Source organism: Stutzerimonas sp. S1 (assembly GCF_025966695.1).
In the GTDB taxonomy this organism is placed as follows: domain Bacteria; phylum Pseudomonadota; class Gammaproteobacteria; order Pseudomonadales; family Pseudomonadaceae; genus Stutzerimonas.
In genome coordinates, this window is the sequence record NZ_JAOEIY010000005.1 from 281127 (window position 1) to 336656 (window position 55530).

Consider the following 55530-nt stretch of genomic DNA (forward strand, 5'->3'; position numbering starts at 1 on the left):
CCGACCGGCCGGGCGCGGGGCAGGGGCTCTGGCAATTGAGCCTCGCGCAGTTTCGCCACGCCGTGGCCGAGCGTGCGTTGCCCGGCTGCGGTGCGGTAACTGCGGTCAGCGCCGACCTCGCCGTAGCGCTGATCGTCAAGGCGCTGCGGGTCAGCGCGGCGCAAGGCGATGCTTCCTGCGAGGCGCTGCTGGCCGAAGCCCGCTCACTGCTTGGTCGTCCCGGTGCCTTCGCCGATGACGATGTGGCGGTGTTTTTCGAATACCTGCATGGCAATGAGGGCGAGACGCCTGCCTTGTCGCGACAGGCTTGCGCAGTGCCGCTGGCGACGGCACATGCCTGCGTCGAGGCGCTGGGCATTGCCGAGCGCGCCTTGCCGATGGTCGAGCCCTCGCTGCGCTGTGATGTCGAGGCGGCGGTGTTGTTGCTGAGCGCCTGCGTCGATGCCGTGCTGCTCAATGTCGAGGCTGATATGGGCGAGCTGGATGCCCAGGCGCGGGCCGATGCGCAGTTCGCGTGTGAACGCCTTCGCCAACAATCGACTCAGCTTCGCGATCGTCTGAGCGCCCGCTGATCCTGTATTTCCAATAAGCACACCTCTAATTCTGAGACGAAAGGTCTCGTTTCAGGTTGACGGCGGCTGCCTGCTCTACCTACTCTCCAAATCATAGTGAGACATAAAGTCTCAAAATAAGAAGCTGCCAGCTCATCAGGTGGCCCACCTCGGAGAATGCTCATGAGCCATCGCATCGTCCTGCCGCGCCTGATGGAAGTCGGCGCCGGCGCCAGCAGGCAACTCGCCCGCGTGCTGCAGGAACTGGGCTGCAGTCGCCCGCTGATCGTCACCGACCGCATGATGGTCGAGCTCGGCTATGTCGCGCGCATCGCCGGCCAGCTGGAAGAAGCCGGCATCGCCAGCCAGTGCTTCGCCGATACCCTGCCGGAACCGACCGCTGCTTCGATTCGAGCGGGTGTGGAAATGGTCCGCCAGGGCGATTTCGATTCCATCGTCGCCCTCGGTGGCGGCAGCCCGATCGATTCGGCCAAGGCCATCGGCATCCTCGGCAAATTCGGCGGCGAGATGCGCGACTACCGCTTCCCGCGCGATGTCAGCGAAGCCGGCCTGCCGCTGATCGCCATCCCCACCACCGCCGGCACCGGCTCGGAGGCGACGCGTTTCACCATCATCACCGACGAGACCAGCGACGAGAAAATGCTCTGCGCGGGCCTTGGCTTCATGCCCATCGCCGCGCTGATCGACTACGAGCTGACCCTCTCGCTGCCGCCGCGGGTCACCGCCGACACCGGCATCGACGCGCTGACCCACGCCATCGAGGCTTATGTCAGCCGCAAGGCCAGCCTCTACAGCGATGCCCAGGCTTTGCAGGCCATGCGGCTGCTGGCGCCGAACCTGCGCGCAGCCTTCCACCAGCCGGGCAACCGCGCCGCGCGTGAAGCGATGATGCTCGGCGCGACCCTGGCCGGAATCGCCTTCTCCAATGCCTCGGTGGCGCTGGTGCACGGCATGAGCCGGCCGATCGGTGCCTTCTTCCATGTGCCGCACGGGCTGTCCAACGCCATGCTGCTGCCGGCGATCACCGCCTTCTCGATTCCCGCGGCGCCCGAGCGCTACGCCGACTGTGCGCGGGCGATGGGCGTCGCCGCGCAGACCGACAGCGTCGAGGTGGCGAACGCCAAGCTGCTCGCCGAGCTGCGGGCGATCAATCAGGAACTCAAGGTGCCGAGCCCCGAGCAGTTCGGCATCGCCCGCGAACGCTTCTTCGAGCTGCGCGCGACCATGGCCAAGCAGGCGCTGGCCTCCGGCTCGCCGGGCAACAATCCGCGCGTGCCCACGGAAGCGGAAATCATCGACCTCTACGAAACCGTCTGGAACCAGGAGTGAAGCCATGCAGACCCTCGGCAACCTGATCAACAACGAGGCCGTCGCCGGCCGCTCCGAGCGCCACGCCACCGTCTACAACCCGGCCACCGGCGAGCCGCGCCTGTATGTCTCGCTGTCCTCGGCGGATGAAACCCGCGAAGCGATTGCCGCTGCCCAGGCCGCCTTCGACGACTGGTCGAAGACGCCGCCGCTGGTGCGCGCGCGGGTCATGTTCCGCTTCAAGGAATTGCTCGAACGGCGTCGCGACGACGTCGCTCGGCTGATCACCAGCGAGCACGGCAAGGTGTTTTCCGACGCCCAGGGTGAAGTCACCCGCGGGCTGGAAGTGGTCGAGTTCGCCTGCGGCATCCCGCACCTGCTCAAGGGCGAGTTTTCTTCCAATGTCGGTCGCGACATCGATTCCAACTCGCTGATGCAGCCGCTCGGCGTCTGCGTCGGCATCACCCCGTTCAACTTCCCGGCCATGGTGCCGCTATGGATGCTCCCGGTGGCCATCGCCTGCGGTAACACCTTCGTCTTGAAGCCCTCGGAAAAGGACCCCAGCGCGACGATGCTGATTGGTGAGCTGCTGGCCGAGGCGGGGCTGCCGGCCGGTGTGCTGAACATCGTCAACGGCGACAAGGAAGCGGTGGACGTGCTGCTCACCGATGAGCGCGTGCAGTCGGTCAGCTTCGTCGGCTCGACGCCGATCGCCGAATACATCTATGCCGCCGCCTCGGCCCACGGCAAGCGCTGCCAGGCCCTCGGCGGGGCGAAAAACCACATGGTGGTGATGCCCGATGCCGATCCGCAGCAGGTGGTCAGCTCGCTGATGGGCGCGGCCTACGGCTCGGCCGGCGAGCGCTGCATGGCGATCTCGGTGGCGGTGTGCGTCGGCGACGAAGTGGCGGACAAGCTGGTCGGCATGCTCAAGGACGAGATCGGCCAGATGCGCACCGGCCCGGGTCTGGGCGTCGAGCCCGAGCCGCACATGGGCCCGCTGGTGACCCGGGAGCACCAGCAGAAGGTCAGCGGCTACATCGATCTGGGCGTGGAGGAGGGGGCGACGCTGGTCTGCGACGGCCGCGGCATCGAGGTCGAGGGCCATGAGAACGGCTTCTATGTCGGCCCGACGCTGTTCGACCGGGTCACGCCGAGCATGCGCATCTACCGCGAAGAAATCTTCGGCCCGGTGCTGGCCGTGGTACGGGTGAAGCGCTTCGATGAGGCGCTGCAGCTGATCAACGACCACGAGTACGGCAACGGCACCTCGATCTTCACCCGTGACGGCGACACCGCGCGGCAGTTCGAGGAGAACGTCAGGGTCGGCATGGTTGGCGTCAACGTGCCGATTCCGGTGCCGATGGCCTTCCACTGCTTCGGCGGCTGGAAGCGCTCGGTGTTCGGCCCGCTGAACATGCACGGCCCGGATGGGGTGCGTTTCTTCACCCGGATGAAGACCGTGACCCGGCGCTGGCCCACCGGTATTCGTGCCGGCGCCGAGTTTGCCATGCCGACCATGAAGTGACCCACGCGGCACCGTTGCACTGGCGGTGCCGGTCGCTACACTCCCGGGCGCCCTGCGGGGCGTCCATCTTCATCGAACGACAAGGCAGACGATGCGCAGCACTCCCCGCGAGAAAGGCTCTTCCATCACCCGCGTGCTGGAAATCATCGAGGCGGTGGCGGCGGCGAAGGAGCCGCTCAGCCCGACCGCGCTGGCCGAGCGCCTGGACATCCCCAAGGCCAGCGCGCACCGGCTGGTGCAGACGCTGGAAAAGGAAGGCTTCCTGCAGTTCGGCCTGCGCGGCGGGTTGTTGCCGGGCGAGCGCCTGCACGTCGCGGCGCTGAATATCCTGCGCAGCAGTCGGCACAAGGCGTTGCGCCAGGCGATCCTGCGCCAGCTCTCCGAAGCGATCGGCGAGACCTGCGGGCTGGCGATCCCGGACGGGCTGGACATGCTCTATTTCGACCGGGTGCAGACCAACTGGCCGCTGCAGATCAACCTGCCGATCGGCAGCCGCACGCCGCTCTGGTGCACCGCCAGCGGCAAGCTCTATCTCGCCTCGCTGCCGCCGGAGCAACTGGAGCGCGTGCTGCCGCGCCTGCCGCTGCAACGGATGGCGCGCAACACCCTCACCGATCTCAGCGCCCTGCGCGACGATCTGGCCCGGGTGCGGGAAGAGCAGCTGGGTACCGACTCCGAGGAATTCATCGACGGCATGGTCGCCTGTGCGGTGCCGGTGCGCGCTGCCGGCGGCGAGCTGCTGGCCTGCCTGTTCAGCCATGCACCGGTGATCCGCTGTTCGATGGCGCAACTGCTGGAATTCGTGCCGCGCCTGCGTGCCGCGGCACGCGAGCTGGAAGCGGTGCTCGGCAGCGCCGCGGCGCTGGATGAGCAGCACTGATCAGATCACGTAGAACAGAATCGCGATGAAGTGCAGCAGGCTGCCGACCATCACGAAGATGTGCCAGATGCCGTGCCAGTGGCGGAAACGCTCGTCGAAGACGAAGAAGACGATGCCCACCGTGTAGCAGATGCCGCCGGCCAGCAACCAGGCGAAGCCGGCGCCGCCGAGTGCCGCCAGCAGTGGCTTGACCGCCACCAGCACGATCCAGCCCATCACCGCATAGATCACCAGTGACAGCACCCGCGCCTCCGAGCGCGGCTTGATCTCCTGCAGCATGCCGATCACCGCCAGGCTCCAGACGATGCCGAACAACGTCCAGCCCCAGGGGCCGGCCAGGGTGATCAGGCAGAACGGCGTGTAGCTGCCGGCGATCAAGAGGTAGATCGACAGGTGATCGAGCTTGCGCATGACCACCTTCGCCCGCCCGCGCAGGCTGTGGTAGAGCGTCGAGATGCTGTAGAGCAGGATCAGGCTGAGGCCGTAGATCGCCGCGCTGACGATCTTCGTCAGCTCGCCGTCGAGCGCCGCCAGCACCAGCAGCCAGATGGCGCCCAGGCTGGCCAGAACGGCGCCGACCAGGTGCGTCCAGGCATTGAAGCGTTCGCCGTGGTACATCGAATCCCTCCAGAAACCGCGATCGGCCAAGCATGCAGCGGTTAGGTTACGGGATACAAACCGGCGCTGAATGCTCGTCGAACGAAGGCGTGGTGTCAGCGTTTGAGCATCGCCCGCATCGCCGCGAGTGCGTCGTTGCCGCGTGCGGCCTTCACTTCCACCGGCGCGTCTTCCTGGCCTTCCCATTCCAGGTCTTCTGACGGCAGTTCGTCGAGGAAGCGGCTCGGCATGCACTCGATGATTTCGCCATACTGCTTGCGCTTGGCGGCGAAGGTCATGGCCAGGTTCTGCCGCGCACGGGTGATGCCGACGTAGGCCAGGCGGCGTTCTTCCTCGATGGTGTCGGCCTCGATGCTGGAGCGGTGCGGAAGGATTTCCTCTTCCATGCCGAGAATGAACACGTAGGGGAACTCCAGTCCCTTGGAGGCGTGCAGGGTCATCATCTGCACGCCCTCGGCGCCTTCTTCCTCTTCCTGCTGACGTTCGAGCATGTCGCGCAGCACCAGCTTGGCGATGGCCTCCTCAATGGTCATCGCGCCTTCTTCATCCTTCTCCAGGGTGTTCTTCAACGCATCGATGAGGAACCAGACGTTGCCCATGCGGAAGTCCGCAGCCTTGTCGCTGGAGGTCTGGCTGCGCACCCAGGTCTCGTAGTCGATGTCCATCACCATGCTGCGCAGCGCGGCGATCGGATCGTTCTGCGCGCACTGCTGGCGCAGGTTGTCCATGTAGCGTTTGAAGCGCGTCAGGCGATCGGTGAAGCGGCTGTCGAGGTGCTCGCCCAGGCCGATCTCGTCGCAGGCCTGGTACATGGAAATCTTGCGCGCGGTGGCGTAGTTGCCGAGCTTTTCCAGGGTGGTCGAACCGATCTCGCGGCGCGGCACGTTGATCACGCGCAGGAAGGCGTTGTCGTCGTCCGGATTGACCAGCAGGCGGAAGTAGCTCATCAGGTCCTTCACTTCCTGACGGGCGAAGAAGCTGGTGCCGCCAGACAGCCGATAGGGAATCTGATGGTGCTGCAGCTTCAGCTCGATCAGCTTGGCCTGGTAGTTGCCGCGGTAGAGGATGGCGAAATCGCTGTAGGGCCGCTGGGTCTTCAGATGCAGGGTGAGGATTTCCACCGCCACCCGCTCGGCTTCGGCTTCCTCGTTACGGCAGCGGATCACGCGGATCGGATCGCCGTGGCCCATTTCCGACCACAGCTGCTTCTCGAAGGCGTGGGGGTTGTTGGAAATCAGTACGTTGGCGCACTTGAGGATGCGGCTGGTGGAACGGTAGTTCTGCTCCAGCATCACCACCTTCAGCGAGGGAAAGTCCTCTTTCAGCTGCATCAGGTTTTCCGGGCGCGCGCCGCGCCAGGCGTAGATCGACTGGTCGTCGTCGCCCACCACGGTGAAGTGCGCGCGCTCCTGCACCAGCAGTTTCACTAACAGATACTGGCTGGCGTTGGTGTCCTGGTATTCGTCCACCAGCATGTAGCGCACCTTGTTGCGCCACTTCTCCAGCACCTCGGGATGGTCCTGGAACAGTTTGACCGGCTGCATGATGAGGTCGTCGAAATCCACCGCGTTGTACGCCTTGAGCGTGCGCTGGTAGTGGGTGTAGACGATGGCGGCGGTCTGTTCCTTGGGATTGCGCGCGCTGGCCAGCGCCTCCTCGGGCAGGATCAGGTCGTTCTTCCAGTTGCCGATGTAGTTCTTGATCTCGTCGACCCCGTCATCACCGGCATATTCCTTCTGCATGATGTCGGTCAGCAGCGCCTTGATATCACCCTCATCGAAGATCGAGAAACCGGGCTTGTAGCCGAGCTTGGCGTATTCCTTGCGTATGATGTTCAGGCCCAGGTTGTGGAACGTCGACACGGTCAGGCCCTTGCCCTCGCCGCCGCGCAGCAGGCTGCTGACGCGCTCCTTCATCTCGCGGGCGGCCTTGTTGGTGAAGGTCACGGCGACGATGTACTGGGCGCGGATGCCACATTGCTGGATGAGGTAGGCGATCTTGCGGGTGATCACGCTGGTCTTGCCGGAACCGGCGCCAGCGAGCACCAGCATGGGGCCGCCGACGTAGTTCACGGCTTCCTGCTGCCGAGGGTTGAGTCGGGACATGTCGTTCAGGTCGTTCGAAGCGGGGGCGAGAGTTTAACAGGCCGGCGGGCGGAAACTCCGCCGCATGGGGCGAAACCGCGCCCAATCGTCGCTTCCGGGCCTTGGTTAATACGAATATTCCATTAGTCTTGTCGGCACCCGTCCTGCAGTAGATTGCTGAAAACGTCAGGTGTGGGTTGGTCCGCACTTTTCTGGAGCCTGGGAGGCTGCTTGTCCGCGCCCGTTCCACCGATGTCGCTGGTATTGCTGGCCGAGCGGCCCGAATGGGCCGAGCGGTTGCGCGCCTGTCTGCGCGCCATGCCGGGCGCGCAGACCTTGCTGGTCGTGCCGGACTGGGCAGCGGCGCAGGCGCAGCTGCAAGCGAGTGCCCGGGGCCTGCTGCTGACCACGCCGGTATGCCGCCCGGCAGCGCAGGCGTGTCAGTGGCCGGTGATCCTGCTGCTAGATCATGAGCCGTCTGCACCGCCGGAAGGGGTGGTCGACTGGCTGGTGCGCGACCAGCTCAGTGCGGAGATCCTGCGCCGCTGTCTGCGCTACGCCCGCGAGCGCTGCAGCCTGCAGGGCTCGCTGCAGCGGCTGGCCGAATACGACCCGCTCACCGGCATCGTCAATCGGCAGGGCTTCCAGGCCATGCTGGTGGCCGCCTTGGCCGAGCATCAGGGGCGTGGCCTGGAGCTCGGCTATCTGGACCTCGACAACTTCCGTCACGTCAACGATTCGCTCGGCCACCAGGCGGGTGACCGACTGATGCTGCAGGTGGTCGCCCGGCTGCAGGCGCAGCTGGAAGAGGGCGATGCGCTGGCGCGGCTGGGTGGGGACGAATTCGCGCTGTTGCTGGATGTCCGCGACCGGCCGCAACGCGCTGCCGAGGTGGCCGACCGTATCGTCGAGGCGCTTGCCGAACCGTATTGGGTCGACGGTGAAAGCCTGATGCTGGGCTGCAGCCTGGGGCTCGCCCCCGCGCACCAGGGGATCGGTGCCGATCCGCTGATGTGGCATGCGCAGAGTGCCATGCGTCAGGCCAAGGCGAGCCAGGGTTGCACCTGGCGTTTCTATGACGAGCAGGCCAGTCGCGGTGCACGCAGCCTGACCGAGCTGGAGAGCGAGCTGCGCCAGGCGCTGCGGCGTGGCGAACTGGAACTGCACTATCAGCCGCGCCTGTGCCTGGCCAGCGGGCGGATCGTCGGTCTCGAGGCTCTGGTGCGCTGGGTTCACCCGGAACGCGGGCTGCTGGCGCCAGACGCCTTCATTCCGCTGGCCGAGGAAAGCGGGCTGATCGTGCCGCTGGGTTACTGGGTCATTGCGCGCGCCCTGCACGATCTGCAGACGCTGCGGGCACAGGGCGTGGGTACGCTGCACATGGCGGTCAATCTGTCGTTCCGGCAGTTCCAGGACAGTCAGCTGCTGGCCACTCTCGGACGCCTGATCGAGGAATGCGGTATCGACCCGCACTGGCTGGAGTTCGAACTCACCGAGACTGCCGTGATGCGCCGCAGCGAGCAGGTGCGGCGCACCATGGAGACCCTCGGCAAGCTGGGCGTGCGCTTTTCGCTGGACGATTTCGGTACCGGTTTTTCTTCCTTCGTGCACCTCTCCAGTCTGCCGATCACCTTGCTGAAGATCGACAAGAGCTTCGTCGCCAGCATGGATCACAACCGCCAGCTGGTGCAGGCGATGGTCAGCCTCGCACACAACCTGCAGCTGGAGATCGTCGCCGAGGGCGTGGAAACCGCCGAGCAGCTCGAACTACTCAAGCGCTTCGGCGCGCATCAGGTGCAGGGCTATCTGGTCAGCAAACCGCTGCCGCTCGCTGAACTGACTGCGTTCATGAGTTCAGAGTGCCAGGCCGGGCTGGCGCTCTGAACGGATTCGCGGCAAGCCAGGGACGGGTTCAGCGGACCATGTGCAGGAAGTGCATGTGCTTCTCGTACTGGTCGAGGATGTCGCCGATGACATCGTCGCGGCTCCAGCCCATCACGTCGTAATCCTGCCCACCCTCCTTGAGATGCACCTCGGCGCGGAAGTATTTGCGCTCCTCGCGCTCATCATCCTCGCTGCTGGCGGCGACGAAGCTCGGCATCACGTAGGCCCTCGGGCGCACCTCGTAGATGAAGTCCGGTTCGCCCTCGTGGCGGATCTCGATGCGCACGCGCCGGTCCTCGCCTTCGCTGATCTCGGCGGTGTAGCCCTGCTTGCGCATTTCCTCGGCGATCGCCTCGCAAGCGGGACGGACCACTTCGGCGATGAAGCGCACCACATGCGCGCGGCGAGGAAACAGCATGAGGTTGCGTAGCCGCCGCTGCCAGCCGCCGGCGCTGCGCGGCGCGCTGGGCGAGGTGTTCAGCGCCTGGTAGCGCAGTCCCTGTTTGGTCGCGTCCAGGCGCAGGGCCTTGAGCAAACCCCACATCGAACAGAGCAGAGCGATGGTGAAGGGCAGCGCGCTGGCGATCGTGGCGGTCTGCAGCGCAGTCAGGCCATCGGCCAGCAGCAGGGCGATGGCCACACCACCCATGGTCGAGGCCCAGAAGATCCGCTGCCACACCGGCGTGCCTGGCTGGCCGCCCGAAGCGAGCATGTCCACCACCAGCGCACCGGAGTCGGCCGAGGTGACGAAGAACACCACCACCATGATGATGGCGATCAGCGAAATGAAGCCCGAAAAGGGGAAGTGCTCGAGGAAGGCAAACAGCGCGAGCGAACTGTCGCGCTCGATGGCCTCGCCGAGACTGCTCACATTTTCCCAGAGGATCATGTGGATCGCGGTGTCGCCGAACACGGTCATCCACAGCAGGGTGAAGGCGGTCGGCACCAAGAGCACGCCGGCGACGAACTCGCGGATCGTCCTGCCCCGTGAGATGCGCGCGATGAACAGTCCGACGAAGGGCGACCAGGCCAGCCACCAACCCCAGTAGAACAGCGTCCAGCCGCCGATCCAGTCGTTCGGCTCGTAGGCGTAGAGGTTGAAGGTCTTGTTGACGATGTCCGACAGGTAGCTGCCGGTGTTCTGCACGAAGGTCTGCAGGATGAACACGGTGGGACCGAGGATCAGCACCACCAGCATCAGCAGCGCCGCCAGTGACAGGTTCAACTCGGACAGCCGGCGCACGCCCTTGTCCAGTCCGGTGACCACGGAGATGGTGGCCAGCAGCGTGGTGGCAATGATCAGGCCGATCTGCACCGGCACGGATATCGGCAGCCCATACAGATGGTTCAGTCCGGTGTTGATCTGGGTAACGCCTAGGCCGAGCGAGGTGGCGACGCCCAGCACCGTGCCGATGATGGCGAAGATGTCCACGGCGTGGCCGATCGGCCCGTAGATGCGTTCGCCAATCAGCGGATACAGCGCCGAACGCAGGGTCAGCGGCAGGCCATGGCGGTAGGCGAAGTAGGCCAGGATCATCGCCACGATGGCGTAGATCGACCAGGCATGCAGGCCCCAGTGGAAGAAGGTGATCTTCATTGCATCGCGGGCGGCGAGGATCGTGCCGCCTTCACCGGTTGGCGGCGAGAGGAAGTGCATCACCGGTTCGGCGACGCCGAAGAACATCAGGCCGATGCCCATGCCGGCGGAAAACAGCATGGCAAACCAGGTCAGCGCGCTGTAGTCCGGCTCGCTGTGATCGGGGCCGAGCTTGATGTCGCCATAGCGACTGAAGGCCAGCAGTACCACCATCAGCAGGATGAGGGCGACGGCGAGAATGTACAGCCAGCTGACGTTGCCGATGATCCAGCTCTGCGCATCGCTGAACAGCGCTTGTGCCTGGCTCTGGAAGCCGACGCTGTAGAGCACCAGCGCCAGGATGATGAGTGCCGAGCCGTAGAAGACCGGGGCGTTGAGGTAGGAAGACGAGGGCTGTTTTGCCTCCATGCTGCGCTCCTTCGGTTGTGTCTGGGGAGTGGCCGCCTGTGGCGAAAGCCAGCCAACTTAACACAGACCGCGATAATGAGCGGTTGTCGGCACCCGCCTGGCACGCTCGCAGGCTCGCTTCAGCTCTGGCTGCCGGGGCGATACTGCAGCGCTTCGGCGAGGTGCTGGCGACTGATGGACTCGGCCTGTTCCAGATCGGCCAGCGTGCGTGCCACCTTGAGCAGACGGTGAGCGGCGCGCAGCGACAGGCCGAGGCGTTCGCAGGCACGTTCCAGCCACTGCTGGTCGTCATCGCCGAGCCGGCAGTGGTTGCGCAGTCCGGCGAGGTCGAGAAAGCCGTTGGCGCAGCCCTGGCGAGCCAGCTGGGCCTGCCGTGCCTGGGCGACCCGCGTGGCGACGCTGGCACTGCTCTCGCCGGCCACGGGAGCAGCGTGCAGCGAGGTCGCCTCGCGGGCGACGGTCAGGTGCAGGTCGATGCGATCGAGCAGCGGGCCGGAAAGCTTGCCGCGATAGCGTTGAATCTGGTCTGGCGAGCAGCGGCAGCGGCCACTCGGGTCGCCGAGGTAGCCGCACGGGCAGGGGTTCATTGCCGCTACCAGCTGGAAACGCGCGGGAAATCGCACCTTGTCGCGGGCCCGGGCGATGACGATGTGCCCCGACTCCAGAGGTTCACGCAAGACCTCGAGCACCTTGCGGTCGAACTCGGGCAGCTCATCGAGAAACAGCACGCCGTGGTGCGCCAGGGTGATCTCGCCGGGCTGCGGTCGGCTGCCGCCACCCACCAGTGCCGGGCCGGATGCACTGTGATGGGGCTGACGGAACGGTCGTTGCGGCCAGTGGGCCAGCGGGCCATGGCTGGCCACCGACTGGATCGCCGCAACTTCCAATGCTTCCTGTTCATCCAGCGGCGGCAGCAAACCCGGCAGGCGGCTGGCCAGCAAGGTCTTGCCGGTGCCGGGTGGACCGGAGAACAGCAGGTTGTGCGCCCCGGCGGCGGCGATCAGCAGCCCGCGTTTGGCGGCCTGCTGGCCTTGCACGTCGGCCAGGTCCGGGTAGGGCTGAACCTGCCGCAGCAGGCCCTGGGCCACGTAGGGTTCGAGTGGTGTGACGCCGTTGAAGTGCGCGGCGACCTCAAGCAGGTGCTCGGCGGCATAGACGGTCAGTCCGGACGCGAGGCTGGCTTCCTCGGCGTTGGCTCGCGGTACGAGCAGGGCACGGCCGGCGGCGCGGGCGGCGAGTGCCGCCGGCAGCACGCCCTGAACTGGACGCAGTGCACCAGAAAGGGCCAGCTCGCCCAGGCATTCGAGGCGCTCGAGCGGCTCGGCTGGCAATTGGCCGCTGGCGGCGAGAATGCCCAGTGCGATGGCCAGGTCGAAACGCCCGCCATCCTTGGGCAGGTCGGCCGGTGCGAGATTCAGGGTGATGCGCCGTGCGGGGAAATCGAAACCGGAGGTGAGGATCGCGCTGCGCACGCGGTCCTTGCTCTCCTTGACCGCGGTTTCCGGCAGGCCGACCAGCGCCAGTGCCGGCAATCCGTTGGCCAGATGGGCTTCGACCGTCACCGGTGGCGCTTCGACGCCTACCTGTGCGCGGCTGTTTACGATGGCGAGGGACATTCGATCACTCCTTGATCGGTGCCGCCGCCCGGTCTATTCGGCCGTGGGCGGGGCGAGCTTCTCTTCCAGTTCGGCGACTTTCGCTTCCAGCGCCTCCAGGCGGGCACGGGTGCGCGCCAGGACAACCATCTGGCTGTCGAATTCGTCGCGGCTGACCACATCGAGCTTGTTCAGTGCGCCTTGCACCACGGCCTTGAGCTGGGCTTCGAACTCGGGGCGCGGCAGCGGCGTCTCGCCATTGAACAGGCGCGAGGCTTGGGAGCCGAGGGCATCGAGGAACGCTTTGGGTGGCAACATGACAAGTACCTGCATTTGAACGGCCGGCAGTGTAGCACGCGAATTTCCGAGGGCTGCTTGCCTGCAGGTGCACAAAATTTGCGCAGTCGGACGTGCATGAGTGCGCTGTTTTGGTGCGTCATGTTGTCCCTGTCTACCCGTCATGCCTGGCAGTGGCGGCCAAGCCCCGCAATCGCGGGCGTTGCGTAAAACTGGCACCGATTCTGCTTTGACCCTGATGACGCACGCACCAGAGCGTTGCGACGCTCGATGATTCGAGTCGTTTTGCTGGAAGGGATGAGGTGTCGGACCTGCGCTTGGCCATCAGTCCAAGCGTTACAAGAGCCGGACACCAGCTTAGACTTGAGCCGGGTTCGTACTTCTGGGGCAAGTCCACCTAAACGGGAGAAGTTTCATGAAACTAGTCACTGCCATCATCAAGCCGTTCAAGCTGGACGACGTGCGCGAGTCGCTGTCTGAAATCGGCGTCCAGGGAATTACCGTCACCGAGGTCAAGGGCTTCGGGCGGCAGAAAGGCCATACCGAGCTGTATCGCGGGGCCGAATATGTGGTCGATTTCCTGCCGAAGGTGAAGATCGACGTGGCCATCGCCGATGACCAGCTCGATCGGGTCATCGAAGCCATCACCAAGGCGGCCAACACCGGCAAGATCGGTGACGGCAAGATCTTCGTGGTCAACCTGGAACAGGCCATTCGTATCCGTACCGGCGAAACCGATACCGACGCGATCTAAGCGACACCTCCGAACCCCCACGCCCCAGGAGTAAAACCATGACTCTGCGTAAATTCGCAGGGCTAGGAGCCCTTTTGTCTCTGTTAAGCCCCGGCCTGGCCATGGCGCAGGAGGCGACGCTGGATTCAGGCGATACGGCATGGATGCTCACAGCCACCGCGCTGGTGCTGTTCATGACGATCCCTGGCCTGGCGTTGTTCTACGGCGGCATGGTCCGTTCGAAGAACATCCTCTCGGTGATGATGCAGTGCTTTGCCATCACCGGCCTGATGAGCATTCTCTGGATGGTCTACGGCTATAGCCTGGCGTTCGACACGTCCGGCATGGAAGCAGGCGTCACCAACTTCAACTCCTTCGTCGGCGGCCTGGATCGCGCGTTCCTCAGCGGTCTGACGATCGACAGTCTGGTCGGCGCCTTCCCCGAAAGCGTCTTCATCACCTTCCAGATGACCTTCGCCATCATCACTCCGGCGCTGATCGTCGGCGCCTTCGCCGAGCGCATGAAGTTCTCCGCGATGCTGCTGTTCATGGGCGTCTGGTTCACCCTGGTCTATGCGCCGATCGCGCACATGGTCTGGGGTGGCGACGGCGGTCTGATGTGGGACTGGGGCGTGCTGGACTTCGCCGGCGGCACCGTGGTTCACATCAACGCCGGTATCGCTGGCCTGGTGGCCTGCCTGGTGCTGGGCAAGCGCAAGGGCTTCCCGACCACACCGATGGCACCGCACAACCTGGGCCTGACCCTGGTGGGCGCCGCGATGCTGTGGATCGGCTGGTTCGGCTTCAACGCCGGCTCGGCGGTGGCGGCCAACGGTACCGCGGGAATGGCCATGCTGGTGACCCAGATTGCCACCGCAGCCGCGGCGCTGGGCTGGATGTTCGCCGAGTGGATCACCCACGGCAAACCGAGCGCGCTGGGTATTGCGTCCGGGGTCGTCGCCGGCCTGGTGGCCATCACTCCGGCCGCCGGTACCGCCGGCCCGATGGGCGCGCTGGTCATCGGCCTGGCCTCGGGCGTGATCTGCTTCTTCTGCGCCACCAGCCTCAAGCGCAAGCTCGGCTACGACGATTCGCTGGACGCCTTCGGCGTGCACGGCGTGGGGGGCATCGTCGGCGCCCTGCTCACCGGTGTGTTCGCCGCGCCGGCGCTGGGCGGCTTCGGCGAAGTGGAGAACATCGCCTTGCAGCTGTGGATTCAGTTCAAGGGCGTGCTGTTCACCGTCGTCTACACCGCCGTCGTCACCTACCTGATCCTCAAGGTGATCGATCTGGTGATGGGCCTGCGGGTGAACGAGGAGCAGGAAACCGTCGGCCTCGACCTCAGCCTGCACAACGAGCGTGGCTACAACCTGTAAGGCATTCACGGAGTTCATTCCGGAGCCAACCCGGAATGACGGCAGGCCCCGGGCCCGCTCGCGGGCCTGCACGAATAGCGCGCAAAGCGCGACAGCAAGAGGTGACACATGGATAGCACAGCATTGATACCCGTCCAGTACGGACTCGATACCTTCTACTTCGTGATCTGCGGGGCTTTGGTGATGTGGATGGCGGCCGGTTTTGCCATGCTCGAATCCGGCCTGGTACGCGCGAAGAACACCGCCGAAATCCTCACCAAGAACATCGTGCTCTACGCGGTGGCATCGGTGATGTACCTGCTGGTCGGCTACTACATCATGTATTCCAGTCCTGAGGGCGGCATCCTGCCGAGCCTAGGCCTGCTGATCGGCGACGAGCACGCGGTGGATGTGGTCGCTGCCGGCGGTGACGACGCGCCCTACTACTCGGCACGTGCCGACTTCTTCTTCCAGGTGGTGTTCGCCGCGACCTGCATGTCGGTGGTTTCCGGCGCGGTGGCCGAGCGCATGAAACTGTGGGCCTTCATCGCCTTCGCGGTGGTGATGACCGCTTTCATCTACCCGATCCAGGGCTTCTGGAAGTGGGGCGGCGGTTTCCTCGATGCAGCCGGTTTCATGGACTTCGCCGGCTCCGGCGTGGTGCACATGGCCGGTGCCACTGCCGCGCTGGCGGGCGTACTGCTGCTCGGTCCGCGCAAGGGCAAGTACGGGCCCAACGGTCAGATCAACGCGATCCCCGGCGCCAACCTGCCACTGGCGACCCTCGGTGCCTTCATCCTGTGGATGGGCTGGTTCGGCTTCAATGGCGGTTCGCAGCTGAAGATGAGCACCATCGAGGATGCCAACGCGGTCGCCCAGGTGTTCACCAACACCAACATGGCCGCTGCCGGCGGCCTGCTCGCCGCGTTGATCACGGCACGGCTGCTGTTCGGCAAGTCCGACCTGACCATGGTGCTCAACGGTGCGCTGGCCGGCCTGGTGGCGATCACTGCCGAGCCGCTCACCCCGAGTGCCCTGCAAGCCACACTGATCGGCGCGGTGGGCGGCGTACTGGTGGTGTTCAGCATCCTCACGCTGGACAAGCTGAAGCTGGACGATCCGGTCGGCGCCATCTCGGTTCACGGTGTGGCCGGCATCTGGGGCGTGCTGGCGGTCCCGCTGACCAATAGCGATGCGACCTTCGGTGCCCAGCTGCTGGGTGTGGCGTCGATCTTTGCCTGGGTGTTCATCGCCAGTCTGATCGTCTGGGGCATCATCAAACTGGTGATGGGGCTGCGGGTGAGCGAGGAAGAGGAGTACGAAGGCGTCGACGTGGTCGAATGTGGCCTCGAGGCCTACCCGGAGTTCACGCGTCAGAAGTGATCCTGATGCAGTTAGCAAGGGCGCCTTTTGGCGCCCTTTGTTTTTTTCGCCGCCGCGCTAGAATGCGCCCGACCAGCCGTTGGGCGTGAGCTTAGAACATGTGGCAACAGACCTTGATCACCCTGCGGCCACGACCGCGCGGTTTTCATCTGATCACCGACGAACTGTTGGCGGAGCTGCCGGAACTGCGGCGCTGCGAGGTCGGTCTGTTACACCTGTGGTTGCGGCACACCTCGGCCTCACTGACCATCAACGAAAACGCCGATGTTGCCGTGCGACGTGACTTCGAGCGTTTCTTCAATCGCCTGGTGCCGCAAGGCGAGGGCGGTTACGAGCATGACTACGAAGGGCCGGATGATCTGCCGGCGCACTTCAAGGCCAGCCTGCTGGGCTGCCAGCTGAGTGTCCCGGTCAGCGCTGGCCGTCTTGGGCTGGGGACCTGGCAGGGCATCTATCTCGGCGAACACCGCGATCAGGGCGGCTCCCGGCAAGTGCTGGCGACCCTGCACGGGATGGCAAGTTGAATTTTTTTTGGCGATGGCAATCATTGCGCATCGCTGGGCTATAACTTACCGCTTTGGCAAGCCATGAGGTTGAACATGAGCGACGAAGAACTCGAACAAGACGATCTGGATGTGACCGACGAGGAGGACGGCGAGGAAGAGCTGAACGCTGCCGACGACGGCGATGAGGCCCTGGACGACGAGGGCACCGACAGCGAACGCGCCACGCCGACGCCGAAGAAGGCCAAGGCCAAAGCCGCCGAGCCCGACGAGCTGCCCAGCCTGGAGGCCAAGCAGAAGGAGCGTGATGCCCTGGCGCGCGCCATGGAGGAATTCCTTGCGCGTGGCGGCAAGGTGCAGGAGGTCGAACCGAACGTGGTGGCCGACCCGCCAAAGAAGCCCGACAGCAAGTATGGCAGCCGGCCTATCTGAGTCCGCCCGCCACCTGAAGAGCCCGCCATCGCGCGGGCTTTTTCGTCTTGGCCTGTATGCGCTGGTGCGCTGCCGGATGGTTTCCGTCGCGGTGCGCTCAGGGCTGCCAGCGCTTGAGCAGCCTGGGTAGTTCCGTCAGGCTGTGGATCTCGGCATCGGGCTGATGCGCGTGCTGCCAGGGCTGCTGCTGCGGGTTGTACCAGATCGCGCGCAACCCGGCCTGCTGCGCGCCGAAGATGTCGTCCTCGTGATGGTCGCCGATGTGCACCGCGTGCTCGGCGGCCACTCCGGCCAGCCGCAGGGCCTCGCGGAACGGCTGTGGATCGGGCTTGCCGACGCCCAGCTCTTCGGCGCACAGGGCGAACTGGAAATAGTCGGCCAGCCCCAGCCGGCGCACATCGGCATTGCCATTGGTGAGCACACCCAGGGTGTAGTGGTTGGCCAGCCACTCCAGCGTGGGCAACACTTCGGGGGCCAACTCGATCGCATGGCGCGCATCGAGGAACACTCGGAACCCTTCTTCGGCCAGCTGTTGCGCCTGTGCCTGCGGATAACCCGCATCGGCCAGCGCATGGAACAGGATGCGTCGGCGCAGTTCGCTGATGCGATGCTTGAGGCCCGGCTCCTGCTCGATCAGCATGCGTCGGATCGCTCCCAGCGCTTCGACAGGGAAGTCGCCGAGCAACGGCGCGTGCATGGCCAGCCAGTCGCGCAGGACCCGCTCGGCGCCCTGAATGATCGGCTTGGCCTGCCAGAGCGTGTCGTCGAGGTCGAAGGTGATCAGGCGAATAGTCACGATTCACTGTCCTGCTTGCGTTTGGCACGCGGGTGCGCCTGGTCATAGACCTTGGCCAGGTGTTGGAAATCCAGATGGGTATAGATCTGCGTGGTGCCGATATCGGCGTGGCCGAGCAGCTCCTGGACCGAACGCAAGTCCTGAGACGACTCCAGCAGATGGCTGGCGAAGCTGTGGCGCAGCATGTGCGGGTGCAGGTGCTGACCCAGCTCGCGCACACCGGCCTCGCGGACGCGCTTCTGCACGGCCCGCTGGCCGAGGCGCCGGCCCTGCTGGCCGATGAACAGTGCGCCGTCCTGCGGTCCGGCCAGGGCGCGTAGCGGCAGCCAGGCCTGCAGCGCTTCGCGCGCTTTGCGGCCGACCGGCAGCTCGCGAGCCTTGTTGCCCTTGCCGGTCACCCGTACCAGCCCGGCGGGCAGATCGAGTTGATCGAGGTCCAGGCCGACCAGCTCGGACAGGCGCAGGCCGGAGGAATAGAACAGCTCCAGCATGGCCTGATCGCGGCGGGCGATGAAATCGTCCTCCACGCCACCATCCAGCAGCTGCATGGCACGGTCGGTATCCAGCAGGCGCGGCAGGCGGCGTTCACCTTTCGGCGCGGACAGCCCGGCAGCCGGATCGTGCTGACAGAGCCCTTCCTGGTTGAGGTAGCGATACAGGCCGCGTACCGAAGACAGCAGGCGCGCCAGGCTGCGGCTGGACTGACCCTTGCGGTGCAGTTCGGCGATCAACTGACGCAGATGGGCGCTGCTCAGCTCGCGCCAAGTCTCCAGCCGTTGCCTTTCGCCATGGGCGATGACCTTGTGCAGATCGCGCCGATAGCCGTCCACCGAGTGCGGCGACAGCTGCCGGGTGCTGCGCAGGTGTTCGAGATAGGTGTCGAGTTCGGCTTGCATTGCGGCTTCCTTCGAGGGCAGTAGGCGGCCCGCACCCGGGTCGCCGCTGCCGCGACGGAGGCGGGGTTCAGCGAACCGAGCGCAGCGGCGCGGCGAAACGCGGCAGCACCCGCGTGAGCACCTCGGCGATATAGCCGAGGAACAGCGTGCCCAGCGAGCTCTTGTAGTGTTGCGGGTCGGGGCTGCCGATCGCCAGGGTACCCAGCTGTTGTTCGAGCACGACCACCGCGGCGGAGCCGACGCCGGCGCTGTCTTCCTCGCCGAACAGGAAGGCCAGCTCATGCGGGCGCAGTGCACCGCAGATGGTCTTGCCACCGGCGAGCAGCCCGCCGATGCCCTGCTGGGCCTCGGCCGGACTGACACAGCGGCCCACTGGCAGCACGGCGTCGCTGAACAGGATCAGGCTGACGTAGGGCACCTGGAACTCATGGCGCAGGCTGTCCTCGACCGCGCTGACCACTTCCTCCAGGCTGCCGGCGTCGAGCAGGTCGAGCACCAGACGGCGGGTCTTGTCGAACAGCCGATCGTTGTCGCGCGCTACGTCCATCAGTTGCGACAGCCGGTGGCGCATCTCGATGTTGCGCTCACGCAACAGTTTGACCTGGCGCTCGACCAGCGACACGGCGGCGCCTGGCTGATGCGGCAGACGCAACTCGCTGAGCAGCTCGTCGTGATCGACGAAAAATTCCGGATGGGCGCGCAGATAGGCGGCGACGGCTTCGGCGTCGGGCAGCGGCGGTGTGGCCGGGGTCTGCTCGGTCATAGGCGAACCTGTCCTTCAAAAACACGTACGGCGGGGCCGGTCATCATAACCGGCTGACCCGGGCCTGCCCATTCAATGGACAGACGGCCGCCGGGGAGGTCGATCTGCACCGGCGAGTCCATCCAGCCCTGGCGGATGGCCGCAACCGCGGCGGCGCAGGCGCCGGTACCGCAGGCCTGGGTTTCCCCGGCACCGCGCTCCCAGACGCGCAGTCGCGCATGCTGGCGGTCGACCACCTGGAGGAAACCGACGTTGACCCGTTGCGGGAAGCGTGGATGGTGTTCGATCTTCGGGCCCAGCTCGTGCACCGGGGCGCTGGCGGTGTTGTCGACCCGCAGCACCGCATGCGGATTGCCCATGGACACCGCGGCGAGCGTCACCTGCTGTCCGTCGACCTGCAGCGGATAGTTCAGCGCCTCGGCGTCGGCCTGGAAGGGAATCTCCGCCGGCAACAGGCGTGGCGGGCCCATGTTGACGCGGACCTGGCCATCGGAGCGGATGTTCAGTTCGATGATGCCGCCCTTGGTCTCGACACGGATCGTGCGCTTGACGGTCAGGCGCTTGTCCAGCACGAAGCGGGCGAAGCAACGCGCACCGTTGCCGCATTGCTCCACTTCCGAGCCATCGGAGTTGAAGATGCGATAGCGGAAGTCCACGTCCGGGTTCTGCGGCGGCTCGACGATCAGCAGCTGATCGAAGCCCACGCCGGTGTGGCGGTCGCCCCACTGCTTGGCGTGCTTGGGCTGGATGTGCGCGTGCTGGCTGACCAGGTCGATGACCATGAAGTCATTGCCCAGCCCGTGCATCTTGGTAAAACGCAAAAGCATCGGGTCGGCCTCAGCGGGGCAGCAGGCTTTCGCCGGCGTAGAGTTCCTGCACGCTCTCGCGGCGGCGCACTTCGAAAGCCTCGTCGCCATCCACCAGCACCTCGGCGGCGCGGCCGCGGGTGTTGTAGTTGGAGCTCATGACGAAGCCATAGGCACCGGCCGAGCAGACAGCCAGCAGGTCGCCCTCGACCAGATTCAGACTGCGGTCCTTGGCGAGGAAATCTCCTGTCTCGCAGATCGGTCCGACGATGTCGTAGCGACGGCCTTCGCCTTCGCGCGGCTGCACCGCAACGACGTTCATCCAGGCCTGGTACAGCGCCGGGCGGATCAGGTCGTTCATCGCCGCGTCGACGATGGCGAAGTCCTTGTGCACGGTGTGCTTGAGATATTCCACGCGGGTCAGCAGGACGCCGGCGTTGGCGACGATCGAGCGGCCCGGCTCGAACACCAGCGCCAGGCCGCGGCCTTCGATGCGCTGGCGCACGGCCTGGATGTAATCACCCGCCAGCGGTGGCTCCTCGTCGCGGTAGCGCACGCCGAGGCCGCCGCCCAGGTCCAGGTGGCGGATGTGGATGCCGCGCGCGGCCAGGCGGTCGATGAGCCCCAGCAGGCGATCCAGCGCGTCGAGGAACGGCGGCAGGCTGGTCAGCTGCGAGCCGATATGACAATCGACACCGACTACTTCCAGATTCGGCAGCTCGGCGGCGCGGGCATAGACCGCCTCGGCATCGGCAATGGCGATGCCGAACTTGTTCTCTTTCAGCCCGGTGGAAATGTACGGGTGGGTGCCGGCGTCGACGTCCGGATTGACCCGCAGCGACACTGGCGCCTTCAAACCGAGTTCGGCAGCGACCTGCTGCAAGCGCTCCAGCTCGTCGGTGGACTCGACGTTGAAGCAGTGCACGCCGACTGCCAGCGCGCGGCGCATGTCGTCGCGGGTCTTGCCGACACCGGAGAAGACGATACGGTCCGGCTGTCCGCCGGCGGCCAGCACGCGCTCAAGTTCACCGCGCGAAACGATGTCGAAGCCCGCGCCCAGGCGCGCCAGTACGTTCAGTACACCCAGGTTCGAATTGGCTTTGACGGCGAAGCAGACCAGATGCGGCATGCCATCCAGCGCATCGGCGTAGGCCCGGTACTGCGCTTCGATGTGCGCGCGGGAATACACGTAGGTGGGCGTGCCGAAGCGTTGTGCGAGAGCGGGCAGCGCCACGCCCTCCGCGAAGAGTTGACCGTCGCGGTACGAGAAGGCCTCCATGAACAGCCTCCTTTAGAGTTCGAAACGGTCTTTGGAACGTTCTTTGACGGCAGCCTCGTCGTCCGGCAGATACAGCGGACCTTTCTGGCCGCAACCGCTGAGCGCGGAAGCGAGGACGGCGAGCGCGACGAGGGGAAGCAACAGACGCTTCATGGGGGTGCAATCCTTGAAAAATCGAATGGCCGGAGTATACCCAGCACCTGCCGGATTGCCTACGCGAGCTGCGCGTGGCGTGGAGGTGCCGTGAGGCCGCCGGCTCGCCTGGGCCGGTGGCGGCCTGTTAAGCTCGCGGCCACCGACGCGACCGCGAGTCGCGCTTCCCAACTGCCGAGGAACCGTTGCATGAGCCTGAGCGAAGCCCGCTACCACGATCTCGTCGATGCCGCGCAGGAAAGCGTCGAAGACGTGTTCGACGACAGCGCCCTAGATGTCGATCTGGAAAACTCCGCAGGTGTGCTCACCGTGCGCTTTACCAATGGCAGCCAACTGATCCTCAGCCGCCAGCCGGCCTTGCGCCAGTTGTGGGTCGCGGCGCGTTCTGGCGGCTTCCATTTCGATTACGATGACGAAGCCGAGCTGTGGATCTGCGACAGCAGCGAAGAGCGCCTGGGCGAGTTGCTGGCCCGCGTCACCCAGGAGCAGGGTGGCGAGGCACTGGTCTTCGAGGACCTCTGAGCGCTGGCGGCAATGTCGCCGCTCTTGCTTATTTAATCGGCTGTGATAGGGTCGGCTGCAGGTCACAGAACCCCGCCTTCGGGCGGGGTTTTGCTTTTTTTGCCTTTTAATTTCACAGGAGCGAGCCAGTCCTCATGACCAGTGCACCATCGATCATCCTTACCCAACTCGATCTGCAGCGGCTCGAACGGCTGCTCGACAGCCTGGACGACTACGGCCCGGCTGCCGAGGCGCTGGAGCAGGAATTGTCGCGGGCGCAGGTCGTCGAGCGCAGCGCGATGCCGGCTGGCGTTGTGACCATGAATTCGCGCGTGCACTGCCGTGAGGAAAGCAGCGGCAAGGACTATCACCTGACCCTGGTGTATCCGCACGACGCCGGCAAGGAAGGCACCGTGTCGGTGCTGGCGCCCGTGGGCACTGCGCTGCTGGGGATGACCGTCGGTCAGCACATCGATTGGCCAACGCCGTCAGGCAAGGTGCTCAAGCTCACTCTGCTGGAAGTCGAGTATCAGCCGGAGGCAGCGGGCGATCCGTTCTGATCCACTGGATCGCCAGTCCGACGCGCGTGCGCTGACGAGTCGAGCGCCACTTGCCGGTCAGAGCGTGTCGAGGAAACTGCGCAGCGCGTTCAGTTCGTCGCGGCTCATGTCGAGCGGCTTGAAGCGCGCCGAGGTCTGCGGAAACAGCGGATCGTCCTGCTGCTCGGCGGTGGGTTTCGGCCTGGGCATGCCAACGTTGTAGAAATTGAGTACGCCCATGAGATTGGGGAACAGGCCGTTGTGAATCCACGGCCCGGTTCTGCTCACCAGGCGCAGCGACGGGGTGCGGAAACGGCCGACATCTTCGGTCTTGCCGGTCACCTCGTAGCGTCCCAGATCCTCGTACTTGCGGCCGTAGTAGGTCATGCCGGCATTGTGGAACTGGTCATCGCTCAGGGCCGGGCCGAAATGGCAGTTCATGCAGCGCGCCTTGGTACGGTACAGGTGCAGGCCGTGCAGCTGCTGGTCGTTGAGCGCCTCGTGCCTTCCGCGCAGGAACCGTTCGAAGCGCGTGTTGCGGGCGACCCGTACCAGGGTGCGCTGATAGTCGCCCAGGGCCTGACGCAGCATATCGGCCCGGATGACCGGCTCGCCGAAAACTGCGGCGAAGCGCTCGCGATAGGTTGAGTCGGCATTCAGACGCGCCAACAGCCCCTCGATGCTGAAGGCCATCTCCAGCGGGTCGACCACCGGCATCAGTGCCTGTCCTTCCAAACCCTGTGCCCGGCCATCCCAGAACGGGTGCCGGGTAAAGCCGCTCATTACCACGCTCGGCGAGTTGCGCCGTCCCGCCTGGCGGTCGTGGCCGAACGAGACCTTGCGGCCGTCGGCGAAGGCGAGGTCGGGCTCGTGACAGGAGGCACAGGCGATCTGCCCGGAGCGCGACAGCTTTGGATCGAAGAACAGCTGTTCGCCGAGCTCGGCGCGGGCTTCGCTGAAGGGCTGCCCGGCGGGCGAAGGCGCGCGTTCTGGCAGCGGTCCCAGTTCCTGCCAGGCGACATCGTCGTCCACGTGGGGCGCCGGCCATTGTGCCGGCGGCTGGCTGTAGGTTTCCCGCAGGCAGGCGTAATCCGGTTTCGCGCCCGGCTCTTGCGTCAGTGTGCAGGCTGCGGGGGTGGTCGATGCCAGCAGCAGGGCCAGGCCAAGCGCGTTCAATTCCACCAGGCGTGCCATCAGAAGCGGTAACCGACTTCGACCATGAACTGCCGGCCGATCTCGTAAGTCGCCACGTCGTCGTCTGCGATGGAATTGTCGAGACCCGAGGTGTTGCTGGTGATCCTGCGGTTCAGCAGGTTGCTGACGTCGAGATTGACGAATAGCGCCTGCTGATCGGCGGTAGGCAGCTCCCAGGCTAAGCGGGTGTCCCAGGTGAAGGCCGTACCATAGGCAACTTCATCCCACACACGAACCTGTTCGCCGTTGTAGTCCACGCGCTTCCCGGTCGCGCCGATCTTGCGGTAGCCGTCGCGCAGGCGCAGGAAGTTGCTCCAGGTGAGGTTCCATTGCGGGATATGCGTGGCGGTCGTGAGGCGGAGCGTCCAGGGTCGGTTGTAATTGTTGGCGGGGCGATCGGAGTACCTGATGAAGCTGCCGTCATATTGAATGATGGGGTCGATCACGTAGATCGCACCGATGCTGGAGGTGTAGTCCGACAGCCCTGAGCTGTCGACCTTGGTCCAGTCCAGTGCCAACTGCCCGGAGCTTGAGGTGCCCCAGAGGGCGAAGTTGCGCAGTGGGGTAATGCTGAAGGTGTAGACGTCGGTGTCGCTCTTGCCGCCGTTGTAGTAGGTGTAATAGTTGGACGCCAGGGTGCTGGGATCGTCGGTGGGTTTGTCGATCTGCGAGCCCCAGGCCCGGGAAATCTGGTCGCGGCCCTTGCGGTTGACGTATTTGACGGCGAACTCTGTGTCCCACTGAATATGGCTGAGCCCAAGGGTGATTTCGTCGTCGTAGGGGATATCCAATTGATTGAACTGGGCGCCGTTAGGGGCGCGCTTGCCCTCGACCCAGGGGGCGTTCTGGTTGAGCCGGCTGTAGTTCACCTGCAGCGCGGCTACGCCATCGCGTAGGCGGTAGGTCGCGAGGTTGCGTCCGTAGTAGCGGTTGGCGCCGGCGCTGAACCGGGTTTGGTTGTCGCCGAATACGTCGTATTCAAGAGCGAAGCGCGGGGCGACCGTCGTCTTGTCCATGAAGTCGTCAGCGTCCACACGCACACCGGGACGCAGGGTCAGGCGCTGGTAACGGATCTCGTCCTGGAGAAAGACCGCCCAACTCGTGGTGTCGAACTCAATCTTGGCGGCTTCGGTAAGGGTGTAGGCCTTGATGTACTGCCCCGGCCAGCCGTTCATGGTACTGCCCAGCGCGCACCAGGGATCGTCGCTGGCGCACCAGTTGGTCGAAGCCGTACCGTTCAGGGCGTTGGTGTAATAGTCGCTCAGCCGCTCGTAATGGCTGCTGCTGCGGCTGAGCTCGAAACCGCTCTGGAACTTGTGCTCCAGCCCCAAGGCGTTGAACGCATGCCAGTCTGCCTTGAGCTTGTAAGCGAAGCTCTCCTGCAGCTGTTCGATGTCGCCGAACCCGCCTTCTGACGCCGTCGCAAGGGAGCTCCAGTTCTTTGACGTGGAGCGGCGCCAGATACGCAGGTAGTCGGACTCCGACTCCCGAGAGTTCTCTAGGCTGCTCCAGCTAAGGTTCTGTTCGAGCTTTGCCAGTGGTGCGTTCCATATCAGCCGCGCACTGATGCTGTCGCCGCCCTGCTTGACCTCACGATACGAGTCGATGGCGTTCGGGCCATAGCTGCTGGATGTTTCCGGTGCGTGAGTCAGGCCGAGGTCGAGACTCCAGTCATCGTTGATCTGCCAGGCCGCCTTGATGAAATAGTTGTCGATCCGGCGTTTCTGATCATGCTCCTCGCTGGCCACATCGCTGCTATGGGTTAATCCGAAGCTGCGGGTGGGAATGGTCGACTGCTTGCGCGAAAAGTTCGCCAGCAGGCCGAAATTGTCGGTCAGATGCCCCTCCAGCGTGGCACGAGTGATCAGCTTGTCGAATTCCGGCTGGTTGTCGTTGCCCACCGCCGCTTCGAACTCCTCGAGATCGGGGTCTTGCTCATTGATGTGATACTCGGTCCATGCGGAGCGCGCGATCTGCGCGGACAGCTTGCCGTGTAGCTCCTTGGTGGGTTTGCGGGTAATGGCCTCGACCACGCCGCCATTGAAACCGCCATAGGCGGCGGGCACGTTGCTGTCGAGTACGCGGATTTCTTCCAGCAGGTCGGTGTCCAGCGCGAGCCCCTGACTGCGGCCGGGTACTTCGTCGTAGTCGTTGGCAGTCTGGCCTGGGTCGATGTCGTTGTTCATGGTCATGCCGTCGACCAGAAAAAGGTTCTGCCAGTACTTCGCGCCGTTGATGCTGATATCGGCCGGGTCGATCTCCCCCGGCGTCTTGCTGCTCAACTGGTCGTCATCGAACTGCACGTTCGGGTGGATGCGCAGCAGGCTGGTGATATCGCCGTTGCCAGCCGGCAGCGCATCGATGGTGCGGCGGTCGATCAGTGTTTCGCCTTGTCTGCGTTGGCGCTCGGCCAGCACCACTACGTCATCGAACTGCAGCGGGCGTCCGGCTGCTTCGGCGCGGCTGGGCTCCGGTTCCAGACGCAGCGTGCCGTTGGGGCTCAGCTGCCAGACGAGGCCGGTGCCGCCGAGCAATCGTTGCAGGGCAAGCTCGAGGCTCAGCGAGCCCTGCACCACGCCGGAATGCTTGTCGGCGAGGAGTCGACTGTCCACGCTGACCTGCACGCCGGCCTGCTGGCCGAATGCGATCAGTGCGGCGGACAACGGCTGCGCCGGGATGTCGAACGGCTGGGTCTGCTCCTGCAAGGCCGGGCTGGCGACTGCTGCGGTGACGGCTTGTCCCAGTGTCAGCGCCAGTGCGGCGGCGCCGAGCAAGCGGTGGGGAAGGTGCGGGTGGCGAAAACCGTGGGCGCGGACTGTCACTGAATAGCCTCTACTGCGTCTGCTAATGAGAATGTTTATCGGTTGCAGACAGTAAGACGAATGGCGACGCCGGATTTTCAGCGCAACGGCAAATTTTTTAACGAGTGATCACCAGCACATAGGGTGTCCAGCGCTCCACGCGGCCGCCATGCGGCTGCAGCAGCGCCTCAAGGGCACGTTGCGGATCGCTCAGATCGTAGAGGCCGGTCACCTGTTGCTTGGCGAGCGACTCATCGCGCAACAGGATCCAGCCGGCGTAGTGCGGCCGCAGCTGCTCCAGCAATTCGCCGATCGGCTGATCCTCGGCAATCAGCTCGCCGCGGCGCCAGGCCGCCACACGCCGGGGCATGATGCGGTCGCGCACGCGCCGTCCATCGCGATTGTCCAGACGGATGCGCTCCCCCCCAACAAGCCGAGTGCTGTGGCGCGGATCCTCGACGCGTACCGAGCCGTGTTCGACGGCAACGCTCAGTTGCGGCCCCTGGAGCGCTACGGCAAATGCGGTGCCGGTGACCTCGATGCGGCTGTCGCCGGCATGCACGGTGAACGGCCGGGCAGCATCGGCGGTGACTTCGAAGAAGGCTTGGCCTCGCACCAGCTCCAGATGTCGATGGCTGCTGTCGAAGCGCGGGCGAATCGTGCTGTCGCCCATTAGCCAGACCCGGCTGCCATCGTCCAGCACCAGCTGTCGTGGCCCTCCTTTGCCGTTGTGCAGCTCACCCTGCCCGTGCCAGGGCAGCAGGAGCATGAGCAGCGCCAGGCAGGCGGCGAGGGCGCTGCCTAAGCGGATGGCCCGGCGACGACGTGCGCCGGGCCAGCGCCGATGACTGGTGACCGGCAGTTGACCGGTGAGCCGCCAGACGCGTTCGGCCCGCCGCCAGGCTCGGGCATGGGCGGGCGAGGTCTGCTGCCAGGCGCGACAGGCCGCGTGCAGCTCTTGGTCTTCCGGCGATTCCTGGAGCCAGAGCAGCCACTGCATGGCGCTAGTCCAGTACGGATCCTCGCGCGAAATATCCTTCATCACGACGCTCGCTGTGTGTTCGGGCTGCGGGTTTTCCATTGTCGTGGGCGATGGCGGATTACGGCGCATCAGCATGACTCGTCGTCCAGGCAGGCCGCGCAGTGGCTGAGCGCGGTGCGTACCAACTGGTGGGCCAGGCCGACGGAGATGCCGAAGTGGGCCGCGATCTGTTGCAGGGTGTAGCCGCCGAAACGATGCATCTCGAAAGCGATACGGGTGCGCTCCGGCAACCGTGCCAGCGCCTCGGCGATCAGACGCAACTCGTCCTGCTGGCAGAGTTGCTGCTCGGGGGAAGGTGTGTTCGCTGGCAGTTCGGCGAGCAGGCCGTCGACATCTTCATCCTGGTGCGGCGTGCTGCCGGCACGCCGCACCAGGTCCAGCGCCAGGTTGCGGACGATCCGGTACAGATAGGCCAGCGGTTGCGTAAGGTTGGCGCGCTCGGCCTGGCTGAAGCGCACCCAGGCCTCCTGGACAACTTCCTCGGCCTCGGCGCGGCAGCCGGTGATCGGCGCTGCGTAATCGACGAGGGCGTTGCGATGGGTCACGAACAGATCGGTTCTGTTGCCTGGCTCGTTCACGATGGATGCTCTGGTTGGGGCGCAGGCCCGTTGGCGCGGCGATCCTAGCGTGAAGGCAAATTGTTATCAAACGCTAATTATTCTCATCCGTTACGAAGCGCCAGATTGAGTGTCGCTTCCAGTCGAGACTTGTAGCGCAGGTGCTGCACGGTCTGGCTGTTTCCGTTGCCGTGCAGGCCGGTGAGGTCGAGATCGGTGATGTAGCAGGGGTAGCGCTCGCCGTTGCGCCGACGCGAGAGGATGTAGCGCGCCACCGTGGCGAACAGCTCGGCACCGTACTCCAAGCCGGAGAATTCCTGATGGTTGCAGTACAGCGTGACCTGCGAACGACCCTGCTCGCCGGGTTCGATGATCGCCTGCACGTCGTAGAGCGGGTCGCTGACGGCGCCCTGCGGAGTGGGGCGACGTTCCAGCCGCATGTCGCCATCCGGCGCGCGGAGAATGCGATAGAAGTGGATGTCCAGCGTGTTCGTCGTCTCGCCATCGGCGATCGGCCACTGGGCGTTGCGTCGATAAGCCAGCGATTGCAGGAAGCGCAGCAGCGGCAGCAACAGACTCTGTTCGTCGCGATAGGGCAATTGTTGGCGCCACAGCGCATTGCACTCATCCAGCACACTGAGTTCGGCACGCTCGCCGACGATGCGGTAGACCACTTGCAGGCAGTCCGGGCGCCCGAGCGGCAGGATCAGCGCGAGGTCATCGCCCTCGAGTGCCTGCCGGTCGAGCCGAATCGGCGTGAATTGCTGGTGCGCCTCGCCCAGATGGTCGAGCAGGGCCGGCCGATCGCTGAGACTGGCCAGCTGCACGTCGTCGGCGATCCGTTGCAGCAGGTGAAATTGCTGGCGGATCTGCAGCAGGTAGCGGCTGTGATCCGCAGCCGCCAGCGCCTGGCGGGCATCGTCGAAGATTTCCTGGACGCGACGGATGATGGCCTGGCCGCGGTTGCGGGCAAAGCAGAACACCTGCAGATCCGGCGCGCGGCAATCGTCCGCCAGACTGGCGAGATGTTCGCGCAGGCATTGGGCAAGCGCCTTCGGGCCTTCGTAGCGGGTCACCAGCAGTTCGTTCCAGCTGTTCAGCGTGAGCTGGTCGATGCTGAACACGAGGCTTTCCGGCGCTGCGTGTCGGCTCGGAGGTTCACTGTGTGCCGCGTCGTCCGGAAGCCGCAGTGGATCGACGCCAAGGTTGATCAGCAGCAATACCCGGCTTGGCTGGCTGCTTGCCAGTAGCGCCTCCTCGCTGACCTGCGCCAGCGGCATCGGCAACGCGCGGCGAAGGGCGGCGAACAGGGCAAACAGCTCCGGCTCGCTCAGGCCACTGTCGCCGGGGAACAGCGACAGATGCGTGCCGGCGTCGACCACGCCGTTGCGGTGGCACCAGGCGAGCAGCGCCATCAGCTCGCGGGAGCGCTTGAGTGGCGCGAAGTTCGGCCACTGCTGGGGCGTCAGGCTGCCCTGGTAGAGCGACCAGCACACATCGCCGGCAGCGTCGTAGCCCTGCACCAGGGTCAGGCTGTCCTCGGCCATGTCCGGCGAGATGCCCAGGTTGACCACTTCCACCTTGCCGGCCTTGCGTTCGATGGCCGCGTACAGGCGGCGGCCGAGTACACCGAGGTCACGGCTGTTCATCGGACTGGCAGCCTGTAGCCGCCGGGTGAAGTCGTTGAGAAAGCGATAGCCGTAGGTCAGCTCGTTGACCAGTGCACGGCGCTCCTGGCTGACCTGGCCGACCTTCCACCGGCTGCGGTTGTCGAGCTGGGCGAACTGCCGCTCGTCCCAGTGCCAGGCGTGGGTGATGCGCTCGAGCAACTGGCGCTGCCAGCTCTTGTTGCGGTTGCGCGGAGGGCGACTGAGCGGACGGTTGACCTTCAGGTACAGGCAGCGACGGGCCAGCTCTAGACGGTCATGCTCATCGCGGTCCAGCAGGTAGCGCTCAATCGCGTAGTAGGCGCTGACATAGGGGTCCAGCTCTTGCGTGACCACCTGACCGGCATACACCGCCTGTTTGAAGTCCAGCGCCAGACAGCGGACGTCCGGGTGCTGGCTGGCGTAGACCTCGACCAGCAACAGCTTGAACAGCGACTTGTAGGGCGCCTCGATGGCCTTGTACAGCTGCCACAGCCCGGCACCGACGAATTCGCCCGGCGGGATTTGGTGCAGGTGGCCGAGATCGAGGACTTCTTCGGCGCGGATGAAGCGCTTGGCCAGCAACGTCGCCACGTACGTGTCATAGCGGTGCTCCTCGTAGGCGGGCACCAGCCACCAGAGCGGTGTGCGGCCGCCGAGCCAGATGGCCGTACGGTAGAACTCGTCGAGCAGGAGGTAGTGCTGGGTGGTGCCGCAATCGTCGGAGGTCAGCGTCGCCTCGCGCTGGCCTTGGGTGAAGCGCTGCGGATCGATCAGGAAGAAATGGGCTTCGCTACCCTGGCTGGCGGCCCAGGCGCAGAGCAGATCGCACTTACGCTGCAGTTCATCGAGCTGCTGCGGCGTCAGCGCTGGGTCATGACAGACCCAGACGTCCAGGTCGCTGTGCTCCTCCTGCGCCACGGTGCCCAGGCTGCCCATCAGGTACAACCCGAAGATTGGTTGCGGCGGGTTGCCGCGCAGCGGCTTGTAGCTGAACGAACGGGTCAGACGTTGTGCTTCGGCGAGTTGCTCGGCATCCGGCTCGAAGCCGGAAAGCCCCGCGGGTGTGCTCGCCGAGACGTAGCCAGGCAGCAGTGGGTGATTAACGTGAAACAGCAACGGCAATAGCTTGACTACCGTTTGCTGGCGCGTCGACATGCCCTGCACGGCGCGATCCAGGCGTGCCGCGTTGACGGTCAGAAAACGTGTGCGCAGCGTGGCGAGGACCTTGCGGTCGATGCCTTCTTCGAGAAGCGGACGGATCGGCTGATTGCGGGTCATGAACAGTGCGTGGGCGAGATCAACCTCTGGTCATCGGCCGCCGCCCACCTGGCTTGAGGCTGGCACATTGCCGTCTGTCGTTCAGCCTCCAACTGGCCCGGAACGCGGTGTTGTCCGCGCGCCGGGCTGGTGGTCATGCCGCCGCGGAAGGTCAGGCGCTAGCCGCCTCGCAGAGGATGGTCAGCAGTGATTGGGCCTGTTCGGCCGCATCACGGCCGAGGCTGGTGAGATAGCCACCGTCGGCCTGAGTCGTCAGCCCCTTGGCGTACAGGCGCTCGAACGCGGCGATGGTGGATGGGCTGGCATCGTGATGGACCTTGAGGCCTTCCTGCAGATTTTCCAGATTGAACTGTCGAAGTACTTCCAGTTCGGCGACCAACTCAGGGGTGTACGACATGCTCGCTCCTCGAATGGTGGGCTACTTGGCCCTGCTTGTTGAGTGTAGATGCTGTCGAAGGCCGTGCCTTGATCCAGGTCCAGGGTTTTGCGTGCGGGCTGGAGGCTTGCCCGGTTGCCGGCGCTGCGTCTATTCGGGCATTTCCGGCAGATTGCGCAACATGGCTTCGTAGGCGGCACCGTCGAAAGGCCGGTCCTCGGCGAGCATGCGGCGGATCTCATGGGCCAGCACCAATGCCATCATCTGCAGGCTTTCCTCACGCTCGTAGCCGACCAGCGTCAGCTTGTTCAGCGTGGCCTGCGTCGCGGCCGGTTCGCCGGCCTCAAGCTGGTTCTCGATGGCCTGAATCAGGGTTGCCTCGGCAAAGGCTTCCTCTTCTTGCTCGGTGTCATGCGACATTGCGGGTTTCTCTTCGATTGATGACGGGTTCTCTTCATCCAGCTGGCAGAGGGTGCAGCTGCCGTCATCCGGACGACTGGTTTCGACATAGCGGACCCGGCGACTGGACGCCTGGCGGTCGGCACTGACGCGAAAGCGCGGGCGATCGGAGGTGGTCATGGCTGGCTCCTGGACGGCTGAGGCGTCCTTAATAACCCCGCCCGAGGCGAGCGGCAAGGCATTCCTCAGTTGGCGGAGCGGGTGGGGCAGCTAGCTGAAACGACATCGCGGAGATAGTCGCGAGGGGAGATAGGAACGTGCATAGCCTGAAGCAGGACCGCCCCTGCGGGCTGAAGATGGCCGGGCAGGAGGTTCAGTCCGGCCCGGTTGTAGGCTGACTCAGCGACCGGCGCCCTTGCCCATGCCGCCACCCATGCCACCGCCTGCGCCGCTACCCATGCCGCCGCCCATGCCGCGTGCGGGCGGGTCTTCTGGCAGCGTCACGCCACGCTCTTTGGCGCGCGTGCGCATCTGTTCATGATGCTGGGCACGAATCTGCTCGCGCTCTTCCTGCGTGGTGGCTTGGCGCATGCGGTTGCGGTATTCCAGGCGCTCCTGCTGGGTCATGATTTGCGAGCCGAAGACCTGCTCGCCGTCGCCGCCCGCGCCCTGGCCGCCGGCGGACTGCGCCAGCGCAGCGCCGGACAGCAGCGCCAGCGAAAGGCCGATGGCGAATTTGATGCTTTTCATGGGTATCTCCTCGTTTGAATATGACCGGCGCCGCATCAATGCTCGTGCTCTTCGACGTCGGAGTGGTGGGATGATTCCTCATCCCTGGGCTGGCCGCCCATGTACTTCGGGCCCTTGCCGCGGCCGCTGTCGAACACCTTGCCCTCCAGGGCCTTGCTGCCGCCGGGCCCACCGGTGTGTCCAGAGTGGCTGCCTTCCTCGTGGGTCTGATCGCTGTGGCTGCTGCCGTGGTCGCGGCCGCCACCGTATTTCGGACCTTTGCCCTTGCCGCCGGAGCTGTGGCTGCTGTCATGGCTTGAATGGTCGTCAGCCGCCACCACGGAGCCGGTTACTCCGGTCAGCGCCAGCGCCATGAGCGCCGCCAGCAGGCTGGACTTGTAGTGAACGCGCATGATGCTCTCCCGGCATGAAGCCGGCTGGCCTGGCGGCCAGCCGGTCCAGCCTTACCTGACTTCGTTGTCGTGCACGAACTCGATGACCTGCAAGTAATCGTTGGCGGCCACGGCAAAATCGTCGGCGCCGCCGTCGCTGGTCGGGTCAGTCCAGCTGGTGCCGCCGAACACGGCGTCGTACAGGTTCACCAGGGTAGGTCTGTAGACATCGTCGGCGGGGTCGTCCGGATCGCCTGCATCCAGCACCAGTACGGTGGCGGTGGCATCGGACCAAGTCGCGGTGCGGTCGTACTGGTAATCGGAGAAGTCGTAGTAGGTCGTGCCGGAATTGATGCCCAGGATCGAGTTCATATAAACCAGCGTGTCGACGCTGATGGTGCCGGATTGTCCCCTGCGGCAGCGAGCAATGCCGCCGGGTCGAAACCTGCTGGCAGGGTCACGCCCGGTATCGTGCCGCTGACCATGTACTTGTCGTACAGCGCCAGGTTCTCCAGCGGCGAGTCAATGGTGGTGCCATCGACCGTCAGCCGGCCGCTGGAGTCGATGGCGATCACCGCGCCATCCGCAGTCAGCTTGCTCAGCGCTTCGTCCAGGGCGTGGTCAAGCACCTTGCTTGGCGAACGACCGACGCTCAGACGGCCCAGCTCGACTTCGCCGGGGACGACGTCGTAGGTGGTGTCGCCGACCGTCACCGAGGTCAGCAGGTCACCTTCCTCGTTGCGCGGGATGGCGACCAGCTTGCCGTCGGCATCCGTTACCGGCACCAGCGCACCGGTGCTGTCGTAGTGAAACGCCACGACCAGCTCTTCGCCGTTTGCATCCGCCAGCGGAACGCCATTCACGTCGCGCAGCAGGATGTACATGTCGCCGTACAGGTCGCCCTTCTTCGTGCCGGCGCCGAACGGCTTGCCTCCGCCGCCCGCTTTGCCGCCTTTCACTCCGGCCCACTCGGGGCGATCGCTGTCCTCTTCCTCCGAGGCGTCGACGCGGAAGATCTTGTCGACTGCGCCATGACCGCCGCCCATGCGCGAGCCGCCCTGGCCTTTTTCACCGCTGCCACCCTTGCCGCCCTGACCGCCACGGCTGCCGTGGCTATCGCTGCCGCCCTTGCCGGATCCGCTGTGCTCGGCGGCTACGCTCGACGAGACGAAACTCAGCGACAGCGCGCTTGCAACCACCAGCGGAGCCGCGAGTGCGACCAGGAGCGCCCCGCTGGCAAGCCCGAACTTGTTGCGTTTGAACTGAGTGTTTGACATGACATTGCTCCTTTTCTTGCGGGCCGGTGCTCCAAGGCAGTTGCACAGGGAAGGCACTGGTTCTGCGGTTGCATCCTGACGGTGGGTCATTCGCCCGCCGTCGTTGATGTGCTCAGAAGCGGAAGCCGAGTCCCATGCGGAACAGGCTCTCGCGGTTGTCGAACTCCATCTCGTCCGGGTTGCCGTGCCCGGTCCTGAAGCCATAGCTGTCGTAATCGGTTCGGGTGTAGTCCAGGCGCGCGAAGGCATGCTGGGTGAGCGGGATTTCCGCGCCGATGCCGTAACGCATGCCGTCGACCTGATAACTGCGGTCGATATTGGCATCGGCGTTGTCGCCCTTGGCCCAGGTGGTATTGAAGCGCGCGCGCACCGGGCCGACGCGCCCGTAGAGCAGGGTGCCGTTGGGTAGGCTGTAGCCCAGGCGCAGTGCCAGGCCGTAATCGCTTTTTTTCTCGGCAGAGAAGTCGCGGCCGCCCTCACCGCCAGTCTCGCGGTTGTGCGACCACTCGGTCCGGCCGGTATCGACCTCTGCCTCGAGGCCGGCGTACCAGCGGCCAAAGCTGCGGCCATAGCCGGCGAAGAAGCCATAGATGCCGCCCATGCCGCTGAAGTCGCCGGTGTAGGCCTGCGACAGCGGTGCCACCCCGCCTTCCGAGTGATAGCCGTCGAGGCGCGAGTCCAGACTGCCGTGGCCGGCATGAGCACCGACATAGAAGCCTTGCACAGCCGGCTGCAGCGGGACTGGCGAGGCTGCCGCGGCAAAGCGCCAGCCGACGCCCAGGCGGAACTGGCCTTCCTCGTTGGCGAAGCGTTCCGTGGTGCGGCCGTCGTCGTCGACATAGCCCACGTCGTAGGCGTCGTAATCGGTGTAGGCGTATTCCATGCGCAGGAACAGGCGGTCGCCGGCTGGCAGGTCGGCGCCGACGCCCAGGCGGGAGCCGTGCTGCCGATCGTCCTGCGCGCGGGTTGCCGCCGCCTGATTGTTGATCGTGTAGTAGGAGTCGAAGCGGGTGCGCACCCGCCCGACGCGCACATACAGCAGCGAGCCGTTGTTCACCACGTAACCGCCACGCAGGCTCAGGCCGTAGCCGTCATCCCGGTCGAGCGAGGTGGTACGCGCGTCTTCCTTGTCCTTGCTGAACGACCAGCGCGCGCGGCTCTGCTCGACCTCGGCTTCGATACCGGCATACCAGCGGTCGAGCTGCCAGCCATAGCCGAGAAACAGTGCTTCGCCGAGCCCGGAGGCGCCGAACTGGCTGACATCGCTGCCACCATCCCCGCGAGGCCCGGAAGTGGTGCTGGCCAGTGGGCCGTGGCTCAGTGCGGCGCCAGCGTAGGGGCCGGCAAACAGCCCGTCGAGCGGCAGGGCGGCCAGCAGCAGGTCACCGGCGGAGCGTTGCAACGCCTGTGCGGGCAGCTGATAGGTCTTCGAACGCCCCGGCGTGTAGCCGACGCTGAAGGTTACCTGGCTGCGGCTGTACTCGCCGTCCAGGTCGTCCGAGTTGCGGTCGATGACGCGCACGTCACCGCCGACGTAGACGGTGGACGAGACGTAGTAGCGCAGCCCTGCGCCGGCATCGATGATCTTGTCGCGCCGGTCGTAGTTCTGATACTCGCTATTGGTGTAGGCCGCGTGGCCGAATACCGAGAGGCGACTGGTCAGTGCCCGTTCGACTTCGAAACCATAGGCGGTATCCAGCGACGCCGACGCATACACGCCATCGTCACTGACGGTGGTCTCCTCCAGCGAGCGATCGATGAAGCCGGTGACGCGGGTGGTGGGCGTCGGTCGCCAGCTGGCGAGTGCGCCGAAGTAGGGTTTTTGAATGTCGGAGAAGGCCGAGTAGTCGAAGCGCTGTTTCAGCATGCCGGCGAATATTTCCCGGCGAAGCGCTGCTGCGGATAGGTCACGCGCAAGCCGATCGCCGCGCGGTAGCCATCCGAGTCACGGTTGAACGTCGTTCCGGCGATGTCGTTGGTGTAGCGCCGACGATCGGTGGCGTACTGGAGGAATGGCTCGTGGTTGGGCGTTAGCGCATAACCGACTCGCAGCCCGAGCGAGCTCAGGTCGTGCTTGCGATCGGCATTGTCGATGCGCGCGCCGGCGAGGGTCCGTGCGCTGTAGTAATCGTAGCGGTCGTAGGTACCGCCGCCGCGCAGGCGCAGCCGGCCGATCTCGCTGGCGGCCCCCAGGTACGCTTCATCGTGTTCATAACGGGTAGGTTCGCGCTGCAGTTCCGGCCCGGCAGCACCGGGAACATAGCGATCTTCATGGTCGCGGGTATGGCGCAAACCGCCGAATACGCGCGTGTGCTCGGTCACCTCGCGGGTGCCGTCGAGACCCAGCCAGAAGTCCTCGACGTCTTCGGAATCCGCGTCCTGATAGCGGTCGAGGTCGGCGCCGAGATCGACGCTCAGTTCGTGCCGGTCCCAATCCGATTGCAGCACCAGCGAGGGGGACAGGGTGAAGATGGTGTCTTCGGTTTCATCGGTGCGCTGAGCGTAGATGTTGTCGTCGCGGGTCGCCGACAGCACGACCTGCGGCAGTGCGACGAAAGTCCCGATGGGCAGGCCGGGAAACTCACGCGTGTCGGTCTTCTTCAGCGTGGCACTGGTGGGCGCCGCGCTTGGCGCCGGCTCGGGCGCCGCATGGACGTGCGCAGTCGAGCCTGCTCCGAGCGCTGCCAGCGCCAAAATCAGCTTTCGTCCCATCGATCACGTTCCTTACGTCCGTACGACAAAGAATGCTTCGCAGGCTGGGCCCTTGGCAGACCGCCAGCTGATCAACGTCTGATACGTGGCTTAACCCATCTGGCTCATGGCCGACGCGTTTTCAGAGAGTAGTTCAGGGAGTGGAGAAAAGTTTGATCTCGATCACGTTGAAAGCCAGGTTTTCACGGGGCAGGAATTAAATCTTCGGCCCGCGAAAAATCAGCTATAAGCGCCGCAGCCAGGGGGGTGTGCAGCGGGGTGCTGTTTCAATCGAGGACGTTCAACGCCAGGCACAGCAGGCCGAAGACGGCCCAGACCAGCGCGAAGATGATCGGCGTGCGCAGGGAGAACAGCAGGGTGCGTTTGTAGTGCCGTCCGCCGGGCGGGCTGCTGCCTTCGCCGAACAGCGCTGATTCGTTGTTGGGCAGCAGGCCGACGCGGCCTTCGAGCTGTAGCAGCTCGGCCTGTTTCTGATGCCAGCGTTCGATGACGTCGAAGTTGGACTTGATGCCCGGCATCGCGTGGAACGAGGTAACCAGCCCGAGCAGGGCGAGGGTCATCGGCACCACCAGGCGGAACAGCCCGCCCCAGTCCGGATTGCTGTTGGCCATCGAGGAGGCGAAGGCGATCATCAGGAACGACTGCGAGGACAGATAGGCGCTGGTGCGCTCGGCCAGCAGCGAGGACTCGAAATGAATTTCCGAGCGGTAGAACGCCAGACGTTCCTTCGGCGAGTCGAAGAGCTCGTCGCCCTGGGTGTCCTGATTGAGCAACAGGGTACGCAGATCGGTCATGTCACCTCGTCGGGGTTGTGCGGCTAGACTGCTCGGTCACTATCCCTAGTAGGTCAAGCGTGCCGCCCCGGAGTTCCTGCGTCGTGATCAGTCATGCTATGGCGTGCGCTGTGCGGATGGCTGTCGCGGGTTTGCCAGAGCAGTACCGCAAGGGCGAGGAAGGCCGATGACCAGCAGGCCGCGGCCAGCAGCAGCCAGAGCGGATGCGTGTGACCGAGTAGTGCGGGCAGCACACGTGCGAGTGCCGCGGCACTGAGCAACAGCGCGCATGGATGAATCCAAGCGCGCGCGTTGGCGTCGCGAAAGCGGAATAGCAGGCGTGTGCGCGCCATCACCCCGAAACTCAGGCTGCCTAGGGCGCCGACCGCCAGTGCGTGGAGCGTGGCGCTGAGCGGCAGCCAGGGACCGCTCAGGGCGACGCCGAACAACAGCAGGCCCACTGTCAGCCAGGCATAGCCGAGCAGCAGCACCAGCAGATCCGGCCGCTGACGACAGTGCCACGGCTGCCAGCGCAGCAGACGAATGGCGCTGAGCACGCCCGCCGCGACCAGCAGGCCGCCCGTCACGCGCTCGAGCAACGCCCAGGGCAGCAGGCTCAGCCCCAGTGCCAGACCCAGCAGGATCAGTACCGCGCCTTCGATCTGCGGTTGCACCCGCGCTTCCAGTTTGCGGCCCTCGCTCTGCGCGTGCCCGGCCAGTGCCGGCGCGATGATGCGCCCACCCATGAAGAACAGCAGCACGGCGAACAGCAGCAATGCCTGTTCACGCAGCTGTGGCGCCGGCCCGCTGTCGAGGCCGGCCACGCTACTGGCCAGGCCCAGGCCGATGACCACCGGGGCGACCGCCTGGTTGCGCCATTTCTTGGCGGCACCGACGAAGCGCGGCACCACCTTCCATACCAGCCCGGCGGCGAACAGCAGGTTGGCGCCGACCGCGAGCCAGGAGTCCGGCCAGAGCAGGAAGCCGATGCGCGCCAGCAGCCAACAGGCCAGCAGTGTGAGGGTGAAACGCAGCGGTTGCGGGCCGAGCAGGTAGCCGGCGACAACGGCCAGCGCATAGCCGAAGAGCATCTCGTGGGCATGTCCGGCAGGTGTGGCCAGCCCCGGCAGCACGGGAACCAGGCCGAGCATGGTCAGCACCGACCAGGGCAGCAGAAGTGCCGCGTGGAGCGCGGCAGCGGGGAAGAAGCAGACGTTGGCGAAGGGCAGGCGCGGCTTGCGCGGGTGCATCGGGAACCTCCGGAGGGCACCGGGGCACGGCGGCTGCCCCGGTGCCTGGTGAAGGCGATCAGCGGCTCGCGAGCAACTCCTGACCACGTTTGACCGCGGCGCGAACCTGCGCCGGGGCGGTGCCACCGATGTGATCGCGGGCGTTGACCGAGCCTTCCAGGGTCAGCACGGCGAACACGTCGTCGGTGATCTGGTCGCTGAACTGGCGCAGCTCGTCGAGGCTCATCTCGGCGAGGTCCTTGCCGGTCTGCACGCCGTACTTCACCGCGTGGCCGACGATCTCGTGGCAGTCGCGGAAGGGCAGACCCTTGCGCACCAGGTAATCGGCCAGATCCGTCGCGGTGGAGAAGCCGCGCAGCGCCGCCTCACGCATGATTTCGCGCTTGGGCTTGATCGCCGGCACCATGTCGGCGAAGACGCGCAGCGAGTCGCGCAGGGTGTCGGCGGCGTCGAACAGCGGTTCCTTGTCTTCCTGATTGTCCTTGTTGTAGGCCAGCGGCTGGCCCTTCATCAGCACCAGCAGGCCGGCCAGCGCGCCGAACACGCGGCCGGTTTTGCCGCGTACCAGCTCCGGCACGTCCGGGTTCTTTTTCTGCGGCATGATCGAGGAACCGGTGCAGAAGCGGTCCGGCAGGTCGATGAACTGGAACTGCGCGCTGGTCCAGAGCACCAGCTCTTCGGAGAAGCGCGACAGGTGCATCATCGCCAGCGAGGCAGCGGCGCAGAATTCGATGGCGAAGTCGCGATCGGAAACGCCGTCCAGCGAGTTGCCGGCGATGGCTTCGAAACCCAGCAGTTCGCAGGTGATCTCGCGCTGGATCGGATAGGTGGTGCCGGCCAGCGCAGCCGAGCCGAGCGGCATGCGGTTGGTGCGCTTGCGGCAGTCGACCAGGCGCTCGTAGTCGCGGCTGAGCATCTCGAACCAGGCCAGCAGATGATGGCCGAAGGTCACCGGCTGTGCGGTCTGCAGGTGGGTGAATCCCGGCATGATGGTGTCGGCTTCGGCCTCGGCGAGCCCCAGCAGGCCCTGCTGCAGGCGGGTGATTTCGCTGAGGATCAGGTCGATCTCGTCGCGCAGCCACAGGCGGATGTCGGTGGCGACCTGGTCGTTGCGCGAGCGGCCGGTATGCAGCTTCTTGCCGGTGACGCCGATGCGGTTGGTCAGGCGCGCCTCGATGTTCATGTGCACGTCTTCCAGGTCCACGCGCCAGTCGAAGGTGCCGGCCTCGATTTCGGCCTGGATGTCCTTCAGGTTGGCGATGATCTGGTCGCGCTCTGCCTCGGTCAGCACGCCGGCTTTGGCAAGCATGGTGGCGTGGGCGATGGAGCCCATGATGTCGTGGCGGTACAGGCGCTTGTCGAACTCGACGGAGGCGGTGAATCGGGCGACGAAGGCGTCGACGGGCTCGCTGAAACGGCCGCCCCAGGACTGGTTGGTCTTGTCGGTGCTCATGTATGCGCTCGCTGAAAATCCGAAGGCTGAGGAAAGGCGGCGATGATAGCAGGGATGGTGCCGCTGTCGGGCACGGCGGCGTGCGGACGCGAAGGGTGAGCTGGCTGGCAAATCCGTGTTTTTCCGGTGGTCGGGGGCGGCGGCCGGCTTGCTGTTGCCGGGGTGGCCAAGGAAACTGCCCGGCAGGCGAACCACCAGGCTGAACCGCGTGAAAACCACTGCCGCATCCGATGATTTCTTTTTGCCCGAACTATGCCAGTCCGAGGCGTTGCTCGGCCTGGTACTGCTCGCCGAGCTGCTGGTGCTCGTGCTGGTGCTGGCCGAGCCGATGCAGCCGGGCTTCAATTGGATGCGCCTGGCGCTGACCTCGTTGTTCGTGCAGTGGATCGTGCTGCTCTCGGCCGGCACGCTGTGCCTGCTGCGACCGCTGCTGGCGCGTCCTCGTCCGGCGCTGGCGGGCATCGCCTGTTGCACGGTGGTGGTCGGGCTGACCCTGGCTTGCACCGCAGTGGCCGATATCTACCAGCTTGCCGGCCCCCTGCAGCGCGAAGGCGAGGTGAATCTGTACCTGCGTCATGCGCTGATCAGCCTGATCATGTCGGGGCTGCTGCTGCGGTATTTCTATTTGCAGAGTCAGTGGCGGCGCCAGGAACAGGCGGAGCTGCGTGCGCGAATCGAGTCGCTGCAGGCGCGCATCCGCCCGCACTTCCTGTTCAACAGCCTGAACAGCATCGCCAGTCTGGTCGTCAGCGACCCGGTCAAGGCCGAGCAGGCGGTGCTGGATCTGTCCGATCTGTTTCGTGCCAGTCTGGCGCGGCCCGGCACGCTGGTGCCCTGGCGCGACGAGCTGGAGCTGTCGCGGCGTTATCTGTCGATCGAGCAGTACCGCCTCGGCGAACGTCTGCAGCTGGATTGGCAGATCGACAGCGTGCCGGACGATCTGCCAATCCCGCAGCTTACGCTGCAGCCACTGCTGGAAAATGCCCTGGTCTACGGCATCCAGCCGCGGATCGAGGGCGGCCTGGTGAGTGTGAAGGCGGATTACGTCGACGGGGTGTTCCGGCTGGAAGTCAGCAATCCCTTCGATGAAACGGCGCAAACGCAGGTTTCGCGCGGGACTCGCCAGGGTTTGCACAACATCGACGCACGATTAGCGGCACTTTTCGGCCCGCAAGCGAGTCTCAGCGTGGAGCGCCGTGATGGCCGCCATTACACCTGTCTACGCTATCCATGTGTGAGACAAAAGCAGGAAGCCTGATCTATATGAATGTCCTGATTGTCGATGACGAACCTCTAGCCCGCGAGCGCCTTGGCCGACTGGTAGGTGAGCTCGACGGCTATCGTGTCCTCGAGCCGGCCGCGAGCAATGGCGAAGAAGCCCTCTCGCTGATCGAAGAGTTGCGCCCGGATGTGGTGCTGCTCGATATCCGCATGCCTGGCCTCGACGGCCTGCAGGTGGCGGCCAAGCTCTGTGAGATGGACGCACCGCCGGCGGTGATCTTCTGTACCGCACATGACGAATTTGCCCTCGAAGCGTTTCAGGTCAGTGCGGTCGGCTATCTGGTCAAGCCGGTACGTCCCGAGCACTTGGCCGAAGCCCTGAAGAAAGCCGAACGGCCCAACCGCGTGCAGCTCGCCGCGCTGACCCGCCCGGCCGCGGTGTCCGGTACCGGGCCGCGCAGTCACATCAGCGCGCGGACCCGCAAGGGCATCGAGCTGATTCCGCTGGAGGACGTGATCTATTTCATCGCCGACCACAAGTACGTGACATTGCGGCATGCCGGCGGGGAGGTGCTGCTCGACGAGCCGCTGAAATCGCTCGAAGACGAGTTCGGTGAGCGTTTCGTGCGCATCCACCGCAACGCGCTGGTGTTCCGTGATCGTATCGAGCGGCTGCAGCGCACGCCGCTCGGGCACTTCCAGCTCTATCTGAAGGGGCTCGATGGCGAAGCGCTGACGGTGAGCCGGCGCCATGTGGCAGGCGTACGCAAGCTGATGCAGAACCTCTGAGCACGCGCCCTGGCTGAGCGAGCACGCGCGGTCTTGCTCACCCGGGCGGTGGGCGAGGCAGCGTCGTGGCGGTCATCGCGCGGGACCGGCTGCCGATAAATAAAACAGTCCGACTTAGGCTCGCCGGTGCACGGTTCTTGCCATCTTCCTTGATTCCGGCCAACCCAGGCCGGCTTTAGGGCCTGTTATCATCCGCGGCAATTCACTGGTTTTCTGGATTAGCCCATGTCTCGCGAAATTCGCATCGCCACCCGCAAGAGTGCCCTGGCCCTGTGGCAGGCCGAATACGTCAAGGCGCGCCTGGAGGCGTCGCACCCAGGGCTCAAGGTGAGTCTGGTGCCGATGGTCAGCCGTGGCGACAAGCTGCTCGACGCACCGCTGGCGAAGATCGGCGGCAAGGGGTTGTTCGTCAAGGAGCTGGAAACCGCGCTGCTGGAGAACGAAGCGGACATCGCCGTGCACTCCATGAAGGACGTGCCGATGGAGTTTCCCGAAGGGCTGGGCCTGTACTGCATCTGCGAGCGCGAAGATCCGCGCGATGCCTTCGTCTCCAACCACTTCGATAGCCTCGATGCACTGCCGTCCGGCAGTGTGGTCGGCACCTCCTCGCTGCGCCGTCAGGCTCAGCTGCTGGCGCGCCGCCCGGACCTGAAGATCCAGTTCCTGCGCGGCAACGTCAACACGCGGCTGGCCAAGCTCGATGCCGGCGAGTACGACGCCATCATCCTCGCTGCCGCCGGGCTGATCCGCCTTGGCTTCGGTGAGCGCATCCGCTCCAGCATCGGCGTCGACGATAGCCTGCCGGCGGGCGGTCAGGGCGCGGTGGGCATCGAATGCCGTACCGGCGACAGCGAGTTGCACGCGCTGCTGGCTTGCCTGAATCATGCACCGACTGCGCTGCGCGTCACGGCCGAGCGCGCGCTGAACAAGCGCCTGAATGGCGGTTGCCAAGTGCCCATCGCCTGCTACGCGGTGCTCGAGGGCGAGCAGCTGTGGCTGCGTGGTCTGGTCGGTCAGCCCGATGGTGGTCTGCTGCTGCGCGCTGAAGGGCGAGCATCCGCCGAGCAGGCCGAAGCGCTGGGAGTCCAGGTTGCCGAAGCGCTGCTGGCCCAAGGCGCTGAGCAGATTCTCAAGGCGGTGTACGGCGAGGCAGGCCACGCGTGAGTGGTTGGCGCCTGCTGCTAACCCGGCCTGCCGAAGAATGCGCCGCGCTGGCCGCGACGCTGGCCGATGCCGGGATTCACAGCACAAGCCTGCCGTTGCTGGCGATCGAACCCTTGCCGGAAACCGCCGAACAGCGCGCGATGATTCTCGAGCTGGACCGCTACTGCGCGGTGGTGGTGGTCAGCAAGCCGGCAGCGCGTCTGGCGCTGGAGTTGCTGGACCGCTACTGGCCGCAGCCGCCGTTCGGCCAGTGCTGGTTCAGCGTTGGCGCCGCCACCGGTGCGATTCTCGATGACTACGGTCTGGACGTCAGCTGGCCGTCCTCCGGCGATGACAGCGAAGCGCTGCTGGCATTGCCGCGCCTGAGCGAGGCGCTCGCGCGACCTGATCCGAAGGCGCTGATCGTGCGCGGCGAAGGCGGTCGCGAGCTGATTGCCGAGACGCTGCGGGCGCAGGGCGTGCAGGTCGACACGCTGGAGTTGTATCGACGTGTTCTGCCGCAGTACCCGCCGCGCGCCCTGATCGATATCGTGCAGGCGGAACGGCTCAACGGCCTGGTGGTCAGCAGTGGGCAGGGGCTGCAGTCGCTGCATGAGTTGGCCGGCGATGCCTGGCCCGAGCTGGTTGAACTACGCTTGTTCGTACCCAGCCCGCGTGTGGCCGAGATGGCTCGCCAGCTGGGCGCCAGACAAATTGTGGATTGCCGTGGTGCCGGAACCGCGGCCTTGCTGGCGGCCGTGCGGAATACCCCGCAGCCTGCCTCCTGATGCAAAGGATGGAAACGTGAGCGAAGCAGACAAGAACGAACCGCTGCAATCCCCGACCAGCACGACGGAAGCTGTCGTTGACGGTGCCAAGAAGGGCCCTTCATCCAAGCCCGCCGCTAAAGGTTCCGGCAAAGCGCTGCCGCTGTTGGCCCTGCTGTTCGGTGTGGGCGGCATCGGCGTGGCCGGCTACAGCCTCTGGCAGGTACAGCAGGTCGCCGCACGCGATGCGCAACGGCTTGAGGTGTTGCAGGCGGCCAGCGCGCAGACGCAGGCTTTAGCAGAGGCAGACCGCCAGTTGGCTGGCCGTCTGGGTCGCCTGGAACAGCTGCCAACGGCCGCCGAGCTGGATGAGCAGCGTCGCCTGCTCGCGGCATTGCAAAGCGACCAGCAGCGTATCTCCGGCCGTGTTGAGCAGGTGCTTGGCGCCAGTCGCGAGGAATGGCGGCTGGCGGAAGCCGAGCATCTGCTGCGTATGGCGATGCTGCGCCTGTCGGCGATGCAGGACGTGAAGAGTGCCGAGATGCTGGTTCACGAGGCCGACCTGATCCTGCAGAAACAGGACGATCCGGCAGCCTACGCGACCCGACAGAAACTGCTCGAAGGGCTGGAGGGCCTACGCAGTCTGCCGGACCTCGATCGTACCGGGCTGTTCCTGCAGCTTGGCGCCCTGCGCGGGCAGACCGGCAAGCTCAATGCGCTGGCGCCGGAGTTCGTCACCGGCCAGGCGGCGGACACGGGCGCCGGCCAGAGTCGCTGGCAGCGTTGGGTCGACGAGCTGACTCGCTATGTGCGCGTCGATTTCGACGCAGGTACCAACGTCAAGCCGTTGCTCGCCGGACAGAGCCTGGCGCAGGTGCGACTGGCGCTGTCGCTGGCTATCGAGCAGGCGCAGTGGGCGGTGCTCAACGGCAATACCGAGGTTTATCAGCAGTCGCTCGAGCAGGCACGAACGATGCTGCAGGATCATTTCAGCGAGGATAATGGCGAGGCCCGTGGACTGCGACAGCGCATCGAGGCTCTGGCCGGTCGGCAGGTGGCAGTGGAGCTGCCTGACCTGGCTCCGGCGCTCAAGGCGCTGCAGGTTTACGTGCAAAAGCGTGAAACCCCGGACAGCAGCGAGCCATCCGGCGCTATCCCGGCACAGCCCGTTCCCGGGACGCAAGAGGAGGCGCCGCGCTCATGAAACGCCTGGCCCTCGTCCTCATCCTGGTACTCGCCATTGCGGGCTTTCTCGGCTGGGCCATCAGCCAGAGTGCCGGTTACGTGCTGATCACCTACGACCGTTTCCGCTACGAATCGAGCTTTTGGGTATTCCTTGGACTGATCGCCGCGTTCTGGCTGCTGGCGGTGCTGCTGCACTGGCTTCTGGGTCTGTTGCAGTTGTCCGGTGCGCTGGTCAATCCCTGGTCGCGGCGCCATCGCGCTCGGCGGGTCGAGAATGCTTCGCGTCGCGGGATGCGCGAGCTGGCCGAAGGGCAGTGGCAGCACGCTTTGGGACATCTGCGTACGGCGGCCGAACATGATCGTCAGCCGCTGGTGCATTACCTCGGTGCCGCCCGCGCTGCCAACGAGCTGGGCGAGCATGAGCAGAGCGATGAACTATTGCGCAGGGCTCAGGAGCGTGAGCCGCAGGCCGCGCTGGCGATCGGTCTGGCGCAGGCGCAGCTGCAGATCGCCCGCGGCCAGTACGCCGAAGCGCGGGCTACGCTGAACGGACTGCACAACGAACATCCGCACCACCCCTATCTGCTGGCGCTGCTACAACAGCTGTCCGTGCAGCTGGAAGACTGGACCGCGCTGTGCCGGCTGCTGCCGGATCTGCGCAAGCGGCGGGTGCTGCCTGCGCCGCGGTTGGACGAACTGGAGCGTCTCGCATGGACGGCTGCCATCGAACAGGCCGGGCAGGTAGCGACAGGCACTGCCGAAGAGGCGCTGCAGCTTCTCAATCAGCGCTGGCAGACGGTCCCCAGTGGTCTGCGTAGCGAGCCGCTAGTGGTGCGCGCCTATGCTGACGGGCTGAGTCGGCTGGGTGCCGAGGCGAAAGCCGAGGAGGTTCTGCATGCTGCGCTAAAGCGCGATTTCGACGATCGCCTGGTCGAGCGTTACGGTCGTGTGTACGGTCGCGAACCTGCACGGCAGCTCGCGCATGCCGAGGGCTGGCTCAAGGCGCATCCGCAGAGCGCCGCGCTGTTATTGGCGCTCGGCCGGCTGAGTCTGCGCAACGAGCTGTGGGGCAAGGCCCGCGACTACTTCGAGGCGAGCCTGCGGGTCGAGCATCGCCCGGAAACCTGCGCCGAGCTGGCGCGCCTGCTGGCGCAATTGGGTGATGCCGAGCGCAGCAACCAGTTGTTCCATGAAGGCCTCGGGTTGCTCGATCGCAACCTGCCGGCAACACTCTGAACTTCGATGGCGCCCGCCAGGTGGCGGGCGTTGTCGCCCCTCGACACCGCCTGGCTGCACTGCAGCTTGTAAGCCGATCCTGCTTTCCTCTACCGTAGCGAGCTTTTCCTGCCTGCGGAGCTTCCATGAACCTGGCCAGCCCACGTTCTCTTTTCCTTCTCGCCTTTATCGGCTGCGTCGCGATGATGGGCGCGGCGCTGTATCTGGAACACGTGGTCGGCCTGGCACCGTGCCCGCTATGCATCGTGCAGCGGATCTGTGTCATCGGCTTCGGACTGGTCTGTTTGATCGCAGCCCTGCACGGTCCGGCGAGCGTTGGTCGGCGTGTCTATGCCGCGCTGGCGTTATTCTTCGCTGTCGCCGGTGGGGCTACCGCGAGCCGTCAGATCTGGCTGCAGAGCGTTCCAGCCGATGAGTTGCCGAGCTGTCTTCCGAGCCTGGAATACATGATGGAAGCGCTTCCATTTCAGGAAATTGCGCGTCTGGTGCTGCATGGCACCGCCGAATGTGCAGAGGTCAGCTGGACCTTGCTGGGTATGAGCATTCCGGAATGGAGCCTGTTGGCCTTCATCGTTATGGCTTTGTTCTGCGGTTGGCAGTTGTTGCGTCGCGACTGACCGACGCATCACCAGCGAACTCCTTGCCTTTGTTTATGTCTTTGATGAAGCGGAACGCGTGGAGGCCGAGCCTCAGCCTGCAGGCGGAAAAAATCGCTGGCATTGCTTGAAGCTTCGGACGCTGCGGCATAGTCTGCTCGAGCGGTGACGGAAATTTGCCATTCGACGCCGCCACTCACCCAAAGGCCGATACCGAAAGACAAAAAACCGTCTCGGAAGGCGAATAAGTATTTTCGATTAGGGAAGTGAGGTCATCATGCTTGAGAGCTGTCGGAACGCCCAGGAACGCTGGGGTGGTGTGCACCTGCTGATCGACCGCTGGCTGCAGGAGCGTCATGCGCTTATCCACGCCTACGCGGCGCTGCACGTGGAAAACGACGCCGCTACCCGCCAGGCATTGCAGAAATTCTGCGAATTGCTGGTCGACTACGTGTCCGCCGGTCATTTCGAGATCTACGAACAACTGATGGCCGAGGCCGAGGCTTTCGGCGATGTCCGTGGTATCGAGCTTGCCAAGCAGATCTACCCGCGCATCGAAACCATCACCCAGGCTGCGCTGACCTTCAATGATCGCTGCGAGAAAGGCGATTGCCTTGGAAGTCCCGGCCTTGGCGATGAACTCAAGCAGCTCGGCCAACTGCTGCATGAGCGCTTCGAGCTGGAAGATTGCCTGATCGAAGTGCTGCACACCGCGCACAAGCAGACCGCTGTCACGGCCTGATCATCGCTTTCCCCCGTCTGAGGGTTCTTCCTCGCGCCAGTACGTCGCGCGGTTGAGCTCTGGCGGGCACCCTGGCAGCGGTCTAGTATGACCGCATCGAACCCGCCAGGAGGCATCTACATGCCCGCGAAGAAGAAGTCGGTCACCACCCCGCTGCACCTGCTCCAGCAATTGTCGGACACCCTCATCGAGCACTTGGACAAGGCCTGCCAGCTGGCGTTAAAGGATGCCGAAGGCATGCTCGCCAAGTTGGAGAAGCAGCGCGGCAAGGCGCAGGACAGACTGTCGAAGGCCCGCGCCAAGCTGGACGAAGCCGGGAGCGCCGGCCGCACCAAGGCCCAGGGCAAGGCACGGGCACGTATCGGTGAGCTGGAAGAGCTGATCGCACTGCTGCAGGCGCGCCAGAGCGACGTGCTCGGTTACATCGCCGAACTCAAGCGCGACATCGCGCAGAGTCTGCATCTGGCACAGGGTGTCCGCCAGGTCGGCGAATCTGCCGGGAAAGCGCTGCAGGCGCGCAACCAGCCTCCTGCTGCCGCGCCCAAGACCGCAACCGCAGCGCGTAAGCTGGCGCCGAAGACCAAGCCCGCAGCGAGCACCGCGGCGAAGGCCGTCGGCAAACCGGCAGCATCGCGGACGAGCCCAGCCAAGCCCGCTGCTGCGGTGAAGGCGCCGGCCAGCAAACCGGGTTCCACCCCAAAATCGCCAGCGGCCACCAGGCCTGCTACCAAGAAGCCGGCTGCAGCGAGCAAACCAGCCGCCGAGAAGGCGCCCGCCAGTAAGCCGGCTGCCAGCAAGCCGGCAGTCAGGAAGCCAGCTGCGGCAAGCAAGCCGCCTGCTGCCAAGAAGCCCGTGGCGCGCAAGTCTACCGAAACCGGCGCTGCACCCACTCAGGCGCCGCTCAACTCCCGCTGAGTCTGCACTGCCGCATCGCGCAGCACCGCAAGGGCTGCGCGATATTCACTGCCGGTCGCAGCCGCCAGCAGCCCCAGCCAGCCCGAACTGGTCGCTCCCGAACGCCAACCCCGGGTGACCCGTTCGAGCCGCCCCAACACTATCCGTTCCGCCTGCAATTCCAGTGCTTTGAGTTGTTCGCGCAGCTGGCTGAGCTCGGCATCCTGCTTCGCCCGCGCCCGCCAATCCTGGCGCAGACGACGTAGCGGTAGCAGCGTTTGCTGTTGCCAAGGCATGGCGATCTCGCTCAGCTGCTGCAGGCGCTCCGGCGTGGCGTCGATGTGACGGGCCTCCAGCCAGGCGGCGCAAAGCAGCAGGCAGACGTCAGCTCCATGCTCCTGCAGCTCCAGGCAAGCGCTTTCGACGCCGGGGCGGGCGTAGCAGGCAAGGGCGAAGGTCCAGAGATCGGCTGTGGGCATGGGCTCGGCTTTTTTTCGTCGACGTCCGGCTGGCGTTCCAGGCGAACTGATAAACTTCGCCGCCATTATGATCCGACTACAGAACCTCACTCTACAGCGTGGCCCGCAGCGTCTGCTGGACGGCGCCGAACTGACTCTACACCCTGGCCAGAAGGCGGGCCTAGTTGGCGCCAACGGTGCCGGCAAGTCCACCCTGTTTGCCTTACTGCGCGGGGAGCTGGTGCCCGACGGCGGCGACTGCCAGTTACCGCCGGACTGGCGCATCGCTCATATGCGACAGGAGGTGGATACCCTCGATCGCCTGGCGGTGGATTACGTACTCGATGGCGACGTCGAACTGCGCCGCGTCCAGGCTGAGCTGTGCGCTGCCGAACAGGCACACGACGGCCTCGCCCTGGCGCGCCTGCACAGCGAGCTGGACAGTGCCGATGGCTACACCGCCGATGCGCGGGCGCGCAAGCTGCTGGCCGGGCTCGGTTTCTCCAACGAACAGATGGCCTCGCCGGTCGGCAGTTTTTCCGGTGGCTGGCGCATGCGGCTGAACCTGGCACAGGCGCTGATGTGTCCGTCGGATCTGCTGCTGCTCGACGAGCCCACCAACCACCTGGACCTTGATGCGATTCTCTGGCTGGAAGACTGGCTGAAGAGCTATCCCGGCACGCTCCTGCTGATCTCGCACGACCGTGACTTCCTCGACGCCGTGGTCGATCACGTGATCCATCTCGAGCAGCAGAAACTGACGCTCTATCGCGGCGGCTATTCGGCGTTCGAACGTACCCGCGCCGAGCGCCTGGCCCAGCAGCAACAGGCGTTCGAGAAACAGCAGGCGCAGCGCGCGCATATGGAAAAGTACATCGCCCGTTTCAAGGCGCAGGCCACCAAGGCGCGCCAGGCGCAGAGCCGCATCAAGGCGTTGGAACGCATGGAGGAGCTCGCGCCGGCGCACGTCGATTCGCCGTTCGAGTTCGTCTTCCGCGAGGCCGACCGGATTTCCAGCCCGCTGCTGGATCTGAGCGAGGGGCGACTCGGCTACGGCGACAAGGTGGTGCTCGACAAGGTCAAGCTGCAGCTGGTACCGGGCGCCCGCATTGGCCTGCTCGGCCCCAACGGTGCCGGCAAGTCGACGCTGATCAAGACCTTGGCCAATGAGTTGCAACCACTCGGCGGGCGACTGCAGCGCGGCGAGAACCTCGCCATCGGCTATTTCGCACAGCATCAGCTCGATGCGCTCGATCCCCAGGCCAGCCCGCTGCTACACCTGCAGCGTCTTGCCGCGAGCGAGCGTGAGCAGACCCTGCGCGACTTTCTCGGTGGTTTCGACTTCCGCGGTGATCGCTGCGACGAGCCGGTGCTGAACTTCTCCGGCGGTGAGAAAGCGCGCCTGGCCCTGGCGCTGATTGCCTGGGACAAGCCCAACCTGCTCCTGCTCGACGAGCCGACCAACCATCTGGACCTGGAGATGCGCCTGGCGCTGACCCTGGCCCTGCAGGAGTTCGAAGGCGCGGTGCTGGTGGTGTCCCACGATCGCCACCTGCTCAAGAGCACTACCGATGAGTTTCTGTTGGTGGCCGACGGCCGCGTGCAAACCTTCGATGGCGATCTGGAAGATTACGCGCGCTGGTTGGTGGACTACCGGGCCCGCCAGCAGCCAATGTCGACTTGCGAAACCGCGGTCGACAAGACCGACAAGCGTGCTCAGCGCCAGGCTGCTGCCGCTCTGCGCCAGCAGCTCGCGCCGCACAAACGGCAGGCGGACAAGCTGGAGAAGGACCTGGTCGGCGTGCACGACAAGCTTGCCGAGTTGGAAACCCGACTCGGCGATGCTGCGCTCTACGAAGTCGCGCGCAAGGATGAGCTGCGCGAGCTGCTCGCGCGGCAGGCCGAGCTCAAGGTGCGCGAAGGCGAACTGGAGGAGGCCTGGCTGGAAGCATTGGAAACCCTCGAAAGCCTGCAGGCACTGCTGGAGGCCAGCGCATGACCGAGCGGCTGCTGATGCTCTCCGGACAATGGCGCGAGCCACTGCTGCTGGGTCTGCAGGTACTGCTGATCCTGCTGGTCGCCTACGTGTTGCAACGTCTGCTCGCGCGCGGGCTGACGCGCCTGGGCAGCCGCTATCCACTACCGCCGGAGTTGCTGCTGCCGGTGCGCGGAGGCATCCGCTGGTTCATCATGGGTGGCGCCTTGATCATGGTGCTCGAGCGCCTCGGCGTGTCCGCCACCGTGCTGTGGACTGCGCTCTCCGGCTTCGTCGCGGTGGCGGCGGTTGCCTTCTTTGCGATCTGGAGCGTGCTGTCCAACCTGCTCTGTGCGGTGCTGATTTTCACCGTCGGGCCGTTTCGGCTCGGCGATGTGGTGGAGATCGTCGAAGCGTTCGACAAGCCCATCGTCAAAGGCCGCGTCATCGACATCAATCTGCTCTACACCACTCTCGAGGAAAGCGCCGAGAGCGAAACCGGAGCGATCGTCCAGGTGCCCAACAGCCTGTTTTTCCAGAAGGCAACGCGCCGCTGGCGCGGTAGCGAAATGCAGTTCACCCAACACACCCCCAACGAGAAGTAACTCCCTATGGAATGGCTTAGCAACCCGGAAATCTGGGTCGCATTTCTGACCCTGACCGCCCTGGAAATCGTCCTTGGCATCGACAACATCATCTTCATCTCGATCCTCGTCGGCCGTCTACCCAAGGAACAGCAGCCGAAGGCGCGTTTCTTCGGTCTGGCACTGGCGATGGGTACGCGAATCCTGCTGTTGTTGTCGATCGCCTGGGTTATGCGTCTGACCAACGACCTGTTCACGGTGCTCGGGCAGGGCATCTCCGGTCGCGACCTGATTCTGTTCTTCGGCGGCCTGTTTCTGCTGTTCAAGAGCACCATGGAAATCTGGCATAGCGTGGAAGGCGAGGAGACGGAGCAGACCGCAGGAAGTGCGGCCAAGGCCGGCTTCATGGGGGTGATCCTGCAGATCGCAGTGATCGACATCATCTTCTCGCTGGACTCGGTGATCACCGCCGTGGGGCTGGTGCAGAACGTTCCGGTGATGGTCGCTGCGATCGTCATCGCGGTGCTGGTGATGATGATGGCTGCCGGTACCATCAGCGACTTCATCGAGAAGCACCCGACGCTGAAGATTCTCGCGCTGTCGTTCCTCATTGTGGTTGGCACCCTGCTGATCGCCGAAGCGTTCGGCGTGCACGTACCCAAGGGCTACGTCTACTTCGCGATGGCATTCTCGCTGGGCGTGGAGGCGCTGAACATTCGCATGCGCAAGGCCATGGGGCACAAGCTCAAGGAGCCGGTGAAGCTCGGCAAGGACATGCCAGACTAAATTGAACTGCCGACCCGCCTGTGCGGTCGGCGTCGTTTACCGCAGGAGAGCTCTCATGGCACTGGAAACCTGGCTTGCCTTCTTCGTTGCCTGTTGGGTCATCAGTCTGTCGCCGGGTGCAGGGGCCATCGCCTCGATGTCCTGCGGTCTGCAGTACGGCTTCTGGCGCGGTTACTGGAATGCCATCGGTCTGCAGGTGGCGCTGGTGCTGCAGATCGCCATCGTCGCAGCCGGCGTGGGTGCGGTGCTCGCAACCTCCGAGCTGGCGTTCAGCCTGATCAAGTGGTTCGGCGTCGGCTATCTGCTCTGGCTGGCGCTCAAGCAGTGGCAGGCACAGCCCGAGGCTCTCGACGATTCGGCCGCGCCGCGGGCGATCGGCCGACCGTTGAGTCTGGTGCTGCGCGGCTTCCTGGTGAATGCCAGCAACCCCAAGGCCATCGTCTTCATCCTTGCGGTGTTGCCGCAGTTCCTCGATCCGCAGCGGCCACTGCTGCTGCAGTACAGCGAGATGGCCGCGACCATGGTGGCGGTCGATCTGATCGTCATGGCGGGCTACACCGGCCTGGCGGCCAAGGTGCTGCGGCTGCTGCGCACGCCGCGTCAGCAGCGTCTGGTCAATCGCAGCTTCGCGGTCATGTTCGCGGGCGCTGCGGCGCTGTTGGCCACCGTGCGACGGGCCGCGTGATGCCGGAGGCGACAGTGCTACGGGTGTGGATCGACGCCGATGCCTGCCCTCGCGCGGCCAAGGATCAGGTGATCAAGTTTGCCTTGAAACGCAAGTTCGAGGTGCTGCTGGTGGCTGGGCAGAGCCAGGTCAAACCGGCCTTCGCTTGCGTACGGCTGATCGTCGTGCCGAGTGGTCCGGATGCCGCCGATGATTATCTGGTTGAGTACGCCGTGCCCGGCGATCTGGTGATCTGCAGCGATGTGCCGCTGGCCGATCGATTGGTGAAGAAGGGCGTGATCGCGTTGGACCCGCGCGGGCGTGAGTTCGACGTGCGCAACATGGGTGAACGTCTGGCGGTACGCAACCTGTTCACCGATCTGCGTGAGCAGGGCCAGGTCGGCGGCGGCCAGGCGGCTTACGGCGAGCGGGATCGCCAGGCATTCGCCAACGCACTGGATCGCCTGCTGACGCAGTTGGTACGGGCCCGCGGCTGATGCTTGCGCGCAGCGGTGAACGGTTCAGCTGATGATCTAGCCGCACAGGTAGGTTCCGGTGCCGACGGCTACCAGGGTGCCGGTTTCGTTGTGCAATTCCGAGCGAACCACTGCCACCTTGTTGCCCGAGCGTAGCAGCACGGCGGTCGCGCTGAAGCGCTGGCCGCGCCCGGGGCGCAGATAGTCGATGCGCAGATCGATAGTGCCGAGGCGGGCCAGGCGCGTACTGCGCTCGGCGGTGCTGAGGTGCTGGTGTCGGTCGAACGCGCCGACCATTGCCATGGCACCGCCGGCCACATCCAGCAACGAGGCAATCACGCCGCCGTGGAGCATGCCGTGGACAAAGTTGCCGATCAGCTCCTGTTTCATCGACAGATGCATCACCACCCGTTCGGCGGAGATTTCGTCGAGCTCTATGCCGAGCATCTGATTGAACGGAATGCGTTCAAATATCTGGCGGACGGCCTGGAGCTGTTCATCGGCCGGCACGGCTGGCTGCTGGGTCATGGCGATTGTCCCGGATGGCGAGAAGCTCACGCTGCCCGAGTCGCCGGGCGCTGACCAGAGGGGCGGCGCGAGCGGCGGTACGATTGGCCGGATAGCCGTGCGCAAGAAAAAATCCCGGGCAGGAGCCCGGGACTCCAGAAGCGCAGCTGATCAGTCTTCGACCGTCAGTTCCAGCACGCGGTCGACCAGTTTGTAGATGCCGGATGCGGCCTCGCTGATCGATTGCGCGAGCATGTAGGCCGGTGTGGTGACCAGCTTGTGCTTGCGGTCCTCGACGATCTCACTGACCTCGCAGGGCTGGTGCTCGGCGCCCATTTCCTGAACTGCCCGCGCCGCGTCGCTTTCGTCGCTGCCGAGGGTGCAGACCACTCCGGCACCGAAGATCTGCCGGGCCATGGTCGGTGCGATGCACATCAAGCCGATCGGTTTGCCCGCCTGGGCGAAGGCCTGAGCCAGAGAGAGTACCTCTGGCAGTACCTTGCTGGCGGCACCCTCCATGGCGAAGGTGGAGAGGTTCTTCGCCGCGCCGAAGCCGCCAGGCATGATCAGCGCATCGAAATCCTCGACGCGGGCCTCGCGCAGGTCCTTGATTTCGCCTCGGGCAAGACGTGCCGACTCGGTGAGCACGTTGCGCGACTCGGGCATCTCCTCGCCAGTGAGGTGGTTGATCACATGCATTTGCGCCACATTCGGC

The 55530-nt window shown here is 65.0% G+C and carries 56 protein-coding genes (2 of these 56 running past the window's edge); 26 read left to right on the forward strand and 30 right to left on the reverse strand.

Features of this window, described 5'->3' with window-relative positions:
- The 4 genes from N8H22_RS12755 to N8H22_RS12770 form a co-directional block, all read left to right on the forward strand.
- Positions 1-572, forward strand: the 3' portion of a protein-coding gene (locus N8H22_RS12755) for a cyclodeaminase/cyclohydrolase family protein (RefSeq protein WP_264590886.1). Its footprint begins 10 nt before the window's first position; 572 of the gene's 582 nt are visible here — the last part of the coding sequence; the start codon falls outside the window, past its left edge; its stop codon occupies positions 570-572.
- Between the two features lie 162 nt (positions 573-734).
- Positions 735-1901, forward strand: a complete 1167-nt coding sequence (locus N8H22_RS12760) for an iron-containing alcohol dehydrogenase (RefSeq protein ID WP_264590887.1) — start codon at positions 735-737, stop codon at positions 1899-1901.
- 4 nt (positions 1902-1905) lie between these two features.
- Entirely contained in the window at positions 1906-3408 is a 1503-nt protein-coding gene (locus N8H22_RS12765; RefSeq protein ID WP_264590888.1) for a CoA-acylating methylmalonate-semialdehyde dehydrogenase, read from the forward strand.
- Positions 3409-3499: 91 nt separating this feature from the next.
- On the forward strand, positions 3500-4288 hold the full coding sequence (locus N8H22_RS12770; protein WP_264590889.1) for an IclR family transcriptional regulator: 789 nt from the start codon (positions 3500-3502) through the stop codon (positions 4286-4288).
- On the opposite strand, the gene N8H22_RS12775 is transcribed toward N8H22_RS12770, so the two are convergent.
- Entirely contained in the window at positions 4289-4906 is a 618-nt protein-coding gene (locus N8H22_RS12775; RefSeq protein ID WP_264590890.1) for a hemolysin III family protein, read from the reverse strand.
- A gap of 95 nt (positions 4907-5001) precedes the next feature.
- Complete coding sequence (gene rep, locus N8H22_RS12780) at positions 5002-7011, reverse strand: DNA helicase Rep (RefSeq protein WP_264590891.1); 2010 nt, start codon at positions 7009-7011, stop codon at positions 5002-5004.
- A gap of 231 nt (positions 7012-7242) precedes the next feature.
- On the opposite strand from rep, the gene N8H22_RS12785 reads away from it, so the two are divergent.
- Positions 7243-8874: a bifunctional diguanylate cyclase/phosphodiesterase gene (locus tag N8H22_RS12785; RefSeq protein ID WP_264591034.1), complete on the forward strand. Its 1632-nt coding sequence runs from the start codon at positions 7243-7245 to the stop codon at positions 8872-8874.
- A 28-nt stretch (positions 8875-8902) separates the two neighbouring features.
- Here N8H22_RS12785 and betT read toward each other — a convergent pair whose 3' ends face one another.
- The 3 genes from betT to N8H22_RS12800 form a co-directional block, all read right to left on the reverse strand.
- Positions 8903-10879 (reverse strand): choline BCCT transporter BetT, encoded by a 1977-nt coding sequence (betT, locus tag N8H22_RS12790; protein ID WP_264590892.1) that lies wholly within the window; start codon positions 10877-10879, stop codon positions 8903-8905.
- A 119-nt stretch (positions 10880-10998) separates the two neighbouring features.
- Positions 10999-12495 carry a YifB family Mg chelatase-like AAA ATPase gene (locus N8H22_RS12795; protein ID WP_264590893.1) on the reverse strand — a complete coding sequence of 499 codons (1497 nt, stop codon included), beginning with the start codon at positions 12493-12495 and terminating at the stop codon, positions 10999-11001.
- A gap of 33 nt (positions 12496-12528) precedes the next feature.
- Entirely contained in the window at positions 12529-12792 is a 264-nt protein-coding gene (locus N8H22_RS12800; protein ID WP_264590894.1) for an accessory factor UbiK family protein, read from the reverse strand.
- A gap of 394 nt (positions 12793-13186) precedes the next feature.
- Here N8H22_RS12800 and glnK point away from each other — a divergent pair, with 394 nt between their 5' ends.
- The 5 genes from glnK (at position 13187) to sutA (ending at position 17177) form a co-directional block, all read left to right on the forward strand.
- A complete protein-coding gene (gene glnK / locus N8H22_RS12805; protein WP_003096476.1) occupies positions 13187-13525 on the forward strand; it encodes a P-II family nitrogen regulator in 339 nt (112 codons plus the stop codon).
- A 38-nt stretch (positions 13526-13563) separates the two neighbouring features.
- Complete coding sequence (locus N8H22_RS12810; RefSeq protein WP_264590895.1) at positions 13564-14880, forward strand: ammonium transporter; 1317 nt, start codon at positions 13564-13566, stop codon at positions 14878-14880.
- A gap of 108 nt (positions 14881-14988) precedes the next feature.
- The gene (locus N8H22_RS12815; protein WP_264590896.1) at positions 14989-16242 is read left to right on the forward strand and encodes an ammonium transporter; all 1254 of its coding nucleotides are present in this window, start codon (positions 14989-14991) and stop codon (positions 16240-16242) included.
- 98 nt (positions 16243-16340) lie between these two features.
- Positions 16341-16766 (forward strand): secondary thiamine-phosphate synthase enzyme YjbQ, encoded by a 426-nt coding sequence (locus tag N8H22_RS12820; protein WP_264590897.1) that lies wholly within the window; start codon positions 16341-16343, stop codon positions 16764-16766.
- A gap of 75 nt (positions 16767-16841) precedes the next feature.
- The gene (sutA, locus tag N8H22_RS12825) at positions 16842-17177 is read left to right on the forward strand and encodes a transcriptional regulator SutA (protein ID WP_264590898.1); all 336 of its coding nucleotides are present in this window, start codon (positions 16842-16844) and stop codon (positions 17175-17177) included.
- Positions 17178-17274: 97 nt separating this feature from the next.
- Here sutA and N8H22_RS12830 read toward each other — a convergent pair whose 3' ends face one another.
- From N8H22_RS12830 to N8H22_RS12855, 6 genes are all read right to left on the reverse strand, one after another.
- Positions 17275-17973, reverse strand: a complete 699-nt coding sequence (locus tag N8H22_RS12830) for an HAD family hydrolase (protein WP_264590899.1) — start codon at positions 17971-17973, stop codon at positions 17275-17277.
- Positions 17970-18869 carry a tyrosine recombinase XerC gene (gene xerC / locus N8H22_RS12835; protein ID WP_264590900.1) on the reverse strand — a complete coding sequence of 300 codons (900 nt, stop codon included), beginning with the start codon at positions 18867-18869 and terminating at the stop codon, positions 17970-17972. Before xerC ends, N8H22_RS12830 begins: the two co-directional genes overlap by 4 nt.
- A 67-nt stretch (positions 18870-18936) precedes the next feature.
- Entirely contained in the window at positions 18937-19632 is a 696-nt protein-coding gene (locus N8H22_RS12840) for a DUF484 family protein (protein ID WP_264590901.1), read from the reverse strand.
- Positions 19629-20459 carry a diaminopimelate epimerase gene (gene dapF / locus N8H22_RS12845; RefSeq protein ID WP_264590902.1) on the reverse strand — a complete coding sequence of 277 codons (831 nt, stop codon included), beginning with the start codon at positions 20457-20459 and terminating at the stop codon, positions 19629-19631. Before dapF ends, N8H22_RS12840 begins: the two co-directional genes overlap by 4 nt.
- Before the next feature lie 10 nt (positions 20460-20469).
- Positions 20470-21717 (reverse strand): diaminopimelate decarboxylase, encoded by a 1248-nt coding sequence (lysA, locus tag N8H22_RS12850; protein WP_264590903.1) that lies wholly within the window; start codon positions 21715-21717, stop codon positions 20470-20472.
- A 12-nt stretch (positions 21718-21729) separates the two neighbouring features.
- Entirely contained in the window at positions 21730-21870 is a 141-nt protein-coding gene (locus N8H22_RS12855) for a lipoprotein (protein ID WP_264590904.1), read from the reverse strand.
- Positions 21871-22059: 189 nt separating this feature from the next.
- On the opposite strand from N8H22_RS12855, the gene cyaY reads away from it, so the two are divergent.
- Together cyaY and rnk are read left to right on the forward strand one after the other, a co-directional pair.
- The gene (cyaY, locus tag N8H22_RS12860) at positions 22060-22392 is read left to right on the forward strand and encodes an iron donor protein CyaY (protein WP_264590905.1); all 333 of its coding nucleotides are present in this window, start codon (positions 22060-22062) and stop codon (positions 22390-22392) included.
- A gap of 134 nt (positions 22393-22526) precedes the next feature.
- Positions 22527-22931: a nucleoside diphosphate kinase regulator gene (gene rnk, locus N8H22_RS12865; RefSeq protein ID WP_264590906.1), complete on the forward strand. Its 405-nt coding sequence runs from the start codon at positions 22527-22529 to the stop codon at positions 22929-22931.
- A 57-nt stretch (positions 22932-22988) separates the two neighbouring features.
- Here the strand turns inward: rnk and N8H22_RS12870 are convergent, their stop codons facing one another.
- From N8H22_RS12870 to argH, 16 genes are all read right to left on the reverse strand, one after another.
- Positions 22989-24104, reverse strand: a complete 1116-nt coding sequence (locus tag N8H22_RS12870) for a cytochrome c peroxidase (RefSeq protein ID WP_264590907.1) — start codon at positions 24102-24104, stop codon at positions 22989-22991.
- On the reverse strand, positions 24104-26926 hold the full coding sequence (locus N8H22_RS12875) for a TonB-dependent receptor plug domain-containing protein (RefSeq protein WP_264590908.1): 2823 nt from the start codon (positions 26924-26926) through the stop codon (positions 24104-24106). Before N8H22_RS12875 ends, N8H22_RS12870 begins: the two co-directional genes overlap by 1 nt.
- A gap of 97 nt (positions 26927-27023) precedes the next feature.
- Positions 27024-27947 carry a FecR domain-containing protein gene (locus tag N8H22_RS12880; protein ID WP_264590909.1) on the reverse strand — a complete coding sequence of 308 codons (924 nt, stop codon included), beginning with the start codon at positions 27945-27947 and terminating at the stop codon, positions 27024-27026.
- Positions 27948-28015: 68 nt separating this feature from the next.
- Positions 28016-28525, reverse strand: coding sequence for a sigma-70 family RNA polymerase sigma factor (locus tag N8H22_RS12885; RefSeq protein WP_264590910.1), 510 nt, complete (start codon positions 28523-28525; stop codon positions 28016-28018).
- A gap of 83 nt (positions 28526-28608) precedes the next feature.
- The gene (locus tag N8H22_RS12890; RefSeq protein WP_264590911.1) at positions 28609-31431 is read right to left on the reverse strand and encodes a class I adenylate cyclase; all 2823 of its coding nucleotides are present in this window, start codon (positions 31429-31431) and stop codon (positions 28609-28611) included.
- A 151-nt stretch (positions 31432-31582) separates the two neighbouring features.
- Complete coding sequence (locus N8H22_RS12895) at positions 31583-31828, reverse strand: TIGR02647 family protein (protein WP_264590912.1); 246 nt, start codon at positions 31826-31828, stop codon at positions 31583-31585.
- A 129-nt stretch (positions 31829-31957) separates the two neighbouring features.
- Complete coding sequence (locus N8H22_RS12900) at positions 31958-32386, reverse strand: hypothetical protein (protein ID WP_264590913.1); 429 nt, start codon at positions 32384-32386, stop codon at positions 31958-31960.
- A 219-nt stretch (positions 32387-32605) separates the two neighbouring features.
- Entirely contained in the window at positions 32606-32956 is a 351-nt protein-coding gene (locus N8H22_RS12905) for a hypothetical protein (RefSeq protein WP_264590914.1), read from the reverse strand.
- Between the two features lie 35 nt (positions 32957-32991).
- The gene (locus N8H22_RS12910) at positions 32992-33348 is read right to left on the reverse strand and encodes a hypothetical protein (protein ID WP_264590915.1); all 357 of its coding nucleotides are present in this window, start codon (positions 33346-33348) and stop codon (positions 32992-32994) included.
- A gap of 51 nt (positions 33349-33399) precedes the next feature.
- Positions 33400-33699: a hypothetical protein gene (locus N8H22_RS12915; protein WP_264590916.1), complete on the reverse strand. Its 300-nt coding sequence runs from the start codon at positions 33697-33699 to the stop codon at positions 33400-33402.
- Positions 33696-34604 (reverse strand): hypothetical protein, encoded by a 909-nt coding sequence (locus N8H22_RS12920; protein ID WP_264590917.1) that lies wholly within the window; start codon positions 34602-34604, stop codon positions 33696-33698. The genes N8H22_RS12915 and N8H22_RS12920 overlap by 4 nt, the downstream gene beginning before the upstream one ends.
- Before the next feature lie 112 nt (positions 34605-34716).
- The gene (locus tag N8H22_RS12925; protein WP_264590918.1) at positions 34717-36471 is read right to left on the reverse strand and encodes an outer membrane beta-barrel protein; all 1755 of its coding nucleotides are present in this window, start codon (positions 36469-36471) and stop codon (positions 34717-34719) included.
- On the reverse strand, positions 36465-37316 hold the full coding sequence (locus N8H22_RS12930; RefSeq protein WP_264590919.1) for a TonB-dependent receptor: 852 nt from the start codon (positions 37314-37316) through the stop codon (positions 36465-36467). Before N8H22_RS12930 ends, N8H22_RS12925 begins: the two co-directional genes overlap by 7 nt.
- Positions 37317-37582: 266 nt before the next feature.
- A complete protein-coding gene (locus tag N8H22_RS12935) occupies positions 37583-38110 on the reverse strand; it encodes a hypothetical protein (protein ID WP_264590920.1) in 528 nt (175 codons plus the stop codon).
- A gap of 53 nt (positions 38111-38163) precedes the next feature.
- Positions 38164-39339: an NnrS family protein gene (locus tag N8H22_RS12940; RefSeq protein ID WP_264590921.1), complete on the reverse strand. Its 1176-nt coding sequence runs from the start codon at positions 39337-39339 to the stop codon at positions 38164-38166.
- Positions 39340-39397: 58 nt separating this feature from the next.
- Positions 39398-40792 (reverse strand): argininosuccinate lyase, encoded by a 1395-nt coding sequence (argH, locus tag N8H22_RS12945; RefSeq protein WP_264590922.1) that lies wholly within the window; start codon positions 40790-40792, stop codon positions 39398-39400.
- Between the two features lie 208 nt (positions 40793-41000).
- On the opposite strand from argH, the gene N8H22_RS12950 reads away from it, so the two are divergent.
- The 9 genes from N8H22_RS12950 (at position 41001) to N8H22_RS12990 (ending at position 49386) form a co-directional block, all read left to right on the forward strand.
- Complete coding sequence (locus N8H22_RS12950; protein WP_264590923.1) at positions 41001-42050, forward strand: sensor histidine kinase; 1050 nt, start codon at positions 41001-41003, stop codon at positions 42048-42050.
- Between the two features lie 5 nt (positions 42051-42055).
- The gene (locus tag N8H22_RS12955; RefSeq protein WP_264590924.1) at positions 42056-42802 is read left to right on the forward strand and encodes a LytTR family DNA-binding domain-containing protein; all 747 of its coding nucleotides are present in this window, start codon (positions 42056-42058) and stop codon (positions 42800-42802) included.
- A gap of 225 nt (positions 42803-43027) precedes the next feature.
- Positions 43028-43966 carry a hydroxymethylbilane synthase gene (hemC, locus tag N8H22_RS12960; protein WP_264590925.1) on the forward strand — a complete coding sequence of 313 codons (939 nt, stop codon included), beginning with the start codon at positions 43028-43030 and terminating at the stop codon, positions 43964-43966.
- Complete coding sequence (locus N8H22_RS12965) at positions 43963-44733, forward strand: uroporphyrinogen-III synthase (RefSeq protein WP_264590926.1); 771 nt, start codon at positions 43963-43965, stop codon at positions 44731-44733. Before hemC ends, N8H22_RS12965 begins: the two co-directional genes overlap by 4 nt.
- Before the next feature lie 16 nt (positions 44734-44749).
- Entirely contained in the window at positions 44750-45916 is a 1167-nt protein-coding gene (locus N8H22_RS12970; RefSeq protein WP_264590927.1) for a uroporphyrinogen-III C-methyltransferase, read from the forward strand.
- The gene (locus N8H22_RS12975) at positions 45913-47133 is read left to right on the forward strand and encodes a heme biosynthesis HemY N-terminal domain-containing protein (RefSeq protein ID WP_264590928.1); all 1221 of its coding nucleotides are present in this window, start codon (positions 45913-45915) and stop codon (positions 47131-47133) included. Before N8H22_RS12970 ends, N8H22_RS12975 begins: the two co-directional genes overlap by 4 nt.
- Before the next feature lie 125 nt (positions 47134-47258).
- The gene (locus N8H22_RS12980) at positions 47259-47750 is read left to right on the forward strand and encodes a disulfide bond formation protein B (RefSeq protein ID WP_264590929.1); all 492 of its coding nucleotides are present in this window, start codon (positions 47259-47261) and stop codon (positions 47748-47750) included.
- Positions 47751-48006: 256 nt separating this feature from the next.
- On the forward strand, positions 48007-48471 hold the full coding sequence (gene rsd, locus N8H22_RS12985; protein WP_264590930.1) for a sigma D regulator: 465 nt from the start codon (positions 48007-48009) through the stop codon (positions 48469-48471).
- Positions 48472-48591: 120 nt separating this feature from the next.
- A complete protein-coding gene (locus N8H22_RS12990) occupies positions 48592-49386 on the forward strand; it encodes an AlgP family protein (RefSeq protein WP_264590931.1) in 795 nt (264 codons plus the stop codon).
- On the opposite strand, the gene N8H22_RS12995 is transcribed toward N8H22_RS12990, so the two are convergent.
- Positions 49362-49844, reverse strand: coding sequence for a TIGR02444 family protein (locus N8H22_RS12995; RefSeq protein WP_264590932.1), 483 nt, complete (start codon positions 49842-49844; stop codon positions 49362-49364). The genes N8H22_RS12990 and N8H22_RS12995 overlap by 25 nt on opposite strands.
- A 67-nt stretch (positions 49845-49911) precedes the next feature.
- Here N8H22_RS12995 and N8H22_RS13000 point away from each other — a divergent pair, with 67 nt between their 5' ends.
- The 5 genes from N8H22_RS13000 to N8H22_RS13020 are packed head-to-tail and all read left to right on the forward strand — an operon-like array spanning position 49912 to position 54329.
- Positions 49912-51822: an ATP-binding cassette domain-containing protein gene (locus N8H22_RS13000; protein ID WP_264590933.1), complete on the forward strand. Its 1911-nt coding sequence runs from the start codon at positions 49912-49914 to the stop codon at positions 51820-51822.
- On the forward strand, positions 51819-52403 hold the full coding sequence (locus N8H22_RS13005) for a mechanosensitive ion channel family protein (protein WP_264590934.1): 585 nt from the start codon (positions 51819-51821) through the stop codon (positions 52401-52403). The genes N8H22_RS13000 and N8H22_RS13005 overlap by 4 nt, the downstream gene beginning before the upstream one ends.
- Before the next feature lie 6 nt (positions 52404-52409).
- Entirely contained in the window at positions 52410-53168 is a 759-nt protein-coding gene (locus N8H22_RS13010; protein ID WP_264590935.1) for a TerC family protein, read from the forward strand.
- 55 nt (positions 53169-53223) lie between these two features.
- A complete protein-coding gene (locus N8H22_RS13015; protein WP_264590936.1) occupies positions 53224-53853 on the forward strand; it encodes a LysE family transporter in 630 nt (209 codons plus the stop codon).
- Entirely contained in the window at positions 53853-54329 is a 477-nt protein-coding gene (locus N8H22_RS13020; RefSeq protein ID WP_264590937.1) for a YaiI/YqxD family protein, read from the forward strand. The genes N8H22_RS13015 and N8H22_RS13020 overlap by 1 nt, the downstream gene beginning before the upstream one ends.
- Before the next feature lie 36 nt (positions 54330-54365).
- Here N8H22_RS13020 and N8H22_RS13025 read toward each other — a convergent pair whose 3' ends face one another.
- Positions 54366-54836 (reverse strand): thioesterase family protein, encoded by a 471-nt coding sequence (locus tag N8H22_RS13025; RefSeq protein WP_264590938.1) that lies wholly within the window; start codon positions 54834-54836, stop codon positions 54366-54368.
- Positions 54837-54986: 150 nt separating this feature from the next.
- On the reverse strand, positions 54987-55530 hold the 3' portion of the coding sequence (gene elbB, locus N8H22_RS13030) for an isoprenoid biosynthesis glyoxalase ElbB (protein ID WP_264590939.1). The gene runs 122 nt beyond the window's last position; 544 of the gene's 666 nt are visible here — the last part of the coding sequence; its start codon lies beyond the right edge, outside the window; it ends in the stop codon at positions 54987-54989.

What these genes read in the sequence shown, in the direction of transcription:
- N8H22_RS12775 (WP_264590890.1), bottom strand. Translation starts at nt 4,906, where the DNA reads ATGTACCACGGCGAACGCTTCAATGCCTGGACGCACCTGGTCGGCGCC.
- N8H22_RS13005 (WP_264590934.1), top strand. Translation starts at nt 51,819, where the DNA reads ATGACCGAGCGGCTGCTGATGCTCTCCGGACAATGGCGCGAGCCACTG.
- N8H22_RS12880 (WP_264590909.1), bottom strand. Translation starts at nt 27,947, where the DNA reads ATGAAGGATATTTCGCGCGAGGATCCGTACTGGACTAGCGCCATGCAG.
- cyaY (WP_264590905.1), top strand. Translation starts at nt 22,060, where the DNA reads ATGAGCCTGAGCGAAGCCCGCTACCACGATCTCGTCGATGCCGCGCAG.
- N8H22_RS12940 (WP_264590921.1), bottom strand. Translation starts at nt 39,339, where the DNA reads ATGCACCCGCGCAAGCCGCGCCTGCCCTTCGCCAACGTCTGCTTCTTC.
- N8H22_RS12980 (WP_264590929.1), top strand. Translation starts at nt 47,259, where the DNA reads ATGAACCTGGCCAGCCCACGTTCTCTTTTCCTTCTCGCCTTTATCGGC.
- N8H22_RS12975 (WP_264590928.1), top strand. Translation starts at nt 45,913, where the DNA reads ATGAAACGCCTGGCCCTCGTCCTCATCCTGGTACTCGCCATTGCGGGC.
- N8H22_RS12895 (WP_264590912.1), bottom strand. Translation starts at nt 31,828, where the DNA reads ATGTCGTACACCCCTGAGTTGGTCGCCGAACTGGAAGTACTTCGACAG.
- N8H22_RS12785 (WP_264591034.1), top strand. Translation starts at nt 7,243, where the DNA reads ATGTCGCTGGTATTGCTGGCCGAGCGGCCCGAATGGGCCGAGCGGTTG.
- N8H22_RS12760 (WP_264590887.1), top strand. Translation starts at nt 735, where the DNA reads ATGAGCCATCGCATCGTCCTGCCGCGCCTGATGGAAGTCGGCGCCGGC.
- N8H22_RS12930 (WP_264590919.1), bottom strand. Translation starts at nt 37,316, where the DNA reads ATGGGACGAAAGCTGATTTTGGCGCTGGCAGCGCTCGGAGCAGGCTCG.
- N8H22_RS12925 (WP_264590918.1), bottom strand. Translation starts at nt 36,471, where the DNA reads ATGCTGAAACAGCGCTTCGACTACTCGGCCTTCTCCGACATTCAAAAA.
- xerC (WP_264590900.1), bottom strand. Translation starts at nt 18,869, where the DNA reads ATGCAAGCCGAACTCGACACCTATCTCGAACACCTGCGCAGCACCCGG.
- N8H22_RS12815 (WP_264590896.1), top strand. Translation starts at nt 14,989, where the DNA reads ATGGATAGCACAGCATTGATACCCGTCCAGTACGGACTCGATACCTTC.
- N8H22_RS12915 (WP_264590916.1), bottom strand. Translation starts at nt 33,699, where the DNA reads ATGAACTCGATCCTGGGCATCAATTCCGGCACGACCTACTACGACTTC.
- N8H22_RS12870 (WP_264590907.1), bottom strand. Translation starts at nt 24,104, where the DNA reads ATGGCACGCCTGGTGGAATTGAACGCGCTTGGCCTGGCCCTGCTGCTG.
- N8H22_RS12995 (WP_264590932.1), bottom strand. Translation starts at nt 49,844, where the DNA reads ATGCCCACAGCCGATCTCTGGACCTTCGCCCTTGCCTGCTACGCCCGC.
- betT (WP_264590892.1), bottom strand. Translation starts at nt 10,879, where the DNA reads ATGGAGGCAAAACAGCCCTCGTCTTCCTACCTCAACGCCCCGGTCTTC.
- N8H22_RS13015 (WP_264590936.1), top strand. Translation starts at nt 53,224, where the DNA reads ATGGCACTGGAAACCTGGCTTGCCTTCTTCGTTGCCTGTTGGGTCATC.
- N8H22_RS13025 (WP_264590938.1), bottom strand. Translation starts at nt 54,836, where the DNA reads ATGACCCAGCAGCCAGCCGTGCCGGCCGATGAACAGCTCCAGGCCGTC.
- rnk (WP_264590906.1), top strand. Translation starts at nt 22,527, where the DNA reads ATGACCAGTGCACCATCGATCATCCTTACCCAACTCGATCTGCAGCGG.
- N8H22_RS12910 (WP_264590915.1), bottom strand. Translation starts at nt 33,348, where the DNA reads ATGCGCGTTCACTACAAGTCCAGCCTGCTGGCGGCGCTCATGGCGCTG.
- N8H22_RS13010 (WP_264590935.1), top strand. Translation starts at nt 52,410, where the DNA reads ATGGAATGGCTTAGCAACCCGGAAATCTGGGTCGCATTTCTGACCCTG.
- N8H22_RS12900 (WP_264590913.1), bottom strand. Translation starts at nt 32,386, where the DNA reads ATGACCACCTCCGATCGCCCGCGCTTTCGCGTCAGTGCCGACCGCCAG.
- N8H22_RS12795 (WP_264590893.1), bottom strand. Translation starts at nt 12,495, where the DNA reads ATGTCCCTCGCCATCGTAAACAGCCGCGCACAGGTAGGCGTCGAAGCG.
- N8H22_RS12935 (WP_264590920.1), bottom strand. Translation starts at nt 38,110, where the DNA reads ATGACCGATCTGCGTACCCTGTTGCTCAATCAGGACACCCAGGGCGAC.
- N8H22_RS12810 (WP_264590895.1), top strand. Translation starts at nt 13,564, where the DNA reads ATGACTCTGCGTAAATTCGCAGGGCTAGGAGCCCTTTTGTCTCTGTTA.
- rsd (WP_264590930.1), top strand. Translation starts at nt 48,007, where the DNA reads ATGCTTGAGAGCTGTCGGAACGCCCAGGAACGCTGGGGTGGTGTGCAC.
- rep (WP_264590891.1), bottom strand. Translation starts at nt 7,011, where the DNA reads ATGTCCCGACTCAACCCTCGGCAGCAGGAAGCCGTGAACTACGTCGGC.
- glnK (WP_003096476.1), top strand. Translation starts at nt 13,187, where the DNA reads ATGAAACTAGTCACTGCCATCATCAAGCCGTTCAAGCTGGACGACGTG.
- N8H22_RS12920 (WP_264590917.1), bottom strand. Translation starts at nt 34,604, where the DNA reads ATGTCAAACACTCAGTTCAAACGCAACAAGTTCGGGCTTGCCAGCGGG.
- N8H22_RS12955 (WP_264590924.1), top strand. Translation starts at nt 42,056, where the DNA reads ATGAATGTCCTGATTGTCGATGACGAACCTCTAGCCCGCGAGCGCCTT.
- N8H22_RS12855 (WP_264590904.1), bottom strand. Translation starts at nt 21,870, where the DNA reads ATGAAGCGTCTGTTGCTTCCCCTCGTCGCGCTCGCCGTCCTCGCTTCC.
- N8H22_RS12770 (WP_264590889.1), top strand. Translation starts at nt 3,500, where the DNA reads ATGCGCAGCACTCCCCGCGAGAAAGGCTCTTCCATCACCCGCGTGCTG.
- N8H22_RS12765 (WP_264590888.1), top strand. Translation starts at nt 1,906, where the DNA reads ATGCAGACCCTCGGCAACCTGATCAACAACGAGGCCGTCGCCGGCCGC.
- dapF (WP_264590902.1), bottom strand. Translation starts at nt 20,459, where the DNA reads ATGCTTTTGCGTTTTACCAAGATGCACGGGCTGGGCAATGACTTCATG.
- N8H22_RS12890 (WP_264590911.1), bottom strand. Translation starts at nt 31,431, where the DNA reads ATGACCCGCAATCAGCCGATCCGTCCGCTTCTCGAAGAAGGCATCGAC.
- N8H22_RS13020 (WP_264590937.1), top strand. Translation starts at nt 53,853, where the DNA reads ATGCCGGAGGCGACAGTGCTACGGGTGTGGATCGACGCCGATGCCTGC.
- N8H22_RS12905 (WP_264590914.1), bottom strand. Translation starts at nt 32,956, where the DNA reads ATGAAAAGCATCAAATTCGCCATCGGCCTTTCGCTGGCGCTGCTGTCC.
- hemC (WP_264590925.1), top strand. Translation starts at nt 43,028, where the DNA reads ATGTCTCGCGAAATTCGCATCGCCACCCGCAAGAGTGCCCTGGCCCTG.
- lysA (WP_264590903.1), bottom strand. Translation starts at nt 21,717, where the DNA reads ATGGAGGCCTTCTCGTACCGCGACGGTCAACTCTTCGCGGAGGGCGTG.
- N8H22_RS12820 (WP_264590897.1), top strand. Translation starts at nt 16,341, where the DNA reads ATGTGGCAACAGACCTTGATCACCCTGCGGCCACGACCGCGCGGTTTT.
- N8H22_RS12800 (WP_264590894.1), bottom strand. Translation starts at nt 12,792, where the DNA reads ATGTTGCCACCCAAAGCGTTCCTCGATGCCCTCGGCTCCCAAGCCTCG.
- N8H22_RS13000 (WP_264590933.1), top strand. Translation starts at nt 49,912, where the DNA reads ATGATCCGACTACAGAACCTCACTCTACAGCGTGGCCCGCAGCGTCTG.
- argH (WP_264590922.1), bottom strand. Translation starts at nt 40,792, where the DNA reads ATGAGCACCGACAAGACCAACCAGTCCTGGGGCGGCCGTTTCAGCGAG.
- N8H22_RS12840 (WP_264590901.1), bottom strand. Translation starts at nt 19,632, where the DNA reads ATGACCGAGCAGACCCCGGCCACACCGCCGCTGCCCGACGCCGAAGCC.
- sutA (WP_264590898.1), top strand. Translation starts at nt 16,842, where the DNA reads ATGAGCGACGAAGAACTCGAACAAGACGATCTGGATGTGACCGACGAG.
- N8H22_RS12990 (WP_264590931.1), top strand. Translation starts at nt 48,592, where the DNA reads ATGCCCGCGAAGAAGAAGTCGGTCACCACCCCGCTGCACCTGCTCCAG.